At 62.6% G+C, this 57,671-nt stretch carries 47 protein-coding genes (2 of these 47 cut by a window edge); 11 read left to right on the top strand and 36 right to left on the bottom strand.

Annotated elements, in window-relative coordinates:
* The 8 genes from M2267_RS23145 to cyoA all read right to left on the bottom strand — a co-directional run.
* Window positions 1-2,193, bottom strand: the 5' portion of a protein-coding gene (locus M2267_RS23145; RefSeq protein WP_429117464.1) for a TonB-dependent siderophore receptor. Its footprint begins 6 nt before the window's first position; only the first 2,193 of its 2,199 coding nucleotides appear in the window; it begins with the start codon at window positions 2,191-2,193; its stop codon lies off the left edge, out of view.
* A gap of 174 nt (window positions 2,194-2,367) precedes the next feature.
* A complete protein-coding gene (locus M2267_RS23140; protein WP_429117462.1) occupies window positions 2,368-3,252 on the bottom strand; it encodes a helix-turn-helix domain-containing protein in 885 nt (294 codons plus the stop codon).
* Window positions 3,253-3,368: 116 nt separating this feature from the next.
* Window positions 3,369-9,311, bottom strand: a complete 5,943-nt coding sequence (locus tag M2267_RS23135; protein ID WP_429117459.1) for a putative Ig domain-containing protein — start codon at window positions 9,309-9,311, stop codon at window positions 3,369-3,371.
* Window positions 9,312-9,819: 508 nt separating this feature from the next.
* Entirely contained in the window at window positions 9,820-10,572 is a 753-nt protein-coding gene (locus M2267_RS23130) for an SURF1 family protein (protein WP_429117456.1), read from the bottom strand.
* A 22-nt stretch (window positions 10,573-10,594) separates the two neighbouring features.
* Entirely contained in the window at window positions 10,595-10,999 is a 405-nt protein-coding gene (gene cyoD / locus M2267_RS23125) for a cytochrome o ubiquinol oxidase subunit IV (RefSeq protein ID WP_043621262.1), read from the bottom strand.
* Window positions 10,996-11,616: a cytochrome o ubiquinol oxidase subunit III gene (gene cyoC, locus M2267_RS23120; protein ID WP_429117454.1), complete on the bottom strand. Its 621-nt coding sequence runs from the start codon at window positions 11,614-11,616 to the stop codon at window positions 10,996-10,998. Before cyoC ends, cyoD begins: the two co-directional genes overlap by 4 nt.
* Window positions 11,617-11,620: 4 nt before the next feature.
* Window positions 11,621-13,624, bottom strand: coding sequence for a cytochrome o ubiquinol oxidase subunit I (gene cyoB / locus M2267_RS23115; RefSeq protein WP_429117452.1), 2,004 nt, complete (start codon window positions 13,622-13,624; stop codon window positions 11,621-11,623).
* Between the two features lie 80 nt (window positions 13,625-13,704).
* Window positions 13,705-14,796, bottom strand: a complete 1,092-nt coding sequence (gene cyoA / locus M2267_RS23110) for a ubiquinol oxidase subunit II (RefSeq protein WP_429117449.1) — start codon at window positions 14,794-14,796, stop codon at window positions 13,705-13,707.
* 327 nt (window positions 14,797-15,123) lie between these two features.
* Here cyoA and M2267_RS23105 point away from each other — a divergent pair, with 327 nt between their 5' ends.
* The gene (locus M2267_RS23105) at window positions 15,124-16,449 is read left to right on the top strand and encodes an MFS transporter (RefSeq protein ID WP_043621273.1); all 1,326 of its coding nucleotides are present in this window, start codon (window positions 15,124-15,126) and stop codon (window positions 16,447-16,449) included.
* Window positions 16,450-16,569: 120 nt separating this feature from the next.
* On the opposite strand, the gene M2267_RS23100 is transcribed toward M2267_RS23105, so the two are convergent.
* From M2267_RS23100 to cmoA, 4 genes are all read right to left on the bottom strand, one after another.
* Entirely contained in the window at window positions 16,570-17,886 is a 1,317-nt protein-coding gene (locus M2267_RS23100) for a sensor histidine kinase (protein WP_429117446.1), read from the bottom strand.
* 4 nt (window positions 17,887-17,890) lie between these two features.
* Window positions 17,891-18,544 carry a response regulator transcription factor gene (locus tag M2267_RS23095; RefSeq protein ID WP_192449928.1) on the bottom strand — a complete coding sequence of 218 codons (654 nt, stop codon included), beginning with the start codon at window positions 18,542-18,544 and terminating at the stop codon, window positions 17,891-17,893.
* 138 nt (window positions 18,545-18,682) lie between these two features.
* Window positions 18,683-19,417 carry a methyltransferase family protein gene (locus M2267_RS23090; protein WP_429117444.1) on the bottom strand — a complete coding sequence of 245 codons (735 nt, stop codon included), beginning with the start codon at window positions 19,415-19,417 and terminating at the stop codon, window positions 18,683-18,685.
* A gap of 12 nt (window positions 19,418-19,429) precedes the next feature.
* Window positions 19,430-20,197: a carboxy-S-adenosyl-L-methionine synthase CmoA gene (gene cmoA / locus M2267_RS23085; RefSeq protein ID WP_402322839.1), complete on the bottom strand. Its 768-nt coding sequence runs from the start codon at window positions 20,195-20,197 to the stop codon at window positions 19,430-19,432.
* 238 nt (window positions 20,198-20,435) lie between these two features.
* Between cmoA and M2267_RS23080 the strand changes: the two genes are divergently transcribed.
* Window positions 20,436-21,734 (top strand): S41 family peptidase, encoded by a 1,299-nt coding sequence (locus M2267_RS23080; RefSeq protein WP_429117441.1) that lies wholly within the window; start codon window positions 20,436-20,438, stop codon window positions 21,732-21,734.
* A 26-nt stretch (window positions 21,735-21,760) separates the two neighbouring features.
* Here the strand turns inward: M2267_RS23080 and M2267_RS23075 are convergent, their stop codons facing one another.
* Both M2267_RS23075 and M2267_RS23070 read right to left on the bottom strand, forming a co-directional pair.
* Complete coding sequence (locus M2267_RS23075; protein ID WP_429117440.1) at window positions 21,761-23,239, bottom strand: pyridoxal phosphate-dependent decarboxylase family protein; 1,479 nt, start codon at window positions 23,237-23,239, stop codon at window positions 21,761-21,763.
* Between the two features lie 30 nt (window positions 23,240-23,269).
* A complete protein-coding gene (locus M2267_RS23070; RefSeq protein WP_429117438.1) occupies window positions 23,270-24,118 on the bottom strand; it encodes a class I SAM-dependent methyltransferase in 849 nt (282 codons plus the stop codon).
* Window positions 24,119-24,354: 236 nt separating this feature from the next.
* Between M2267_RS23070 and M2267_RS23065 the strand changes: the two genes are divergently transcribed.
* Window positions 24,355-26,163 carry an ABC transporter ATP-binding protein/permease gene (locus M2267_RS23065; RefSeq protein ID WP_429117436.1) on the top strand — a complete coding sequence of 603 codons (1,809 nt, stop codon included), beginning with the start codon at window positions 24,355-24,357 and terminating at the stop codon, window positions 26,161-26,163.
* Window positions 26,164-26,284: 121 nt separating this feature from the next.
* On the opposite strand, the gene M2267_RS23060 is transcribed toward M2267_RS23065, so the two are convergent.
* On the bottom strand, window positions 26,285-27,112 hold the full coding sequence (locus M2267_RS23060; protein WP_429117433.1) for a bifunctional allantoicase/(S)-ureidoglycine aminohydrolase: 828 nt from the start codon (window positions 27,110-27,112) through the stop codon (window positions 26,285-26,287).
* Between the two features lie 69 nt (window positions 27,113-27,181).
* A complete protein-coding gene (locus M2267_RS23055; RefSeq protein WP_052201955.1) occupies window positions 27,182-27,868 on the bottom strand; it encodes a GntR family transcriptional regulator in 687 nt (228 codons plus the stop codon).
* 192 nt (window positions 27,869-28,060) lie between these two features.
* On the opposite strand from M2267_RS23055, the gene M2267_RS23050 reads away from it, so the two are divergent.
* Both M2267_RS23050 and M2267_RS23045 read left to right on the top strand, forming a co-directional pair.
* Window positions 28,061-28,705: a flavin reductase family protein gene (locus M2267_RS23050; protein ID WP_043621296.1), complete on the top strand. Its 645-nt coding sequence runs from the start codon at window positions 28,061-28,063 to the stop codon at window positions 28,703-28,705.
* A 3-nt stretch (window positions 28,706-28,708) separates the two neighbouring features.
* The gene (locus M2267_RS23045; protein WP_429117430.1) at window positions 28,709-29,443 is read left to right on the top strand and encodes an aspartate/glutamate racemase family protein; all 735 of its coding nucleotides are present in this window, start codon (window positions 28,709-28,711) and stop codon (window positions 29,441-29,443) included.
* A 66-nt stretch (window positions 29,444-29,509) separates the two neighbouring features.
* Here M2267_RS23045 and M2267_RS23040 read toward each other — a convergent pair whose 3' ends face one another.
* The 8 genes from M2267_RS23040 to M2267_RS23005 form a co-directional block, all read right to left on the bottom strand.
* Window positions 29,510-30,160 (bottom strand): YceH family protein, encoded by a 651-nt coding sequence (locus M2267_RS23040; RefSeq protein WP_429117428.1) that lies wholly within the window; start codon window positions 30,158-30,160, stop codon window positions 29,510-29,512.
* Window positions 30,161-30,443: 283 nt separating this feature from the next.
* A complete protein-coding gene (locus tag M2267_RS23035) occupies window positions 30,444-31,424 on the bottom strand; it encodes an ABC transporter ATP-binding protein (RefSeq protein WP_246764830.1) in 981 nt (326 codons plus the stop codon).
* The gene (locus M2267_RS23030) at window positions 31,421-32,407 is read right to left on the bottom strand and encodes an ABC transporter ATP-binding protein (protein ID WP_429117424.1); all 987 of its coding nucleotides are present in this window, start codon (window positions 32,405-32,407) and stop codon (window positions 31,421-31,423) included. The genes M2267_RS23035 and M2267_RS23030 overlap by 4 nt, the downstream gene beginning before the upstream one ends.
* Entirely contained in the window at window positions 32,404-33,888 is a 1,485-nt protein-coding gene (locus tag M2267_RS23025) for an amidohydrolase family protein (RefSeq protein WP_429117422.1), read from the bottom strand. The genes M2267_RS23030 and M2267_RS23025 overlap by 4 nt, the downstream gene beginning before the upstream one ends.
* Window positions 33,885-35,078: an amidohydrolase family protein gene (locus tag M2267_RS23020; RefSeq protein ID WP_429117420.1), complete on the bottom strand. Its 1,194-nt coding sequence runs from the start codon at window positions 35,076-35,078 to the stop codon at window positions 33,885-33,887. Before M2267_RS23020 ends, M2267_RS23025 begins: the two co-directional genes overlap by 4 nt.
* A gap of 3 nt (window positions 35,079-35,081) precedes the next feature.
* Window positions 35,082-36,032, bottom strand: coding sequence for an ABC transporter permease (locus tag M2267_RS23015; protein WP_429117419.1), 951 nt, complete (start codon window positions 36,030-36,032; stop codon window positions 35,082-35,084).
* A gap of 10 nt (window positions 36,033-36,042) precedes the next feature.
* Complete coding sequence (locus M2267_RS23010; RefSeq protein WP_043621316.1) at window positions 36,043-37,014, bottom strand: ABC transporter permease; 972 nt, start codon at window positions 37,012-37,014, stop codon at window positions 36,043-36,045.
* Between the two features lie 58 nt (window positions 37,015-37,072).
* On the bottom strand, window positions 37,073-38,635 hold the full coding sequence (locus M2267_RS23005; protein ID WP_082006124.1) for an ABC transporter substrate-binding protein: 1,563 nt from the start codon (window positions 38,633-38,635) through the stop codon (window positions 37,073-37,075).
* 617 nt (window positions 38,636-39,252) lie between these two features.
* Between M2267_RS23005 and M2267_RS23000 the strand changes: the two genes are divergently transcribed.
* Window positions 39,253-39,828, top strand: coding sequence for a nucleoside 2-deoxyribosyltransferase (locus M2267_RS23000; RefSeq protein ID WP_043621319.1), 576 nt, complete (start codon window positions 39,253-39,255; stop codon window positions 39,826-39,828).
* Window positions 39,829-39,862: 34 nt separating this feature from the next.
* Here M2267_RS23000 and M2267_RS22995 read toward each other — a convergent pair whose 3' ends face one another.
* Both M2267_RS22995 and M2267_RS22990 read right to left on the bottom strand, forming a co-directional pair.
* Window positions 39,863-40,555 (bottom strand): pentapeptide repeat-containing protein, encoded by a 693-nt coding sequence (locus tag M2267_RS22995; RefSeq protein WP_043621349.1) that lies wholly within the window; start codon window positions 40,553-40,555, stop codon window positions 39,863-39,865.
* A gap of 241 nt (window positions 40,556-40,796) precedes the next feature.
* Window positions 40,797-41,873 carry a LysR family transcriptional regulator gene (locus tag M2267_RS22990; RefSeq protein ID WP_197067184.1) on the bottom strand — a complete coding sequence of 359 codons (1,077 nt, stop codon included), beginning with the start codon at window positions 41,871-41,873 and terminating at the stop codon, window positions 40,797-40,799.
* Here M2267_RS22990 and M2267_RS22985 point away from each other — a divergent pair.
* The 4 genes from M2267_RS22985 to M2267_RS22970 all read left to right on the top strand — a co-directional run bounded on the left by M2267_RS22985 (window position 41,860) and on the right by M2267_RS22970 (window position 46,035).
* Window positions 41,860-42,408, top strand: coding sequence for a LysE family transporter (locus M2267_RS22985; RefSeq protein WP_245281688.1), 549 nt, complete (start codon window positions 41,860-41,862; stop codon window positions 42,406-42,408). The genes M2267_RS22990 and M2267_RS22985 overlap by 14 nt on opposite strands.
* Before the next feature lie 104 nt (window positions 42,409-42,512).
* Window positions 42,513-43,910 (top strand): PLP-dependent aminotransferase family protein, encoded by a 1,398-nt coding sequence (locus M2267_RS22980; RefSeq protein WP_043621327.1) that lies wholly within the window; start codon window positions 42,513-42,515, stop codon window positions 43,908-43,910.
* Between the two features lie 175 nt (window positions 43,911-44,085).
* A complete protein-coding gene (locus tag M2267_RS22975) occupies window positions 44,086-44,499 on the top strand; it encodes a DUF983 domain-containing protein (RefSeq protein ID WP_429117415.1) in 414 nt (137 codons plus the stop codon).
* A 504-nt stretch (window positions 44,500-45,003) separates the two neighbouring features.
* On the top strand, window positions 45,004-46,035 hold the full coding sequence (locus tag M2267_RS22970; protein WP_429117412.1) for a porin: 1,032 nt from the start codon (window positions 45,004-45,006) through the stop codon (window positions 46,033-46,035).
* Window positions 46,036-46,312: 277 nt separating this feature from the next.
* On the opposite strand, the gene M2267_RS22965 is transcribed toward M2267_RS22970, so the two are convergent.
* The 7 genes from M2267_RS22965 to M2267_RS22935 all read right to left on the bottom strand — a co-directional run bounded on the left by M2267_RS22965 (window position 46,313) and on the right by M2267_RS22935 (window position 53,825).
* Window positions 46,313-46,915, bottom strand: coding sequence for an alkylhydroperoxidase domain protein (locus M2267_RS22965; protein WP_429117409.1), 603 nt, complete (start codon window positions 46,913-46,915; stop codon window positions 46,313-46,315).
* Between the two features lie 20 nt (window positions 46,916-46,935).
* The gene (locus tag M2267_RS22960; RefSeq protein WP_043612687.1) at window positions 46,936-47,553 is read right to left on the bottom strand and encodes a CMD domain protein; all 618 of its coding nucleotides are present in this window, start codon (window positions 47,551-47,553) and stop codon (window positions 46,936-46,938) included.
* A gap of 38 nt (window positions 47,554-47,591) precedes the next feature.
* Complete coding sequence (locus M2267_RS22955) at window positions 47,592-48,638, bottom strand: putative FMN-dependent luciferase-like monooxygenase (RefSeq protein WP_429117407.1); 1,047 nt, start codon at window positions 48,636-48,638, stop codon at window positions 47,592-47,594.
* Between the two features lie 26 nt (window positions 48,639-48,664).
* Window positions 48,665-50,302, bottom strand: a complete 1,638-nt coding sequence (locus M2267_RS22950) for a dipeptide ABC transporter ATP-binding protein (RefSeq protein ID WP_429117404.1) — start codon at window positions 50,300-50,302, stop codon at window positions 48,665-48,667.
* Window positions 50,299-51,180: an ABC transporter permease gene (locus M2267_RS22945; protein ID WP_429117402.1), complete on the bottom strand. Its 882-nt coding sequence runs from the start codon at window positions 51,178-51,180 to the stop codon at window positions 50,299-50,301. The genes M2267_RS22950 and M2267_RS22945 overlap by 4 nt, the downstream gene beginning before the upstream one ends.
* A complete protein-coding gene (locus M2267_RS22940; protein ID WP_429117400.1) occupies window positions 51,177-52,121 on the bottom strand; it encodes an ABC transporter permease in 945 nt (314 codons plus the stop codon). The genes M2267_RS22945 and M2267_RS22940 overlap by 4 nt, the downstream gene beginning before the upstream one ends.
* A 66-nt stretch (window positions 52,122-52,187) precedes the next feature.
* The gene (locus M2267_RS22935; RefSeq protein ID WP_429117398.1) at window positions 52,188-53,825 is read right to left on the bottom strand and encodes a TIGR04028 family ABC transporter substrate-binding protein; all 1,638 of its coding nucleotides are present in this window, start codon (window positions 53,823-53,825) and stop codon (window positions 52,188-52,190) included.
* Between the two features lie 331 nt (window positions 53,826-54,156).
* Between M2267_RS22935 and galE the strand changes: the two genes are divergently transcribed.
* Complete coding sequence (gene galE, locus M2267_RS22930; RefSeq protein ID WP_043612698.1) at window positions 54,157-55,143, top strand: UDP-glucose 4-epimerase GalE; 987 nt, start codon at window positions 54,157-54,159, stop codon at window positions 55,141-55,143.
* Window positions 55,144-55,198: 55 nt separating this feature from the next.
* On the opposite strand, the gene M2267_RS22925 is transcribed toward galE, so the two are convergent.
* The 3 genes in view from M2267_RS22925 to M2267_RS22915 are tightly spaced (at most 8 nt apart) and all read right to left on the bottom strand, a layout consistent with a single transcriptional unit that may run on beyond the window.
* Window positions 55,199-56,212, bottom strand: coding sequence for an acyltransferase family protein (locus M2267_RS22925; RefSeq protein WP_429117396.1), 1,014 nt, complete (start codon window positions 56,210-56,212; stop codon window positions 55,199-55,201).
* On the bottom strand, window positions 56,209-57,492 hold the full coding sequence (locus tag M2267_RS22920; protein ID WP_429117393.1) for an O-antigen ligase family protein: 1,284 nt from the start codon (window positions 57,490-57,492) through the stop codon (window positions 56,209-56,211). The genes M2267_RS22925 and M2267_RS22920 overlap by 4 nt, the downstream gene beginning before the upstream one ends.
* Window positions 57,493-57,500: 8 nt before the next feature.
* Window positions 57,501-57,671 carry the end of a polysaccharide biosynthesis/export family protein gene (locus M2267_RS22915; RefSeq protein ID WP_429117391.1) on the bottom strand. The gene runs 1,101 nt beyond the window's last position, so the window shows 171 of its 1,272 coding nt (coding positions 1,102-1,272); its start codon lies beyond the right edge, outside the window — the gene reads right to left on this strand; the stop codon is at window positions 57,501-57,503.

Here is a 57,671-nt window from a genome sequence, read left to right as displayed (position 1 = left end):
GGTCTTGCTGAGCTTCAGCGTGACCGTGCGCGCATCGCCATATCCGCAAACAAGCAGGCCGCTGCAGCCGCTGACATAGTCCTTGTCGAACAGGTTGGTGACGTTGAGGGCAGCACCCCAGCCATCTTTCTCGTAGCGCAGGGCTGCATCGAAGACCGCCGATGCCGGCACCTTCTTGGTGTTTTCCTTGTCCGCCCAGCTCTCGCCGCGATAGCGCACGCCGGCGCCGAGGCTGAGGCCTTCCAGCGCGCCCTGCTGCACCGTGTAGTCGAGCCACAGCGAGGCCTGTGTATCGGGCGCTAGATAGGGCGCCTTGCCGATCAGCGCCCGGTTTGCGTCCTCGGTCACCTCGATATCCATGAAATCGAGACCCGCAATCAGCTTCCAGCTTTCGTCAAGATTGACCTTGCCTTCGAACTCGATGCCGCGGGAACGGACTTCACCGGTCTGGGTGGAGATGCTGGTCAGCGGGTCGGTGACGAGAGCGTTGCGATTGGTCAGCTGGTAGATGGACGCCGTCAGCACGCCGTCAAAGAAGGTCGGTTCGTACTTGATCCCGGCTTCGAACTGCTCGCCCTCTTCCGGCTTGGTGTTGCCGGTCGCCGTTACCGCCACGACCGGATTGAAGAAGGTCGCGGCGCTGACGTAGGGGGTGAGGCCATTGTCGAATTCATAGGCAAGTCCGGCGCGGCCGCTGAGCGCGCCTTCGCTATAGTCGAAGCTCGAATTCTGGGTCGGCACCCAGAAGGTCGGTCCATTGTCGGTTTTGGTGTCGACATAGTCGTAGCGGCCGTTAAGCGTCACGAGCCAGCCATCGCCGAAGCGGATCTGGTCTTGCGCGTAAACGCCGAGCTGCTGCTGCGTGATCACCTGGTTGATGTAGATGGCGTTGGCTGGCTGCGGCGCGCCATAGACCGGATCGGTGGCGCTGATCGGCGTTCCCGCCGACGACGCCTGGACGTGGTCCAGCCGGAAGAACTTGTAGTCGAGACCAACGAGGAGCGTATGTTCAAGCGCTCCCGTCTCGAACTCGCCTTCAAGCCGGTTGTCGACGGCAAACGTATCCACCTTCGAGGTCGCCTCGAAGCCGAGGCGATAAAGCAGATTGCCCGGGGTCGCCGGCGTGTTCGAAACCGGGAAAGGAAGGCTCGGATCGTAGTAGCCGTAGGTGTAAGGCCCGTTTTCGTGCTTGTAGAGATGGCCGTAGCGCAGGTTCTGGCTGAACTGCCAGCCGCTGTCGAACTCGTGCTTGAATTCGTAGCCGAGCATCTGCTGCACGTAGGTTCCGGTATCGATGTCCGGTTCACCGAAGAAGGCCTTGCGATCGATCTTGCCGAAGGATGCGTCGACGACGGAGCCGTGATAGGGCAGGAAGCCGCCGCCGGTATGGACCTGATCGAGGCCCTGCAGCAGGCCGTAGACGGTCAGGCTGGTCGCATCGTCGGGCTGGTAGGTGATCTGCGGCAGAATGAAGCCGCGCAGATCTTCCGAGTGGTCGACATAGTTGTTGCCGCCGGAAACCTTGCCGGTGACGCGGTAGCTGATCGCGTCGTCCAGCTGTCGGTTCACGTCGATGCCGAGAAAGGCATTGCCGTTGTTGTTGATGCCGGTCTCGACATAGGTCGAGTTCTCCGCCTGCGGCCGCTTGCTGATGAGGCTGATGATGCCGCCCGGATTGGCGCCGCCATAGAGCACGGAGGCCGGACCTTTGAGCACCTCGACACGCTCCAGCATGAAGGGATCGATCTGGAACCCACCGAAACCGTAGGAGAAGAGGTTGAGACCGTCGAGGAAGACGCCGGTCTGCGTCGCGTCGAAGCCGCGAATGTAGAACCAGTCGGTATCCGGGTCGACGCCGAAGGGCTCGGCCATCACGCCCGGCGTGTAACGCAACGCCTCGTCGACCTTGTTGACAACGCCACGGTCGTCAAGCTCCTCGCGTCCGATGACGGAAACGCTCTGCGGGATTTCGGCGATCGGCGTTGCGGATTTCGAGCCGGTGGTTGTTGCCTTGGCGACATAGCCATCGACCGGCCCGGTCGCATCGCTCTCTGTCCTGGCGCTTGTCGCCTCGATCGTTTCCAACCTCGTCGCCGGTGCATCCTGCGCGATAGCTGCGCCCGCCGCCAGAACCGCGGCGACCCCGCTTGCCAGCCATTCCGTAAGCCGTATTGCCTTGCCTCTTACCATCATCTGTCTGTCATCTCACCCGATCGACCGCAGGGCCCTTCCAGGCGACGCGGCTTACACCCTCTAATAAGATGAGTATTTATATCAACTATTCGAGCAACTCTTGTCGCGATCGGCGGAAATTGAACGTTCCTGGGCTCTTTACTGCGAACAACTGCTTTGGAAGATGGCACTTGCTCAGGCCGTTCGGTTGCGCTTCCACGCTGCCGGCGTGGCACCGACGACTTTGCGGAACACCCGGGTGAAGTGCGCCTGATCGGAGAAGCCGGTTTCGGCCGCAACCGTCGTCAACGACGCCTCGTTCTTCAACAACAATTCCTTGGCTCGCTCGACCCGTGCATTGGTCTGCCACTGGTGCGGCGCCATGCCGGTCGACGCCTTGAACGCATGGCTGAAATGCGACTGCGACAATCCGGCAAGGGACGCCAACTCCTCCAGGCGGATGTTGCGCCCCCAGTTCTCATCGATGTACTCGACCGCACGGCGAAGCTGCCAGGCGGCAAGCGGGCTGCGTTTGCGGCCATCGTTGCGGTTGAGTTTCATCAGGTCGATGAACAAGGCGACCGTGAGGCCATCGCCGTAGAGATCGTGCAAAGGCTGCGGGTTGACGCATTCGGCGGCGATCAATTGCGCCAGTTGGAGAAAGCGATCGTCATGAAACATCAGCCGCGGTGTGTCGCAACGCCCGGCATCAAGATCTTCCGCCAGGCGTCTGCTGAGGACATCGAGATTGAAATGCAAATCGAGGTGGCGGATGCGCCTGACATCGACCATGTCGGCCCAGATTTCCATGCCCGCCGGAATATAGGAAAGCGCCTGCTGTTGCGCGTTCGCAACCGCGCCGCGCCCGTCGGGCGAAAGTCTGACATTGCAGCGGCTACCGCCCTCGGCGTCGAGCACGATGAACATGCGCGGATCATCCGAGAAATAGTGGCCACCTGCCCCCGCCTCGCACTCGACGTCCCAGACATCGGCGATGATGCCGTTCCACTCCCGCCGATTGAGCCCGCCGATCACCTTGAACCCGGAAATCTTGTTCTGCATCCGCGGTTGAAACGACATCCAGGCGTATCCAATGCTCTAGGGACGAGGCGACGCCTCCGGCTAATTCCTTCCTCTATTACTCATCTTTAATGTTTTGCGGAAGCCCCGTCGATAAGGCGACGGGGCCTCCGCCGTCAGAACCGGACGCGTGCACCGACTTTGGCACCGGCGGCTTGCGAACCGTCGCCCTCGATGTTGAACAGCAGCGAGAAGTCGAGGTCCCAGTTGTCGTTATTGGAAAGCGCCAGCCCGGCCGAGACCCGGCCAAACAGGCCTTCGCCATCGAGCGAGGCAAAGCCGACATCGGCGCCGATCGTCGGCGACAGGATCAGGCCGTTTTCCAGCTCCAGCGTCCGCTCGACATCAAAGCCGATGCTGAAGCGCGCCTGTTCCTCGATGAAGCCCTTGAGGTCGATCGTCTCCCCAAGCGCGTTCTTGACGGTGTAATCGTCGACCTCTTCGTTGAAGTAGACGGCTCTCAGCTTCGGTGTCAGCACAGTGATCTCGTCGAGCTGCCATTCGCCGGTCAGCTTGACGTCCGCCATCCAGCGGGTCGTGTCGAAGGTGCCGGTGAAGATGCCGGTGTCGATGTCGTTCGACGAGCCGCCATAGAGCAGGTTGGCATCGAGGAAGACGCCCTGGCCGATCTCGAACGAGGCATAGGGACCGGCGAGCCAGCCGTTGCCGGTCAATTCGGCATCCTCGTCGGTCGGATCGCTCATGTAGTCGTAGTGGAACGACAGGCCGACCAGCGCCCGCTCGTTGACGAGATAATCGGCGCCGATCGAGAACAGGGCGAAGTTGCCCCACTTGTCGCTGTCGTCATCCTTGTCCTTGTGGAACAGGAAGCTGCCGTCCATCCAGACGTCGAAGGGCCGGTCGGTCGCGACGAAAGTCTGGCCGGCTGCTGCCGCGTCGGCGGCATCGCGCGCCGCCTGAATCTGCGTGAGGCTGGTCGAGAAGCCAAGGCGCGCACCCCGTTCGGACGGTGCGACAGCCGTCGTCACCGGATCGGTGCTTGCCGCCGCCCGCCGGCGCTCGATCAGCCCCGGAACCTTGACCGTCGACGACAAAAGGCTCTGCCGGTTGCGCACGAAATCGTGTACCAGCCCGTCGATCTCCTCGCCTGCTGCGACACGGTCGAGCGCTATTCTGTAAGTAACCCGGCCGAGATTGGATGCGCCGAGCGCGCTTCTCAAGGTGTAGCTGACCACCGCCGAACCGGAATAGGACGGATTCGGCGTGAACTTCAGATAGAAGCCGACCGGCGTGAAGCTGCCGGCGGCGGCAAGCTCGCCCTCGATGATCTCGGCCGTGCCGGCAAAGGGTGGCGAGACCGAAGCAACCGCTGCGTCGGTGAACGGACCGCCGGTGGCGCCACCGTTCAGATAGACATCCTTCGGCGCCGAACCGGCCGGAACCTCGACGACGACATTGGGCACCGTCACCGCGCGGGCGTTGAGCTTCAGCGCATAGGCGGCCGAACCGCTGGCGCCGCGGCTGTCGGTCACGCCGATCACGAAGCTGTAGGTGTCGGGCACCGCATCGGCTGCAACCGGCCCCGTGAGTTCGCCGGTGGAGATGTTCAGCACCATGCCCTTTGGCAGGGAACCGCTCTTCAGGCTGTAGACCAGCGCGCCGGTGCCGCCGGTGGCCGAGATGCGTTGCGAATAGGCCTCGCCGACCATCGCGTCGGCAAGATTGCCGGGCGCAGGCGTAAAGACGAAGCTGGCGGATGCCACGGCGATCCGATAGCTCGCCTGCCCTGTCGCACCATTGGCATCGGTCGCCGTCACGGTGAAGCTAAAATCGCCGTCGGCTGCCGGCCGTCCCGAAATCGCCCCGCTTGATCCATCCAGCGTCAAGCCACCGGGCAGAGCACCCGACGTGACGACGTAGCTGTACGGCGCCATGCCGGCGCTGGCGGCAATGCTCTGGCTGTAGGAAACACCGGGCACGCCGTTGGCCAGCGTCCCGCCTGCCGGCGTCAACACCAACACCGGCGGCGAGACCGTGACCGAAACGGTGGAAGGCGCCGACGTGCCGGTGGCGTTGGTTGCTGTGTAGGTGAAGCTGTCAGCACCGGAGAAGCCGGCATCAGGCGTGTAGAGGATCATGGTCCCCGTCGCCGTGGCCGCGCCATGCGCAGGCGCCGTCGCGATTGCGACAGATGTCGCCGCCCCGCCCGTCAGATTGAGGCTGACGGCGTTTGCGCTGGAGTTCGCAGCAACGGTCGCAGTTGCTGGACCGGCCGATGGCGCCTGGACGGCAACCGCGAGACTATAGCTTGCGGTGCCCGTCGCATTGTTGGCGTCGGTCGCCGTCACCGTGAACGTTGCCGATCCATCGGCGGTCGGCGTTCCGGACAGGCGGCCGTCGGCTGCCAGCGTCAACCCCGCCGGAAGTGCGCCGCCGGTCACCGCATAGGTGTAGGGAGCGGTTCCGTTGGCAGCGGTGATCGTCAGATCATAGGCATCGGCAACCGTTGCACCAGCAAGCGCACCCGCAGCCGGCGTGAAGGCGAATGTCGGCGGCGACACCGTCACCGTGACCGTCGCCGTGGCGGATGTGCCGGTCGTATTGGTTGCCGTATAGGTGAAGCTGTCAGCGCCTGAGAAGCCAGCCGCCGGCGTGTAGCTGAACGTGTTTCCAGCCACCGTGGCCGTGCCATGCGATGGGGCCGCTACGATGGCGACCGAAGCGGCCGCCCCGCCCGTAAGATTGGGCGAAATTCCGTTGGCCGACGAGTTGGCGGCAACGGTTGTCGTCGTGGCGCTGGCGATCGGCGCCTGGATGCGAACCGTCAGACTATAGCTGCCGCTGGTTGCGGTCGCGCCATGGGTATCGGTCGCCTGAACCGTGAAGGTGAAGCTGCCGTCCGCAGTCGGCGTGCCCGACAGCGTACCGGCCGCGTCGAGCGAAAGTCCGGCCGGAAGCGCGCCGCTTGCCACGGCGTAACTGTAGGGCGCCGTGCCGCCATTGGCCGAGAAGCTCTGGCTATAGGCCGTTGCCACGGTTGCGATCGGCAAGCCGCCGGCTGCCGGCGTGAAGGCGAAGATCGGCGCGGAGACGAGGAAGGACTGGCTGACATTGGACGCGGCCAGGTAAGCGGTGTCACCGGCCTGCGAGACCTCGATGGTGCAGGTGCCGCCATTGCGGAATGTGACATCACCGGTGGACGTGACGACGCAGACGGGCGTCGTCAGCGACTGGAACGTCACCGGCAGAGAGGAACTGGCGCTCGCCGAAAGCGTGACCGGCGTTGCATAGTCCTGCGAGCCGGGATTGGCAAAGGTGATCGTCTGCGGTGCCTTGGGCGTCACCGCGTTCGACGCGCTGGAAGCTGGTCCCGTGCCGGCACTGTTGGTCGCCGTTACCGTGAACGTATAGCTCGTGCCGTTGGCCAGGCTGCCAACCGTGATCGGGCTCGAAGCTCCGGTCCCAACAAACCCACCGGGATTTGAGGTGACGGTGTAACCGGTGATCGATGCGCCGCCGGCGCTGACCGGCGCGGTAAAGGTGACCGACACTTCGCCGTCGCCAGCCGTCGCCGTGGCCACCGTCGGGGCGCCCGGAACAACCGCATTGACGGTAAAGCTCTGGGTGACCGTCGCCGCAGCCAGATAGGTGCCATCGCCGCCCTGGTCCGCAGCAATCGCGCAGGTCCCTGCGCTGTGGAAGCTCAAGCTGCCACCCGGGGTGATCGTGCAGACGGCCGCGGTCGAGGATGTGAAGGCAACAGGCAAACTCGCGCTCGACGATGCCGTCAGTGTCGGCGTGGTGTCGAAGTTCTGCGCGCCTGGATTGACGAAGGTGATCGTCTGCGTTGCCTTCGGCGTAACAGCGTTCGAGGCGGCCGACGCTGGCCCCGCGCCGGCGCTGTTGGTGGCCGTCACCGTAAACGTATAGCTGGTGCCGTTGCTCAGACCCGTCACCGCGATCGGGCTCGAAGACCCGGTCCCGGTGAAACCACCCGGGTTCGACGTCACTGTGTAGCCGGTGATCGTCGCGCCTCCAGAGCTCGCCGGCGCCGTAAAGGCGACGGAGGCCGAAGAGACATCGGCGGTTGCCGTTCCGATCGTCGGTGCGCCGGGCACGACGGCATCGACCGTAAACGTCTGCGAGACCGTCGGTGCAGCGAGGTACGTCCCGTCGCCCGCCTGGTCCGCCGCGATGGTGCAACCACCGGCCTGTTGGAAGGTCAGGTCACCCTCGGGCGTCACCGTGCACACGGCTGTGGTCGACGAGGTGAAGGCAACCGCCAGGCTGGAGCTCGCCGTCGCCGTCAATGTTGGCGTCGTGCCGAACGCCTGCGCACCGGGATTGGCGAAGGTGATCGTCTGTGCGGATCGCGGCGTAACCGCATTGGAGGCGGCCGATGCGGTGCTTGTCCCGACGCTGTTGGTGGCGGTCACGGTGAACGTATAGCTCGTGCCGTTGGTCAGGCCTGGCACCCTGATCGGGCTCGTCGTATCCGTGGCCGTCATGCCCCCGGGGTTCGACGTCACGGTATAGCCCGTGATCGTCGCGCCGCCGTTCGATGAGGGAGCGGTGAACTCCACATCCGCATAGCCGTCACCCTCCACGGCCGCGCCGATGGTCGGCGCGTCGGGCACGGTCGGCGCAACGTCGAGGGTGAAGGCCCGGCTGCCGGTCGCGCCATAGGCGTCCGTTGCCGTCACGGTAAAGGTGACGGCGCCGCCGGTCGTTGCCGTGCCCGACAGGACCCCGTTGGTCGCCAGCGTCATTCCGGCGGGCAAGGCATTCTGCGTTACGGCGAATGTGTAAGGGCTTGCGCCGCCTGACGCCATAAGTGTTTGTGAATAGGCGGTGCCAGCCGTCGGATCGAGAAGCGTCGTTGGCGAGACGACGATTGTCGGGGCGGCGATGGTGACGGAGAATGCGCGCGAGGTGGTTGAGCCTTCGGGATCGGTTGCTGTCACCGTAAAATTGAACGGACCGCTTTGAGTTGGCGTGCCGGAAACGACGCCGCTGCTGGACAGCGATATGCCAGCGGGCAGCGCCCCCGCGGTCCGCGCATAACTCAATGTGCCCGATCCCCCGGTGGCACTCAGCGTTTGCGCGCCGTAAGCCTGGTTGTAGACCGGGTTTGGCAGCGTCGTCGTCGAGATCGCGATCGGTGCGTAACCGACCGAATTGTCGGTGCTGGTGGATGCGTCGTTGGTAAAGCCGGCCACGCTCGTAGCCTTGCCGGCGGGGATGGACACCACGACTGTGCCGGCCTGCGTCATCCCGCTGACCGAAACGGTGTAATTGGCGCCCGAACCCGAGACGCTTGCCGTCGTTGCGCCGGCAGTGCCGGAAATCTGGACGTCGCCGGCGGTAAAGCCGGTAACGGATTTGTTGAACACCACATCGAAAGCGATCGACGTCCTGGCGCTGGGATCGGATTGCGAGGACGCCTGGTTGATCGTGACTGTCGGCTTGGTGTCGACCCAATGGGTGGCGCCGGTCGCTGTGCCGGTGCTGCAGCCGCTGCCGCCACCGTAGCTGGCGGAGACGGCGTGTTGGCCGAGCGTCAGAGACGATGTCTGGAAAGTCGCAGACGAGGCCGTGCTGACAGGCCCGGTCGGGGTCAAGCCAAGCGTCGTCGACTGCGATCCGATCGTGATCGTCACGCTTCCGGGCGGTGACTGGCCGGCGTTGCAGCCCATGGAGGATACCGTGGCGGTTACAGATACCGGATCTCCGGGAAGCGACGGATTGGGAGAGGAAACCACGTCGAGCACAACCGGACCACCGCTTGCCGCGCGCACGACGATCGTCGGGCTGGTGGCGGTGAATCTCTCGTTGCCGCCGATGCGCCCTCCGGCGAATTGAACAAAGTCGGAAAACTGCCCGGACATCACGTCATTGGCATCGACCCGATAGGAGCCGGTACAGGTTATCGGCGAAGTGCCGCTACCGACCGGACCGCATGAAACGGCAACCCCCTTGATCGCGCTGGTGGCGGCATCAACACCTGTAATCGTGTAGGATCCGGGATTTATCACATAGGTGAAATTGATCGTGTCACCGAGCGCATTGAATGTCGTGGGGTTCGCGGAAATTTGCACGGATTGAGCCGAGGCGCCGAAAGCCGAAGCCAACAGCATGGCCATTGCGCCGAAAAACGACGGAAAAGCTCCACGCAAAAAAGCGGACGAAAACGATCGTCCGTCCGTGGCGTTGCCAGCCCACAGCCCCATGAACACCCCCAAAAAATGCCGGGCCCCACCCGGCGGAGGCAGCTAATGAAGCGGCGGGGAGAGAGTCAATCTTGCAACTCTTCATTGTTGCAGAAAGCGCGATGCGAACAATCTATGTGGCTAACTTGCCACAGTTTTTGACGTCTGGAAGGTCGATTTTCGCCGTTTCCGGGCGCACCTTACGCGCATTACAACTCATGGTGATTACGGTTTCTCGGTCGATGCTGTTACCGAACTTTCAGCACATGACGGACCAGAATCACCGACCCATGCGCGTCTTTACAGCCCACCGCCCGCTACAGCCCCCTCGGCAACCGTCTGCCGTGGCCGGAATCGTGAACGACACCAACGCACGGTGGCGCGAGCTGACGCCTCACTAATGTGAACTCATCGACCTTCGACGGACGATGTATACGCCCACCACGCTCATCGCCGCAAGTGCATACCAGGTCAGCGCGTAGACGAGGTGGCTGTTGCGGAAGCTAACGACCGTGAGGCCGCCGATCGGCAAGCCGCCAGGGTTTTGCGTCGCGTCCGCATCGATGAAATAGGGGGCGACATCCGTCAGCCCTTTTGCCGTCGCGATTGCCGCGACATCGCGGGAAAACCAGCGATCGCCTGCGGGATCGTTGGATCGAAGAAAGGCGCCGCTCGGTTCGCTGATGCGCAAAAGCCCGGTAACCCCGGTCAACCCTAGTGCTTCGCCTTCCGCGCGGTCAGCCCGATCACGCCGGTCGGCAGGCACGAAGCCGCGGTTGACGAGCACCATCGTGCCGTCTTCGCGGTGCAGCGGCGTCAGCAGCCAGACGCCGGCGCCCCGCTCGGTTACGGCCTGCACCAGAACAGATTTGTCATGGTCGAAAGTGCCCGTCGCCGTGACGCGAAGATATTCGTCCTTTTCCCGGGTGATGCTGTCCCAATCCGGCCGCGCCGGGGCCGGCACTGCTGCCGCATGCACGCGCGCATCGACGCGAGCGATCAGGTCCAGTTTCCAGAAGAGCCGCTGGATCTGCCAGGTCCCGAGCGCGACAAAGACGACGGCGAGAAACAGGAGCGCGCCCGTCAGAAGGAAACGGGCGCGGGAGGACGCCTTCGCACCCTCTCCTTTCACGTCGTGGCCGCCGGTCATGTTCGCGTCCGCCCGCCCCTGATCAGGGCATGTTCTTCATCATCTCGTGGGTCATCGGCATCATGTTCGTATTGAGGTGATGCATGACCCAGAGCGAACCGGCGAGCGCGATGCCGACGATGATGATCGTGAAGATCAGCGCCATCAGCGTCCAGCCGCCTTCCGAACGGGCGTTCATGTGCAGGAAGTAGATAACGTGCACGACGATCTGCACCACGCCGATGCCCATGACGAGCACGGCTGTCAGCAGCTTGCTGTCGAGCACGCCGCCCATGACCAGCCAGAACGGGATGGCCGTCAGGATCACCGACAGGATGAAGCCAGTCATGTAGCTCTTGAGCGAACCATGCCCGGCAGCGTCGCCCGGATGGCTGTGCGCGTGGTGAGGCTCGAACGCGCTTTCGTGGCCAGGATGCTGCGAACTCATCCGAGTACTCCCAACAGATAGACGAAGGAGAAGACGCCGATCCAGATGACGTCGAGGAAGTGCCAGAACATGGAGAGGCACATCAGACGACGGCGGTTTTCCGGATTCAATCCATGTTTCTTGACCTGCACCATCAGCGTGATCAGCCAGATGATGCCGAAGGTGACGTGCAGACCGTGCGTGCCAACCAGCGTGAAGAACGAGGACAGGAAGGCCGAACGCGTCGGACCAGCACCCTCGTGGATCAGGTGGTAGAACTCATAGAGCTCGAGCGCGAGGAAGATCGCGCCGAACACGCCGGTGACGCCGAGCCAGAACAGCGTCTCCATCTTGGCGTTGCGCTCCATCTGGAGCATGGCAAAGCCGTAGGTAATCGACGAGAACAACAGCATCGCCGTGTTGATGGCGATGAGGTTGAGGTCGAACAGGTCGGCCGGCGCCGGACCTGCCGCATAGTTGCGGCCGACCACGCCGTGCGTGGCGAAGAGAACGGCGAAGATCAGGGAGTCGCTCATCAGGTAGAGCCAGAAGCCCAGCATGGTGCTGTGCTCCGGGTGATGATCTTCCTTCAGGTAGAACTGCGGCTTTTCTGTTTCTTGGACTTGGGCTTGGCTCATCGTTTCAGATCCGTTCCGCAAGCAGCTTCGAGCGTGCGTCTTCCGTCGCCGCGACGGTTTCCGCGGGAATGAAGAAATCACGGTTGTAGTTGAAGGTATGACCGATGGAGACGGCGATCAAAGCGACGAAGGATACCGCCGCCAGCCACCAGATGTACCAGATCAACGCGAAGGCGAGCACGACGCTGAGGCCGGAGAGAATGACGCCCGTGCCGGTGTTCTTCGGCATGTGGATCGGCTTGAAGCCTTCGAGCGGGCGTTCGTAACCGCGGCTCTTCATGTCGTACCAGCTGTCGTGGTCGTGAACGACGGGCGTGAAGGCGAAGTTGTAGTCCGGTGGCGGCGACGAGGTCGACCACTCGAGCGTGCGGCCATCCCAGGCATCGCCCGAGGTTTCGCGCAGCTGGTCGCGACGCAGGAAGCTGACGACGAGCTGGATGATGAAGGACGCGATGCCAATGGCGATCAGGATCGCACCGAAGGCGGCGATGATGAACCAGATCTGAAGCGACGGGTCTTCGAACTGGCTGACGCGACGGGTAACGCCCATCAGGCCGAGCACATAAAGCGGCATGAAGGCGAAGAAGAAGCCAATCTGCCAGAACCAGAAGCTCATCGCGCCCCAGAAGTAATCGAGCTTGTAGCCGAAGGCCTTCGGCCACCAGTAGACGACGCCGGCCATCAACCCGAACAGCACGCCGCCGATGATGACGTTGTGGAAGTGGGCAATCAGGAACAGCGAGTTGTGCAGCACGAAGTCCGCCGGGGGAATTGCCAGCATGACACCGGTCATGCCGCCGATCACGAAGGTGACCATGAAGCCGATCGTCCACAGCATCGGCAGTTCGTAGCGGATGCGCCCGCGATACATGGTGAAGAGCCAGTTGAACATCTTTGCGCCCGTCGGGATCGAGATGATCATCGTGGTAATGCCGAAGAAGGCGTTGACCGAGGCGCCCGAACCCATCGTGAAGAAGTGATGCAGCCACACGAGGTAGGACAGGATCATGATCACGCAGGTGGCGTAGACCATCGAGGTGTAGCCGAACAGACGCTTGCCACAGAAGGTGGCGACGACCTCGGAGAAGATGCCGAAGGCCGGCAGGATCAGGATGTAGACTTCCGGGTGGCCCCAGATCCAGATGAGGTTGACGTACATCATCGGATTGCCACCAAGGTCATTGGTGAAGAAGTTGAAGCCGAGGTAGCGGTCGAGCGACAACAGCGCCAGGGTTGCCGTCAGGATCGGGAAGGTCGCGACGATCAGGATGTTGGTGCAGAGTGAGGTCCAGGTGAAGACCGGCATCTTCATGAACGTCATGCCCGGAGCGCGCATCTTCACGATGGTCGCAATCAGGTTGATGCCCGACAGAGTCGTGCCGACACCCGCCACCTGCAAGCCCCAGATGTAATAGTCGACACCGACGCCGGGACTGTAGTCCGCGCCCGAGAGCGGCGGATAGGCGAGCCAGCCGGTGCGCGCGAATTCACCGACGAACAGCGACATCATGATGATGACCGCGCCGCCCGTCGTCATCCAGAACGAGAAATTGTTGAGGAAAGGGAACGAAACGTCACGCGCGCCGATCTGCAGCGGCACGACATAGTTCATGAAACCGGTGACGAAGGGCATCGCCACGAAGAAGATCATGATCACGCCGTGCGCCGTGAAGATCTGGTCGTAATGGTGCGGGTTGAGGTAGCCCTCGTTGCCGTTGAAGGCGATCGCTTGCTGCAGGCGCATCATGATCGCGTCGGCAAAGCCGCGCAGAAGCATGACGATCGCCAGGATGATGTACATGATGCCGATCTTCTTGTGATCGACCGATGTGAACCACTCGTGCCAGAGATAGGCCCAGAGCTTGTACTTCGTGATCAGCGCAACGATCGCCAGGCCACCGACGGCCACGGCCGCGAAGGTCACGACAAGGATCGGCTCGTGATAGGGTATCGCTTCCCAGGTAAGCCGCCCGAAGATGAATTGCGTGAGGCTGGTGTCACCAAACATGGGTCTTCCAATATGTCTCGAATTGCGGCCCAAAAGGCCTTGGCGCTCGCTGGATCGAAGCCTGCGAGCGCGCGAAAGTCCTACTGCGTCTTGTGCATGTCGTGGTTCATCGGCTCTGCCGATGGTGCAGGCTGCTCTTCCTTGACGCCCTCGGCCGGTTCCTCGCTCTTGGCGGGATTGCCGGTTTCGGGGAAGGTCGCAGCCGGTGCGACCGCTTCGGTCACACCGCCCACATGGCGGTTGTCGTGCTCGAGCTTGGCCCGGTTCTCATGGCTTTCGACGCCAGCTCCGCCCATCATGTCGATGTGCATCATATCCTTCATGCACATCTGGCCTTCGCGCACGCACATGTTGAGAACGGCTTCATAGAGGCCGTCATCGACGGAAGCGTAGTAGCGCACCGGCTCCTTCACGCTCGGCTTTTCGAGCTTCAGGTAGGCGTCGCGATTGAGCATCGTGCCGTTCTGCTTGACCCGGGCAACCCAGGCGTCAAAGCCGGCCTGGTCCACACCGTGGAACTTGAAGCGCATGTGCGAGAAGCCGTCGCCGCTGTAGTTGGACGAAAGGCCTTCGTATTCGCCTGGCTTGTTGATGACGGCGTGCAGCTTGGTCTGCATGCCGGGCATGGCGTAGATCATGCCGGCGAGCGCGGGAACATAGAACGAGTTCATCACCGAGGAGGCGGTGATCTTGAAATTGATCGGCACGTCGACCGGCGCCGCCATCTCGTTGACCGTGGCGATGCCGTACTCCGGATAGAAAAACAGCCATTTCCAGTCGAGCGCGACGACTTCAACCGTGATCGGCTTCATCTCTTCGGTCACCGGGCGCGCCGCATCGATCCGATCGAGCGGTCGATAGGGGTCGAGCTTGTGGGTGCTGACCCAGGTGATCGCGCCGAGCGCGATGATGATGGCGAGCGGCGCCGACCAGATGATGACTTCGAGGCCGGTGGAATGGTGCCATTCCGGATCATACTTAGCGGCCGTGTTCGACTGGCGATAGCGCCAGGCAAAGAACAGCGTCAGGAAGAGGACGGGAACGATGATCAACAGCATCAGGACCGTCGAAATAACGATCAGATCCCGCTGCTGAGCGGCGATGTCACCGGAAGGCGACATCACCACCATGTTGCATCCCGAGAGAACGGAGAGCAACAGGACGGCAATCATCGATCGTCCGGCTAAACTGTATGGCTTCGGCATTGCGGCCTCAACTTGCGTTTTGTCTAGTCGGCATTACTCGGGCATGATCGCGCATGGAAGTGAGGTCCATCGTCGCAGCGCAACATTTTGCCGCAGTGCAGTGAGGACCGTATCGCTCTATGCGCGTTTGTACGGGCGCAAAGGCTTATTGTCGGTTCGATGCCGGCTGTTCCAGCGAACGTTAGGCACGAACTCGAATGAGGCATGTGCGCATGTACGTGCACGGCATTCTTGATATCAGACGCCAATTGGTCAACACTCTAACGACAAGACGTTCGTTCGTCGGAGAAATTCATGGTTTCGGTCGCTAACCCAACATCGTCTGGTCTCGAACGGGACGCACGCCGCATTCACGAGGACGACAAGCCTCTGTCCCCCGGCAGCATCGCCATCGGCGTGGTCATTGGGCGAACCTCGGAGTTCTTCGACTTCTTCGTCTACGGCCTCGGCTCGATCCTCGTTTTCCCGAAGCTGATCTTCCCGTTCGCGCCCAATGCGGTCACCGCGACGCTGATGTCCTTCGCGCTGTTCCCGCTTGCCTTCCTCGCCCGCCCGGTCGGTTCCTTCGTCTTCATGTGGGTCGACCGCAACTACGGGCGCGGCACGAAGCTGACGATCGCACTCGTCATTCTCGGTGGCTCGACGGCGTCGATCGCCTTCCTGCCCGGCTATGACACGATCGGATATTGGGCCGTGGCGCTCCTGGCATTGTTCCGGCTCGGACAGGGCTTTGCGCTTGGCGGCGCCTGGGATGGCCTTGCATCGCTGCTGAACCTCAATGCGCCGCAGAATCACCGTGGCTGGTACGCGATGATCCCGCAGCTCGGCGCGCCGATCGGTTTTGCGCTTGCGAGCATCCTCTTCGGCTACTTCGTCAGCAACCTTTCGCAGGAAGATTTCCTCGCCTGGGGCTGGCGCTATCCCTTCTTCGTCGCCTTTGCGATCAACGTCGTGGCGCTCTTTGCCCGCCTTCGCATCGTCGCCAGCAAGGAGTTCGGCGCCGCCATGGAAGCCAAGGAGCTCGAGGCACGCCCAATCTTCGAGATGCTGAGCAAACACAGCATCGACGTCGTGCTCGGTGCCTTCGTGCCGCTTGCAAGCTTTGCGATGTTCCACCTCGTCACCATCTTCCCCTTGAGTTGGGTGACGCTCAACGGTGGCCAGTCGGCCGCAGAGTTCCTCTGGGTTCAGGTCGCCGGTGCTGTCGTCGGTGCCATCGGCATCGTCCTTTCGGGCGTGATTGCCGACCGGGTCGGCCGCCGAAACCAGCTGATGATCGGTGCGATCCTGATCGCGATCTTCAGCTTCTCGGCTCCCTTCCTGCTCGATGCCGGCGGCAAGGGCCAGGACGCCTACATCCTGATCGGCTTCGCCATCCTCGGCCTTTCCTTCGGACAGTCCTCCGGCGCCGTCTCCTCGCGCTTCACCCAGTACTACCGCTACACGGGTGCCGCTCTGACTTCGGATCTCGCCTGGCTCGTCGGTGCGGCCTTCGCGCCGCTCGTGGCGCTCGGCCTTGCCAGCAGCTTCGGCATCATCTTCATCGGCGGCTACCTGATTTCGGGTGCAATCTGCACGATCGCCGCGCTGAGCCTCACCCGGGCGCTCGACCAGCAGTAAGGTCTAGAGGCAACCGGGGTGCGTTCCAGGCGTCCCGGTTGCTCGTCCTTCCACCGCGTCGCCGTCATCGATAGCCACGAAACACTTGGCTAAGACACCGCCGGGTTCACCGGCGGTCCCTCAAAGGCGGACTTCCACCTCAAAACCCTGCGTTCTGCCCCGCGCCGGCGAAGTGATCCGCAATTCGCCCTGCATCTGCTCGACCAGCCGCTCAACGATGGCAAGGCCTAGCCCTGAACCGGAGGCCTCGGTCGGGCCGCGAACGAAGCGTTTGGTCAGGTTGGCGCGGACGTCGGCGGCGACGACAGCGCTTTCGTTGGTGACGCGGATACCCATCGGGTCGACATGGAGATCGACGCGGCTGCCCGGCGGGCTGTGGATCAGCGCATTTTCGAGAAGATTGCGCAAAACGATGGCAAAGGCGTCCACCCGGATCGGGCGTTCGAGCACGGTGCCCTTGGCGACCTGAACATTCAGGCGGTTGGCGCCGAGCGCCGAGCGCTCCAGGTCCTGCATCACCACCATCAAGACCGGCAGCAGATCGTGCTGTTCGTCCGAAATGGCAATCTCCGCTTCGGCGCGCGACATCTGCAGCAGCTTCTCGGCAAGCCGGCTCAGATGCACCAGCGCCCGTTCGATCTGGGCGGTTCTCGGCTGGTATTCCGGCGGCACCTCGCGCGCCAGCCTCTGGGTTTGCGCGAGCGCACCGGCAATCGGGGTCCGCAGTTCATGGGCGCTGTTCGATGTGAACTCCCGCTCCGCCTCCAGGCCTGCCTTCAGCCGGGCCAAAAGCAGGTTCACGGAACGGGCGATCGCGCGCAATTCACGCGGCAGCGTCGCCTCGTCGATCGGCGCCAGGTTGCCGCTGTCCTTGGTCAGGATATCGTCGCGCAGCTGCGAGACGGGCGACAGCGTGCTGCGGACGACGAAGACGATCGCAAGGATGCTGCCCGGTATCAGGACGAGCAACGGCAGAAGCAGCGCCGTCCCGCCTTCCATCAGCGCCTCTGTCCGATGCTCCATCGCATCGGCAACCTGCACGTAGAGCGACCCGTCGGTGGTTCCGGCCGTGTAGATTCGATGGGTTGCGGTCTGCGAGAAGCCTGTCGCAAGGGGAACGGCAAAGGGCTCCGGCGCGCCGTCGTCAAACAGGACACGGCCGTCGCGGTCGCGCACCTGATAGGTGAGATATTGCGCATTGAGCGCCGGTGCCACGACGGAGGCTTTTGGCGCGCCGTCCGCCGCGTCCCTGGCGACGTCGGCGGCGACGATCTGCAACAATCGCTCGGCCGTTTCCTGCACGCCGCTGTCGAAGATTTCGGTGAACTCGTCCTGCATCACGTAGACGCCAAGTCCGAGCGCAACGAACCAGAAGAGGGCAACGATGCCGGTAAGGGCAATCGCCAGTCTGCGGGTCATGCTCCTCTTGTCGGACATGCGATCACCTGAGGCAGTAGCCGAGGCCACGCACGGTCTCGATCCGATCGGGCCCGATCTTCTTGCGCAGGCGGCTGATATAGACCTCGACCGTATTGCTTTCGATCTCGGCGCCAAAGGCGTAAAGCGCATCGTGCAGCTGCGCCTTGGACACGAGCGCGCCGGGATGCGCGACCAGCTTGTCCAGCACGGCCCATTCGCGGGCGCTCAGGTTCTGACTGTCGCCGTTGACGGCGATCTTGCGGTGAACCTGGTCGATCTCGATACCCGGCAGCTTCACCGTCGGCGCGGCGTTGCCGGTGTAGCGCCTGGAAACGGCCAGCATGCGGGCCGTCAGTTCATTGAGGTCGAAAGGCTTGACCAGATAGTCGTCCGCGCCGCTGTTGAGCCCCTCGATCCGGTCGGATATCTGGTCATGCGCCGTCAGGATAATCACCGGCGTGCCGTCGCCACGTGCGCGCAGCGAGCGCAGAAGCATCAGTCCATCGCCGTCGGGCAGCCTGAGATCGAGCAGGATCAGTCCGTAGGTTACCGTGTCGGTCGCGGCCACCGCATCGAGGACGCGCTTGAACCAGTCCACCGCGTGGCCGGCCGCGGCGACATGGTCGCGCAGCGCCTCCCCCAGAACCTGATCGTCTTCGACTAGTAGGACTCTCAAGATATCACCGGACACTTGTTCGTCCTTGCCTAGGGTCGATCGGGGATGGGCGTCAAGTCCTTGAGCGGCCAAGCGGAGAAATGCGGTGACGGCGGCCCGTCTCGGCCGCCGCCCTCGAGGCGCAGAAAAGCGAGGATTTCAGGAGGCGACGGGATCGCGAAAGGCCCCGCGCCGCTTCTTGTAGCTGATGACAGCCGTCGCGATCCCGACCAGCGCCATCGCGCCGCCGAGAACAGCCAGCACGCCGGCATTTTGGCTAGACGACTCGTAGGTCGCGAACTTGTACATCTCCGTCGCGAGCACTGCGATCATGGCCGCCGAGACGGTCGAATAGTCCTTGCCGACGACACGCCTGATGTTGAACGTCATGCCTTCCGTCGACTGGCTGAAGTTGGAGAGGCGCAGCATCCAGCGCGGGACATCGCGGCAATAGGCGCGATAGGCGTCGCCGAAGGTGCGAAGCAGGAAGGCCTCCTCCGCATAAACGATGCACTGGTACATGAAGGCAAAGAGCCCGATACCGATCACGATGAGCAGCGGGTTGCCGTGCAGCAGAAAGACGCCGGAGTAGAGCAACATATTGCCGACATAGAGCGGGTTTCGACAAACGCCGAACATGCCCTCGGTCACCAGGTCCTTGGCGTAGACCTTCTTTTTCAGGCCACCACGCTGGATGTATTTGTAGCCGACGACCGTCGCCCGCAGTGCCAGGCCGGCCAGGATGACGAGAATCGCCACCGCATCCTTGGCCAGCGTCAGCAGCGGATTGTCCAACACCAATGCCGGCGGCGGCATCAGCAGGAACAACACCACGATGATCGCGGGGAACAACTGGTTGCGGAAGCGGAAGAGAAAATTGCCGATCGCGATCATGGTCTGTCCGTCCTACTTGATCGCGATAATGCCGCAGAAATTGTACCAGCGGAAAAACACTTCGACGCTGCGGAAGCCAACCTCCTTCAAAAGCTGGAAATTTTCCTCCAGGCGATAGGGAATGAGGACGTTTTCAAGCGCCTCGCGCTTCTTGGCGATCTCGATCTCGGAATAGCCGTTACGGCGCTTGTAGTCGTAGTAGTGCTCGATGAACAGGCGATTGAACGTCGAGTCCTCGCTGGTCAGCTTTTCGACGAGCAGCAGAGCGCCGCGCTCGTTGAGACCGTCATAGATCGAGCGCATGACCCGCTCGCGATAGAGGGGGCGCACGAACTGCAGGGTCAGAAGCATCAGGACGGCGCTGGCATTGTGGATCTCGATGCCCTGGTGCAGGTCGCCTCCCCTGAGGTCGATCGCCCGGTTGGAGTTTGCCTGGGCGATCTTTTCCTTGGCCTTCTCGATCATGTCCGGCGCGTTGTCGATGCCGACGAAGCGCACGGCAGGATCGACCATGGCGTCCAGCCCGAGCAGCGTCGTCGCCGTCGAGCAGCCGATGTCGTAGAGGTTGGTGTCGGCTTCGGCAAAGTCGCTGGCGAGCTCGCAGACCATCCGCTGGATTTCGCCGTAGTAGGGAACCGAGCGGCTGACCATGTCGTCGAAGACGGCGGCCACGGTGGCGTTGAAGGCGAAGTCGCCGACATTCTGGTCCGGTGCCGCGAAAACCTCATCCCGGCGGTGGCTGTTGTCGTGCACGTGTAGATGCGGGGCCTTGCCAACCATTCGCATTTTCCTTTCTTTTCCGGAGCACGCCAAAGGAGAGGGCAATCGCCTCTGTCCCCGGAGCGATCGATGCACCACACAAGCCACCCTAACCTGACACGAACCTGAAAGGTTTGGCCGCAGCGGGCTCGCCAGACTGGGGCACCGAGGAGCGGCATCACGGCGCGATCACGCGATTTTGCCGGCAGCTGCGCGCACTTTTGTCGATAATCGGCGGCACGGAACCGGAGCAAGCCGCATGCGCGCGAGACCAAGTTGCACAGCGTTGATCGCCAGCCTCGTCCTATCGATGACCGCTGCGGCATGGGCCGCAGAGCTGCCGCGCTCCGGCGAGCCGACATTCGACCGGGTGATCGAACTGGTGAATGCGAACTTCTATGACGGCAAGGCGCTCGATCACTTCAATGCCGCAGCGGAGGCTGAAATCGCGGATCCCGTGACGTCACTATCGAGGACGAGCCCCGCTTCGCGCGTCGATTCGGCGATCACGTCCGTCCTTGCAAGTCTCAAGGTTTCGCACACCGGGCGCTTCAAGACCGACACGATCGACTATTTCGAACTCGCCGACATTTTCCGCTTTGCCATCCGTGACGATATGCGGCGTCTCTTTCCGCCGGATGGCGCCGCGCGCTATCCCGGCATCGGTATGGTGACGACGGTTGAGAACGGTCAGCGCTTCGTCAGCGATGTCTATGACGGGTCGGCTGCGAAGAACGCAGGTCTGCTCGTCGGCGACGAGATCCTGTCGGTCGACGAGCAGGCTTATCGGGAGATCGGGTCCTTCGAAGGCAAGGTCGGCCGGTCGGTCGAAATCCGGCTCCGCCGCCACCGCGATGCGGAGCCATTGTTGCTGCAGGTTCCGGTGGAGAGTTTGCGGCCACTCCCGATGTTCGAGCGCGCGATCGAAGAGAGCATCGCATTGGTCGAGACCGGCGGCCGGAAGATCGGCTATGTGCGGCTCTGGACGCTTTCCACGCGAGACGGGCTCGATCTCGTCGCCGAGGCGCTTTCGAGCGGCCGCTTGAAGGATGCGGACGGGCTCGTCGTCGATCTGCGCGGCCGCTGGGGCGGCGGCCCGGCGGACGCAGCCGAGTTCCTGGTCGGTGGCACGCCGACGTTCCGGCTGATACCGCGTCGGGGAGAGGCCACGCTTGCGAATTTCCGTTGGCAAAAGCCAGTTGTCGCGCTGATCGACAGGGGAACCCGCAGCGGCCTCGGACTCTTCGCCTACACGCTGCGACAGCATGCGATCCCGCTCGTCGGCGAGAGGACGGCCGGTGCCCTGCTTGCCGGCCGAGCCTATGTCCTGCCGGACGACAGTCTCCTTGAGGTGGCGGTTTCGGATGCGGTCATCGGCGACGAGCTGCGGCTTGAGGGGGTTGGTATTGCGCCGGATTTACAAGTGGCGTTGCCGCTTGCCTATGCGGCCGGCAAGGATCCGCAGCGGGAGGCCGCGATCGCCGAGATGGTGCGACTGCTTCAAGCCACGTCGACGCCTCAAATTGCGCCGGCGCAAGAGCCAGCGGCAACGCGGTGACACTTGCAGTCATGCATGACTACGCGTCAGCCGATGCCGCCGCCGGCGGCAATCTCTCGTCCGAGCCTGACAACTTCCTGCACGAAGAGGTCCAGATCCTCCCGTCGCGTCCGATGGTTGTTGATCGCCACGCGCAGGCAATGTTCCCTGTGCACCGTGGTGTCGGAGATGACGGCGGTGCCTTCGTCCTGGAGCCGGAGCATGATTTCCGTGTTCAACGCCTTCATTCCCCCGGCCGGCATATCCTCCGATCGGAAGCGAAAGCAGACGATGTTGATGTTGGTCGGCGCCACCAGCTCGAGCCGCGGCTCGGCCTCGATGAGGCTGCTCAGATATTGGCCTTGAGCAACGTTCTGGTCGACGAGGCGGCCAAACTTCTCGATGCCGTGCTCCATCAGCGACATCCAGATTTTCAGGGCACGAAAACCACGCGACGTCTGCAGGCCATAGTCATAGAGCCAGGGCGCCGAGGCGAGGCCGCGCACGGTGGATTCCAGATATTCCGGCGTAACGGCGAAGGTGCCGCGGTGCGCGGCCGCATCACGAACGAGAACGCAGCCCGCCTCGAAGGGCGCATGCAGCCACTTGTGCGGATCGAGCGCGATCGAATCGGCCCTTTCGATGCCGGCCACGCGCCAGGCATTCTCGGGCGCGATCCTTAGCAGAGCGCCGATACAGCCGTCGACGTGGAGCCAGAGGCCAAACTCTGCGGCGAGATCCGCCAGGGCCTGGATGTCATCGATGGCGCCGGTATTCACCGTTCCGGCATTGGCGATGATGCAGACCGGCAGCCCGCCGGCCGCGCGATCCTGCTCGATCGCGCGGCGCAGGGCGACGATATCGATGCGCAATTCCGCATCGGTCGCGATGCGCCTCAAGGCCTGGTCGCCGAGGCCAAGCAGTTCCACCGCCTTGCGATGGCAACTGTGGATCTGGTCGGATCCGTAGAAGCAAAGTGAGCGATCGCCGATGCCATGCGCGCGCACATCGACGCCGGCCTTGACGTTGCGGGCGACCGTCAGGCCGACAATGTTGGCGACGGAACCGCCGCTGACGAGGCTGCCGCTGGCCGACGCGGGAAACCCCAGCATTTCCTTGCACCAGTTGACGACCTGCTGGTCCATGAGCGCGGCGGCATGATTGCCGCCGCCGACGTTCGATCCCTGAACGGCTGCCAGAAACTCGCCCAGCGCACCGGTGAAATTGCCCGATCCCATGTACCAGGCCCAGAAGCGCGGGTGGATGTTGCCCATGGGATAGCCGAGCACGTTTTTCGCAACCGACGCATAGATCTCGTCAAGCGGCCTTGGCGCTCTGGGGAGCGGGGCCGAAAAGCTCTCGCGTACCGTATCGGGCATGTTGCGCCACACCGGCCGGTCCCTGACCCCGCTCAGATAGTCGATCGCATCGTCGACGATGCGATGCGACAGAGCCCGCAATTCAGCCCAGTCTTTCGGGTCGAGCGTTTCCTCCACCCCGCTGGACGCTGCCGACCGCTTGTCCATGGAAACCTCCCCTCCCGTCGTTCCCTTCTTTTATGGTCGCGTGCCGGCGATGATCGTTGCCGTCGAGCGCAGTTCCACCTTGCCCGCCCACATCGCCTGGCTCGCCAGATCGAGAACCTCGCTGCGGATGCGCGTGCGGGTCTCGTCGTCCGCCTGTGCCAGTCCGGCGACGACGGGTGCGGCGATCTCGGTCATGAAGGCCCAGTAGTCCTCCGGGGTCTCGTGGACCATCGTGGTGGTCACCTCCTCCTGACGGACGTCCCGCAGGCCTGCATCCTCGAAGACGGCCTTCATCAGCCCCTCGGGCGCGCAGCGAAACAGGCCGGGCGCGCCGGCGGGTGGTTTCGGCATGTCGACGTTGCGGGCAATCGTCGCCATGATCGTCGTAGCCCAGGCGTTCTTTTCCGGTGCGCCCCAGACGGCGGCGCAAACACGCGACCCGGGCTTTGCGACCCGCGTCAACTGCTGGGCAGCCGCGGCAACATCGGGAAAGAACATGAAGCCGAAGCGGCAGAGGACGGCGTCGAATGTCGCGTCCGCAAACGGCAACGCCCCGGCATCGCAGACCCTCGTTTCAAAATTCGTCAGACCGCGATGCCAGGCATTTTCCGTCGCCACCTGCAGCATGCGATCGGAAAGATCGGTAACGGTCACGCGACCCTTCGGGATCGACGCGGCCACCGTCAGACCCGGCTCGCCGGTACCGGCGGCAACGTCCAGCACCTGGTCGCCGTCCTTGATCGCCGCCTGCCGGATCATCGCTTCGCCGAAGGGGGCAAGCCAGCCGAGCACAAGTGCGTCCCACTTCTTCCAGCCGGCGGAGAAGCGGTCCCAGGTCTCTCTTTGTTGGTCGCGGATTTGATCGAGATGCGCCGACATGCAGGTTCCTCCCTCAGTGCCGTGTTCGACCTCGTTCACAAAACTATGAACTCTCTGCACGCGGTTACAAATCAACTTTCTCAGTGCCGCGAAGGCAGGGATTTCGGAGCATATCGGGCTTTGCGGGGCGCGCAGTGACCGCGGTTACATGTGGGCGCAGACAATCCGCGCTAGGGAGAGAGGGTAAGGCAGGCTATATTCTCATTGAGGAGACCGGGAAGGAGAGATTCGCACCGATGTCGAACCGGACGAACGGCGAAGTTAGTGGCCGGATAGAGCCCAGCGACGAACAATCCCTCGGTGATCAATTGCGGATGATGCATCGGGCCTTCATGGCCTCGCCACTGCGCAACAAGATCATCTGGCTGAGCATAAGCATCATCGTTGTCATCGTTGTGACAGCCTTTGGTCAGATCATCCTCAACCGATGGTACAAGCCGTTCTACGACACGCTCGAGCGACGCGACCTTCCGGCCTTTCTCCATCAACTCGTCGTCTTCGCCCAGATCGCCGGCGTTCTTCTCGTCCTCAACGTCCTGCAAACCTGGCTCGGCCAGGTCATCAAGCTGCGCCTGCGGGAAGGCTTGACCCAGGACCTGATTACCGAATGGATGCGCCCAACGCGGGCGTTCCGGCTGGCGAATGCCGGCGCCATCGGCATCAACCCGGACCAGCGCATCCATGAGGATGCGCGCCACCTTACCGACCTCTCGGCCGGACTTTCGATCGGCCTCTTCCAATCCGGCATCCTGCTGGTGAGCTTCATCGGCGTCCTTTGGTCGCTATCGGACGGTTTCGTCTTCCATGTCGCGAGCTATTCCTTCGCCATCCCCGGCTACATGGTCTGGGCGGCGATCCTCTATGCGGGGACGGCTTCCTGGCTGAGCTGGCTCGTCGGCCGGCCCCTGGTCGCGCTGAATGGCGAACATTACGCCCGGGAGGCGGCGCTGCGTTTCTCGCTGATGCGGGTCAACGAGCATATCGAAGCCGTGTCGCTTTCGTCGGGCGAAGCCAACGAGAAAAAGCGACTACAGCGCGACCTCGCCTCGGTGCTCGAGATCAGCTACGGCCTGCTGCGCGCGGTAACACGGCTCACCTGGGTGACCGGCGGCTATGGCTGGATCACCGTCGTTGCGCCGATCGTCATCGCCGCGCCGGTCTATTTCGCCGGCGACCTCAGCTTCGGTGGGCTGATGATGGCCGTCGGCGCCTTCAACCAGGTGCATGCGTCGCTGCGCTGGTTTGTCGACAATATCGGCGCGATCGCCGACTGGCGCGCCACGTTGCTGCGCGTCGCCGCCTTCCGCTCCGCGCTCCTGATGACCGACGAACGGCATGAGGGCGACAAGCGCATCGACTTCAAAACCTCCGATACGCCGCAGATGAGCTTCGACAACATCGAGATCGTCTCGCCGACCGGATGCATCAAGCTTCGCGAGCCGAGCGTCACCATCGATCCGGGCGAGCGTGTGCTCGTCACCGGCGCACCCGAGGTGGAAAAGGCGCCGTTCTTCCGCGCGATCGCTGGGCTCTGGCCCTGGGGGCACGGCCGCATCGCACTGCCTGTGGACGACGGCCTCGCCTTCGTGCCGAAATCCCCCTATTTCCCGCCCGGCACGCTTGGAGAAGTGCTCGCCTATCCGAGCCCCCCCGATACCTACAGCAAGGGCGAACTTGCCGCCGTTCTCTCCAAGGTCGGCCTTGGGCGGCTCAGCGGCCGTCTCGAACAGGATGCGCGAAAGCAGATGAACCTCAGTGAGGCGGAGCAGCGGCTTCTGGCCATCGCTAGGCTCAGCCTGCACAAGCCCCGCTGGCTGATCATCGACGAAGCACTCGACACGCTTGAGGACGACGCCTACCAACGCGTGCTGAAGTTCATGGACGACGAGCTTCAGGGCGTGGCCATCGTCAACATCGGACGCACCGAGCGCGGCAGCGACTTCTTTACCCGCGTGCTGCACCTCGACAAGAACCCGACGGGCAACACGCTCAGGCGTCTCCAGCCACGCAGCCTGCAGCCGGCGGATCCGCAACTGGTTGACTGAACAGGCGGAAGCGCCTTCCGTTGAACGAACGGATGCGGGCGGCGCCATAGTCCTCTGATTGCAAAGAAAGACCGCGCGTTCCGTGGAACGCGCGGTTTTGTCTATCCGAGCGTGGGCTCGCTTAACGCGAGCGCAGCTTCATGTGGCGGTTCACGTCCTTGTAGAGCAGGTAGCGGAACTTGCCCGGACCGCCGGCGTAGCAGGCCTGCGGGCAGAAGGCGCGCAGCCACATATAGTCGCCGGCCTCAACCTCGACCCAGTCCTGATTGAGCCGGTAGACCGCCTTGCCTTCGAGCACATAGAGGCCGTGCTCCATGACGTGCGTCTCGGCAAAGGGAATGATCGCGCCGGGCTCGAAGGTGACGATCGTCATGTGCATGTCGTGGCGCAAGTCAGTCGGATCGACGAAGCGGGTCGTCGCCCACTTGCCTTCGGTGCCGGGCATCGGCGACGGGGTGATATCCGCCTCATTGGTGAAGAAGGCTTCCGGCGCGGGCAGACCATCGACGTATTCGTAAGCCTTGCGCACCCAGTGGAAACGAACCGTCGCTTCGCTTCCGTTGCGAACGGTCCATCTGCTCGCCGGCGGAATGAAGGCGAAACCGCCCGGCTGCATCTTGTGCGCCTTGCCGTCGAGCGTGATGGTCAATTCGCCCTCGACGACGAAGATCGCGCCTTCGGCGCCCTCGTCGAGTTCCGGCTTGTCACTACCGCCGCCCGGAGCGATTTCCATGATATATTGTGAAAATGTTTCAGCAAAACCGGAGAGCGGCCGGGACAGTATCCACAGCCGGGTCTTGTCCCAGAACGGCAGATAGCTGGTGACGATGTCCATCATCGTCCCCTTCGGAATCACCGCATAGGCTTCGGTGAAGACCGCGCGATCCGAGAGCAGTTGGGTTTGGGGCGGGTTGCCGCCATGCGGCGCATAGTAACTACGGTTGGTCATATCTTCCTTCAGTCTGCTGGCAGGCACCGCCTCCTCTAAAGTGCGGTGCAATAAGTCGCGCGCGCCGCATCAGAGCAATGCAGTGCGAAGATCGCGGGGCTGGTCCTTCTCCTCGTCCAGATCCAGTTCCGCTTCCACATGGTTCAGGTGCTCGGCCATCTCCTTGATCGCGCTCGCCACATCGCGAGAAGCGATGAACTCGACCACGGCCAGGTGCTCGTCCGGCCCGCAATTGTGCAGGTGGTTCGACCGGTACATCGCTGTGATCAGGGATGTCCGGGACACGAGGTCTCGCAGGATACCGAAGAGGAAGGCAGAACCCGAAAGTTCCGCGAGCAACAGGTGGAAACCGCCGGAAAGCCGAACGATATCAGAGAGATTGCCGGACCGACCGGCAATGCGCTCCTCTTCGATATGGGCGCGCAAGCGGACGATATCCTTGGGATTGGCGCGCTCGCAAAGCCGCTCGACAACGCGCTGCTCGATCGCCCTGCGGGCAACGAAGACATCGCGTGCTTCGTCCACCGAAGGCTCGGAGACGAAGGCGCCACGGTTCGGCATGATCGTCACAAGGCCATCGCGCTCGAGCGCGGTCAGTGCCTGGCGGATGCGCGCCCTGCTGACGGAGAATATTTCGGCAAGTTGCTCTTCTTTCAATCGCGTTCCCGGCCGTAGCCGACGCTCTGCAATCGCAAGCCAGATCTTCTCGCAAATGATCGCCGTCGGAGCACCGGCGACTTCGTCCGCGTTATACATGAAATCTCCCTTAGCCGTTCGCTTACTCTCGCCGTGCGGCGCTCAAAGTCAATTCCATCCGCTGCAGTTAGATATTGACTACAAAATTGTAGACAATATTGTGTACCGCAACTTGATGTGCAATGGCAACCGCTTAAACACGACCGTGCGACCGGCAGAAAAGCCGAGCCGCGGCGCCAATTGAGAGCTCCGATGGACTTCGATTTCACAGAACTGCCGGCCCAGGACCGTTACCGCCTGCTGACGAACTTCATCGGTCCGCGACCGATCGCGCTGGTCTCGACGCTCTCGCCGAGCGGACAGGACAATGCCGCGCCGATGAGCTTCTTCAACGTCTTCTCGCACGACCCGCCGATCGTCATTCTCGGTATCCAGACCCGCCCGAACGGGGAAGAGAAGGACACGGTCGCCAATATCCGGCGTACCAACGAATTCGTGGTCAACATGGTGGACATGGCGATCGCCGACCAGATGCTGGTCTGCGGCCTGTCCTTCGAGCCGGATGTCGACGAAGTGGCAATCGCCGGGCTGACAGCGGCTGACGGCCTCAAGGTCGGCGCCCGCCGTATCGTCGAGTCGCCCTGCTCGATGGAATGCCGGGTCGAGCGGCTCATTGAATACGACCGCCGCGTCATCGTTCTCGGCGAGGTCGTGCATATGCACGTGCGTAAGGATTGCCTCGACGAGGAGGGCCGCTACGTCGACCCGTCCCAATACCAGCCGATCGCACGGCTGCACGCCAACAACTACATCACATCGGATCGTCAATTCGTCATGCCGACGCCCGACATTGCCGCCTACGCCCCCCTTGCAAACGCCATGCGGAAGACGAGCTGATCCATGCGCATCCTGCTGATCAATCCGAACTCCACCCGCTCGATGACCGAACAGGCGCACCGCAGCGCCGAGCGCGTCGCCGCATCCGACACCCAGCTCGAATCGATCAACCCGACATCGAGCCCGGCCAGCATCGAGGGCCATGCGGACGAAGCGATGGCGGTGCCGGCCATGCTTGCGGAGATCCGCAAGGGCGAAGCGCGTGGCGTCGATGCCTATGTGATTGCCTGCTTCGACGATCCCGGCCTTGGCGCTGCACGCGAAATCGCCCGCGGTCCGGTCATCGGCATCTGTCAGGCGGCCGTGCAGGTGGCGATGAACATCGCGACCCGTTTCACGATCATCACCACCCTGCCCCGTTCCGTGCCGATCATCGAGGATCTGGCGGAGGCTTACGGCGCCGGTCACCGCTGCCGCAAGGTGCGCTCGGTCGACATGCCCGTGCTGGCGCTGGAGGAGGATCTTGAGCACACCGAGGAGATGCTGGTCCAGGAAATCCTGAAAGCACGTCAGGAGGATGGCGCGGAAGCGATCATCCTCGGCTGTGCCGGCATGTCCGAGCTCTGCGATCGGCTGAAGGCGCGCACCGGCATGCCCGTGATCGATGGCGTGACCGCGGCGGTGAAGCTTGCCGAGGCGCTCGTCGGGGGCGGTTATGCTACCTCGAAGGTGGGCGCCTACGACTATCCGCGCGCAAAAGAAGCGCCTGTCTGCCGGCTGGTCGACGCCGCCGGCTAAACGCTACCGATAAGGGTCACCGGGCGCCATGCCGTCCGGTGGCTCCGCCTCGAAGCCTCGCGCTTGTCAGCGTGTCAGGGCGTCAAGCTGCTCCTGCAGCGTTGCCACTTTCTGTTCAAGCGCTTCCAGGCGCTCTTCAAGTGCGGACAGCCCCGGGCTCGCTGATACCGCCGACACGGCAGCCCGCTCAAACGTCGGCTGTTCGACTTCGCCGCAAAGCAGATGCGCGAAGCGGTCCTCGCGCTGGCCGGCGCACCGGTTCAGTTGAACGATGAGCGGCGGCCGGCGGCCCATCATCAGATCCAGATTGTCCTTCAGTTCCTCGACCGACGAGAACCGCGCCATGCGCTCGCTGCGCGCCCAAAGCTCGTAGGCCGTCTGGGGCCCGCGAAGAAGAAGCAGGCCGAGCACGACGATCTGCGGCGACGTCAGTGAAAAACGGTTGGTTGCGAGGTGCTCGTAGCGCTCGACCCGCGAGGCAAACGCCTGCCGGACCAATCCCTTCTGCGCCAGGGACGAGAGCGCGCGGTGGATCTCGACCTGCTCCAGCGCCATGACGGGATCGCGCGCCGTTTTCTGGTTGGCAGCCGAATGGGCCGAATTGAGCGTCAGCGGATAGACGTCGGGCGTCGTTTCCTTCTTCTCGATCAGGCATCCGAGAACGCGGGCTTCAACGGCATTAAGAACGGGGAAATCGGTGTCGGAGGTCGTGTTCATAGGCCAACTCTTCAAATCAACGCATTTCGATCCCGGCCGGATGTCCCAAGCGGGATGCGTCCGGCCATCGGCCCCTACCCTAACGTGAGTGTTGGAGCCCGGGAATGGTCATCGGTCTATTTCGTTGAATTCCGGTTAGCAGCCTAGCATTTGCCGCACGACAGCGGTGCGAAAGGGGCGTGCGATTTACCCGGAGCAAAGACTGAAACTTGCCGGCGGCAAGAAAAGAGGCTCCGCGACTGGCACGACACGGAGCCCAAGGCTTCAGGGAAAGAGGTCGGCGTTACGCTGCGTTGATCGCCTTCACCGTTTCTTCGATGCGGTGGCAGGCGGCACGCGAGCCGTCAGAAAAGCTGCGCATCTCCGGCCGCTCGCTCTTGCAGCGCTGGTCTGCAAACGGGCAACGCGGATGGAAGGTACAGCCGGACGGCGGGTTCAGCGGGCTCGGCACTTCGCTTGCCGCAATGCTGCGCCCGCGCTTCGGATGGGTGATATCCGGGATCGTCTCCAGCAGCAGCTGGGTATAGGGATGTCGCGGATTGGCAAAGAGCGTCTCGGTGTCGGCCTCCTCGACGATGCGTCCGAGATACATGACGGCAATGCGATCCGACATGTGGCGCACCACGCTCATGTCGTGGCTGATGAAGAGATAGGTCAGCCCCATCTCGTCCTGCAGCTTGCGCATGAGGTTGAGGATCTGCGCCTGGACCGACACGTCGAGCGCTGAGGTCGGCTCGTCGCAGACGAGGAACTCCGGCTCGCCGGCAAGCGCACGGGCAATCGAGATGCGCTGGCGCTGGCCGCCCGAAAACTCGTGCGGGAACTTGGCGCCATCAGAGGGCGCAAGGCCGACGATCGTGAGCAACTCGCCGACCCGTTCCATGATCTCGGCTTCGGAGTTGCGCAGCTTCAACTCGCGCAGCGGTTCGGCGATGATGTTGCGCACCCGCCAGCGCGGATTGAGGCTGGCATAGGGATCCTGGAAGATCATCTGAGCCGAGAGCGGCTCGCCGTTCTTGCTCGGTGCGAACCGCACCTCGCCTTCGCTGGCGCGATAGAGGCCGGTGACCAGCCGCGCCACCGTCGACTTGCCGCAGCCGGATTCGCCGACTAGGCTCAGACAGCCGCCCATGGGTACGGTAAAGCTGATGTCATCCACGGCGCGCACGAACTGCCGCGGTTTGCGCTCGATCACCCGGTTCAGCCAGGGTGCCGAAACGTCGAAGTTGCAGGTCAGGTCGTTGACCGTCAGGGCATCACTCATAGCACTCCTCCTGCATTGAGCCAGCATGCGGCGACGCCGGTCCCGACCGGCGCCGGTTCGGGCCGATCCTTGCGGCAGCGCGGTCCGGCATCCGGGCAGCGCGGATTGAAGGCGCAGCCGGCGGGGATCGCGTTCAGCCGCGGCATGGAACCGTCGATCTGGTTCAGCCGCTCGACGCGGCGGCCGAGCGCGGGGATCGAGCCCATCAGGCCGCGCGTATAGGGATGTCGGGCGTTTTTCAGCACATCGGCGACAGGGCCGATTTCGACGAGCCGCCCGGCATACATGACCGCCACGCGATCGGCCGTCTCGGCAATCACGCCCATGTCGTGGGTGACGAGCATGACCGCCGTTCCGTGATCGTCGCAAAGACGGCGAAGCAGCGAGGTGATCTGCGCCTGGATCGAGACGTCGAGCGCCGTCGTCGGTTCGTCGGCAATGATCAGCTTCGGTTCTGCGGCGAGCGCCAGGGCGATGACGACGCGCTGGCGCATGCCACCGGAGAACTGATGCGGATAGTGATCGTAGCGCGCCTCAGGCGCTGGGATGCCGACTTCCTTCAGGAGCTGGATGGCACGCGCCTTGGCATCGGCCCTGGAGAGCTTCAGGTGGAGGCGGATTGTCTCGACGAGCTGTGCACCGACAGTGAAGAGCGGGTTCAGCGAAGTCAGCGGATCCTGGAAGATCGCGCCGATCTGCCTGCCGCGCACCTGCTGCATCTGCTTGTCGTCGAGCTGGTCGATGCGGCGGCCGCCGACCCAGACCTCGCCGCCGGAAATGCGGCCAGGCGGCTCCAGCAGACCCTGGACGGCAAGACCGGTCATCGACTTTCCAGCGCCGGATTCACCGACGACGCCGAGAATTTCGCCGGGGCGAATGCTGAGCGAAACGTCGGACAGCGCCTGCACCGTTCCATGGCGCCCAGGGAATTCGACGCAGAGACCGCGCACGTCGAGCACGGCCGATGAGGCATGTTCAGTCATCGCTGTACCTCCAATGGGTAGCTCGGCGGGAAGATCTCGCTGACCGGCGGATGGCCGAAGCTCCGCTCCGGATACTTGGCGATCAGGCCATCGAACTGGACCTGCGCCTGCGCGCGTGCCGCGTTCATATCGAAGCCTGCCACCTCGCCATCGCGCATCGACAGACGGCCATCGACGAAAACCGCCTTGGTGACGCGCCCGGAACCACCGACGACGAGCGTCGTGATCGGATCGATCGCCGGCGCCATGTGGTGGTCCATCAGATCGAAGACGGCGATATCGGCACGAGCGCCCGCTTCCAGGCGACCGAGATCCGAGCGGCCGAGCGCCTTGGCGCCACCCAGTGTCGCGGCGTCGAAGAGATCGGCGCAGCTGACCGCCGACGGGTCGCCTTCGACGACGCGGGCAGCGATCAGGCCGACCAGCAGGTTCATCAGCATGTCCGGCGGCGTGGTGTCGGTGCCCATGGCAATGTTGACGCCGCGGGCCTTCACCGAGCGGAACGAGTTCAGCGTGCTGCCGCCGCGGGCCGAAACCAGCGGGCAGTGCACGATGCTCACGCCATTTTCGGCATAGAGACGCAGATCGTTGTCGGTCGCCTGCGTTGCGTGCGGCGCAATCAGACGGTCGCTCAAGAAACCGAAGCTCGCCAGCCATTCCGGCGCCGTCTTGCCATGCAGACGGCGGACGGTGTCGACTTCCATCGTGCCCTGTGCGGCGTGAAGCCGGATCGGGCAATTGAGGTCGCGCGCCGCATCGGCGGTGCGCACCAGCAGTTTCTCGGTGCAGGTTTCCACCCGATCAGGGGCGAGCAGCCCCTTCACTAGCCCCCCATGGCGGCCTTCATGCTCGCGGATAAAACCGATCGCGTCGTCGAGGCCCTTCAGGCCCCTTGCCTCATCGAAGATCGCTTCGAGTTGGCCCGGCGCCGTGACCATCATACCGCCGGCGCGATAGGCCGGGCTCAGATAAACGCGAAGACCGAGGTCACCTGCCGCGTCGGATGCGGCCGCGAATTCAGCAACGGTCTCGCCCCATTCGCGATAGAAGAGCGAGGCGATCGGCGCTGCGGTGGTGATGCCGTTCAGGAGAAGCTGCGCGAAGGCGAAACGCTTCTGGAACGCCAGTTCGTCCTGCGTATACATCTCGTAGGGGCCGCGCTCGATGTAGCTCAGCGGCCAGACGCGACCCTTGGCCCAGCCAGGCTGATGGTCGATCGCAAGGATCGTCGTGTCGAGATCGGAGAGCGCGTCCAGGTCAATCAGCCCGGGGCTGATCATGGTAGCGCCGAGATCGATGCGGCGTGCCACCTCTCCTTCGAAGCGAGGGCCGACATAAAGCAGCGTGCCGCCTTCGATGACGACTTCGCCGTTCGGGATCAGCCGGTGCGAACCGTCGCGGTGCCCGAGCACCCATTGCGCGGTCAGAAGCGTGCGTCCTTCAGCCCGTTGGCCGAGTGTCAGATCTTTGATGCCGGTCATGGGATCGCAACCTCCGCAACGCCGTTGCGGGCGACGACACGGCCACGCTTGACAACCATCGGCCGCGGCGCGACGTCGACGACGGCATGCGCCAGCGTCTCGCCAGTAAGCAGGGTGAAATCGGCGTCACAGCCGACCTCGAGGCCATAACCCTCGATATCCATGACGTCGGCGCCGCCCTTGGAGCAGACGTAAAGCGCGTGTTCGAGATCGACGTCGCGGCGAAGGCCGTTCTTCATGCCAAGGATGCGGGCACGATCCATCATGTCGGGCTGGCCCCACGGGCCCCAGGTGTCGCGGATACCGTCGCAACCGGCAGCAACCTTCACGCCGGCATCCTTCAGACGCAGGATCGACGGCACGGTCGAGGACGGCGAGCCGGTCGTGACAATACGAATGTCGAGTTCGGCGATCTGTTCGATCAGGCCGCCGACGCGCAGATAATCCGGCGCGCCGAGCGCAAACGCATGGCTGATCGCCACCTTGCCCTGCATCCCGAGCGCGCGAATGCGTTCGAACATCATTTCCATGCTGAAGGCGCCGAGCTCGCCCTGCTCGTGCAGGTGAATGTCGATCGGCTTTCCATGTTTCTCGGCAAGACCGAAGATCGCGTCGAGATGGCCCTTCGGGTCGCGGTCGATGCCGCAGGGGTCGATGCCGCCAAGGACTTCAGCGCCATTGCTCAGAGCCTGGTCGAGCAGTTCCACAGTACCGGGCCGCGTGACGAGGCCCGACTGCGGGAAGGCGACGATCTCGATATCGATGACATCCTTCAGTGCCTGGCGGGTTTCGATGATGCCTTCCATCAGCCGCAGGCCATGGGTTGTGTCGATGTCGACATGGCTGCGGATGTGGCTTGCACCATTGGCGGCCAGCATGATCGCCTGGCGCATGGACTGGCGGTGTGGTTCGATGCCGATTTCAAGCCGCTTCTCGCGTTCGAAATCGATGCGTTCGCGCAGCGTCGCGGTCTTGGCGTTGACGTGCCAGGGCATGCCCCAGACCGACTTGTCGAGATGGGTATGCGCCTCGATCAGACCGGAGATTGCGATATGGCCGCTGCCGTCTTCCACGGCCACGCCATCGGCGGCAAGCCCCTTGCCGAAGGCGGCGATCTTGCCGTCGCGCACCAGGATGTCGGTCGCTTCGCCGGCGTTGGGCCTGACGTTACGGATCAGGAGATTGGACATCATTCACCTCAATTTCGGATTGAGCGCATCGCGCAGCCAGTCACCGAGAAGGTTGACCGAGACGACGAGAAGGCAGAGCTGGACGACGGGGAAGAGTACCACCCACCATACGCCCGAAAACAGGAACTGGTTGCCGAGACGGATCAGCGTTCCGAGGCTCGGCTGGCTCGGCGGCATGCCGATGCCGAGGAACGAAAGCGTCGCTTCCGTCAGGATCGCCATGCCGAAGTTCAGCGTCGCAGCGACCATGATCGGCGTCAGGGTATTCGGCAGGATGTGCTTCAGCATGATGCGCCGCGCCGGCGTCTTCAACAGACGCGCGGCCTGCACATACTCCTTGCCGCGCTCGACGATCGTCTGGGCGCGCACGGTGCGGGCATATTGCACCCAGGCGCTGAGCGTGATCGCCAGCACCAGAACGGCGGCAGAGCCGACATCCCTGAGTTCCGGCGGCAGCATCTGGCGCGCGACGGCGCTGACGAGGATCGCGATCAGGATGGTCGGGATCGACAGAAGCACGTCGCCGATGCGCATCAGGAAGTTGTCGATGAAGCGGCCGAAATAGCCGGCAACGAGGCCGAGGCTAAGCCCGACGGCGAGCGAAAGCACGACCGAGGCGACGCCGATCAGGATCGAGATGCGCGAGCCATAGAGAATGGCCGAGAGCATGTCGCGCCCTTGCGTGTCCGTGCCGAGCACATAGGGCCATTGGCCATCGGCTTCCCAGATCGGCGGCAGCTCGGAGTTCCAGAGCTCGAGCTGGGCCGGATCGAAGGGGTTCTGCGGCGCAATCAAAGGCGCTGCAAAGGCGGTCACGATCAGGAAAGTAAGGATGATCGCGCCGATGATTGCCGAAGGCTTATGGGTGAAGGACCACCAGAGATCGCTCTGGCGGAAGCGTGCAAGCCGCGAAGGCTTGCGTGCCGGTGTGGTTTGCTGGACGTGATCTGTCATGGCAACGACCTCAGCGGGTTGCATCGCGCAACCGCGGATCGATGACCGCATAGGCGATATCGACGAGCGTGTTGAGCGTGACGAAGATGAAGGAGACGATGCAGAGATAGCCCGCCATGACCGGCATATCGAGGAAGGTCACCGCCTGGATGAAGAGCATGCCCATGCCCGGCCACTGGAACACGGTTTCGGTGATCAGCGCGAAGGCGATCAGCGAACCGAAATTCATCGCCGTCATGGTGACAACAGGCATCAGACAGTTCCGGAGCGCGTGGCGGAAATAGATCCGCCACCGCGGCACGCCACGCGCGCGAGCGAACTTGATGAAGTCGGAGCGCAGCACTTCCATCATTTCTGCGCGCACCAGGCGCATGACCAGGGTGATCTGGTAGAGCGCAAGCGCGAGAGACGGCAGGAGCAGCGAAGCGCGGCCGGACGGCGTCAGCAGGCCGGTGCTCCACCAGCCGAGCTGCACCACGTCGCCGCGCCCGAAGGCGGGAACGAGGCCGAACGTGACGGCAAAGACGAGGATCAAGAGGATGCCGACGACAAAGCTCGGCAAGGAGACGCCGATGATACTGACGAATTGCAGCCCCTCGGAATACCATCGCCCTCGGTGGATTGCGGTCAGGACGCCGAGTGGAAGGCCGATCAGAAGCGACAGGACGGTCGCGACCAGCGCCAGTTCCATCGTTGCCGGGAAGCGCTCGGCAATAAGCTTCATCACGTCCTGGCCGTTGCGGTAGCTGATGCCGAAATCGCCCTGTGCGGCATTGCCGACGAAGCGGCCGAACTGGGTGAGGAAGGAATCGTTGAGCCCGAGCTTTTCGCGCAGCTCGATACGGTCGGCCTGCGACATCTGCTCGTTGGCCATCAGCTCCACCGGATCGCCGGCGAAGCGGAAGATCAGGAAGGCGAGCAGCGCAACGGCGAGCATGACCAGCACGGCATTGGCCAGCCGCTTGATGAGAAAGACAATCATTGGGTTTCTCGCTGAATGAGGAGCCCCGGCAGAGCAATCTCCGCCGGGGCAAGAAAACTCAATCGCCGATACGGGTCAGCCAGTGACGCGGCTTGTTGTCGGCCCGAATGGTCACGTCCGTGACGTTCTTCGACATTGCCCAGGCCATCGGCTGCTGGTGCAACGGGATCATGATGACCTCATCCTTGGCGAACTTCAGCGCCTCGGTTTCGATCGCCAGACGCTTGTCGTGATCCATCTCGAGCGCGGCCTTCTTCACCATCGCGTCGAGTGCCGGATAGGACCAGCCGCCATAGTTGGCGACGCCGGCCGCGCCTTCACGGGTCGAGAGAACCTGAACCAGGATCGAATAGGCGTCGAGCGTCGGCTCGTTGGCCCAGCCGATCATGTAGGCGTCGGACTTGCCGCCGGCGCGCTTCGGCGCCTGTACGGCGCGCGGACCGATGTCGAGGGTCGGCTTCAGACCGACGCGCGACAGCATCGAGACGAGCGCGCTGCAGACGTCTTCCTCGTTGACGCTTTCGTCGTTCATGCAGACGAGCGTGAACTCCTTGCCGACAGCGCCGGCCTCTTCGAGCAGCTTCTTGGAGAGTTCCGGATCATAGGCGGTCGGCACGTCGAGTTCGGCGCTGTAGCCCGGGATTTCCGGAGCAACCATGGTACCGGCGACATGCGACTTGCCGCGCATCACCCGCTTGAAGATCAGCTGGCGGTCGATGGCATGGTCGATCGCCTGGCGCACCTTGATGTTGTTAAAGAAGTTTTCGCGACCGTCGGCAAAGGTCTCGTGGCGGTTGAAGACCATGTGCACGGTGCGCAGGTCCGTACGCTCGATGACCTTGATCTCCGGCGAACTCTTCAGGCGCTCGAGATCCTGCACCGGCGCGCCGTCGGTCAGATCGATTTCGCCCGAAAGCAGCGCCGCAACGCGGGTTGCGGCCGAGGTGATCGGCATGAATTCGATGCGGTCGAGATTGTGCTTCGGCGTATCCCACCAGCCGTCGTTCTTGATGAGAACGGTCTTGCTGTCCGGCACGCGCGACTCGACCTTGAACGGGCCGGTGCCGTTGGTGTTGTAGGTGGCGTAGCCTTCAACCTTGGAGCCGACATCGGTCGGCAGTTCGGACTTGTTGTCGACCAGCCAGTCCTTGTCGAACATGAAGATGTTGGTCATGTCGTTGAGGAACAGCGGGTTCGGCGAATTGACTTCGATGTCGACCGTGTAGTCGTCGACCTTGGTGGTCGAGACATAGGCCGGAATGTTGCCGCGCAGCGGCGAGGTCGGATGGCTGACACGGGCCATGGAGGCGACGACGTCATCGGCGTTGAACTCGGCGCCATTATGGAACTTCACGCCCTTACGCAGGTGGAAGCGCCAGACCTTGTCCTTGACCATCTCCCAGCTGGTGGCGAGCGCCGGCTCGACCTTGAACTCCGGCGTATAGCGCGTCAGGCCCTCATACACGTGATTGAGGAAGGCCAGGTTCGAGGTGCTGCCGTAGGAGTAGGGGTCGAGCGAGAAGATATCCCGCGGGCTACCCCAACGCAGCGTTTCGGCGGAGGCCGAGGATGCGAGAAAGGCAAATGCCAACCCCGCGAGGAGATGCTTTCTCAGTTTCATGTCGTTCCCTCTGTTTTCTCATCAGTCGCCATATGCAGGCGCCCTCACCCACTCGTGAGCAAGTTGCCCTAGATTTGAAGCTGTCGGCGACAATGTCAACTATTTTGTCGACAATTTTGTATGCATGATTGTTTAAAGTCGCATACGACGGCGAAAACACCCGCTCGTCGACGAACAAAGGCATGGGGAAATTTCAGGGAACGCAGCAACTGTCGGGCGAATCGAAACCGGTAAGACTCGGCAGGAAAGCCGCGCTCCGACACGGTGCAAAATCGTAGCAAGAACCGGATTCGACTGAAAACACTTGCGTTTACGTGTGTTTCTGCACGGAGGGGCGGGGCATACCGAGCCGGCAACGGCGGGTGACCTTCTCAAACGGAGGCGCGCGCACTGGTGGCAGGGGTTGAGATCACCGCCGGCGCTGATACCGGCTGCAGATATCGAGACACCTGGATCTCAAGTTCGCCCGCGTGGCATTCTCCACGTCCTGGGATTGGACGAAGGCGATCTGGGCCACCGGCGTCCCGAGCTCCAAAAATCCGTGGGCAAGCTGACGTCCATGGCTAGGCTCTTGGCTGCAGCTCTCCTAGATTGGCCGCTCGAAAATGTGAGGAGGAATGCGCGTGAAAGTCTATCTCGCTGGCCCGGAAGTGTTTCTGCCCAATGCGGCTGAGATCCAGAAACTGAAGGCGGAACTGGCGCGCGCTGCCGGGTTTACGCCGCTGGTGCCGGGCGATCTCGAGATCCCGCCGGCTCCGACCAAGCATCAGCGCGGCCTTGCAATCTACGCCGTCGACGAAGGCATGATGCTTGCCGCCGACTTGATCATCGCCAACCTGACGCCGTTTCGCGGCATCAGCGCCGACGTCGGCACAGTGTTCGAACTCGGCTTCATGTGCGGCCATGGCAAGCACGTCTATGCCTATACGAACACCGCCCGCAGCTACTACGAGCGCATCCTGCATGACCACTACCGCGGAAAGGCCGCCTTGCGCCCCGACGGCCGCATGGCCGGTCCGGACGGGATCAGCATCGAAGACTTCGATATGGCCGACAACCTGATGCTCGACGGCGGCGTTCTGCGACGGGAAGGCAGGCTCGTGCAGCGCGAAGTGCCCGAGGCTGATCGCCTGACCGACTTGCAAGCCTTCAAGGAATGCCTTGCGCTTGCCGCCAAGCAGCACCTGGCATAACGGCCGGCCGGAAGCCGGGGCTTTGTGACGGGAATTAGTCGCTGGCGCAGGGCCAGCCCGCCGGCGTATTCATGCCGGCGGGAAGCTTGGTCGAGCTGTCGCCGCAGGTCATGTCGACCTGCTCCTGCTCAAGTCCGGTTGCCTCCGACAGGTCGACGCCCTCGATACGCGTCAGGAACATGAACGCGCCTTGGAAATCGATCGGGCCGGAAAAACTCGTGCTGGTCAGGTCCGCGCGCGAAAGGTTGGCGTGCGTAAATCGGGTTCCGGTGAGCTCCGCCTTGTCGAAATTGGCTCGGCCCAGTTCGGCTTTCTCAAAGCTTGCGCCCGTCAAGCGGGCGCCGCTGAAATTGGCCCGCTGCAGCTCGGAGTTCACGAACGATGCCTTCTCGGCGGACACGCCGGCAAAGTTGCAGCGATAGGCTTCGATCTTGGAGAAGTTCGCGCCATTCGCCGTCGCTCCGGCAATCGAGGATCGAACCAGAGTTGCCTTTTCCAGATTGGCTTCCGTCAGGTTCGCGCCGCGCAGATCCGTCAAGGTGAAGTCGGTGTTGACGAGATTGGCACCCTGAAGGTCGCTACCGCCGAGCATAAGCGCTTTCTTGTTGCAGTCGGTCCAATCGGCTCCGGGCGATGCCGAATCCTTACAACTGGCGGCTTGCGCCATCGACGGCGCCGCGAACGCGACAAGGCCCAAAGCCGCCGCCGGAACGACCAGTCCTTTCATGACGTCGGCCACGATCCTCGATGCCGTTGCGCGGGCCGGGCGCAGTGTACCGCGCTCCTGGCCGGGATTGATTTTGAGGATGTTCATGGCGCCGCTCCAGGACCCGAAGGTCGAATCGATTGCATATAAGGTGCTTCGTGCGCCTTTCCGCCGACTGACATCGCCGGTCATGCGCACGTCTTCGTTAAACGTATGACGTTGCTCGCCTTTATGCAAATGACAGAAATGAAAACGGTCCGTTTCAGATCGATACGTCCAGCAGCCAGTCGCGCAACGCCGCGCTCGGTCCGCGCTCGCCGATCGATGCCGACGACAGCAGATGATAGGCCGAACCGTCTTCGAAAAAGCCGCACGGCGCGACCAGGATGCCATTGTCGATATCGTCGCGGACAAGCTGCCAGGGCCCGATCGCGACGCCAATCCCGGCGATCGCCGCCTGAAGGCTGATGTAGAAATGCTCGAAGACATGGCCGCGCTGCTCCGGGGCGGCACAGCCGACCATTTTCGCCCAGGTCTCCCACGCTTCTGGTCGCGTTCGCGTATGCAAGGGGATCGCATTCTTCCGCAATTTGGGCGAGGAGCCGACCTCGGCTGCGTCGAAAAACGCGGCGACCTTGTCTGCGCGGCAAACCGGACCTATTCGCTCCGGAAAAAGCCGCACCACATGAGTGCCCTCCGGCCAGGGGAAATCGTCGCGACGGATTGCCAGATCGATACCCCGCCCCAAGGGTACCGGCCCGCCACCCGCAACGAGATGGACGGACACATCCGGGTGCAGCACCTGGAAATTCGGAAGGCGCGGTATCAGCCAGCGCATCAGAAGTGTCGGCTCGCAGGAGACCACCAGCGCCGGCGTTCGCGACACTTCCCTGATCTCCCGGACGGCATTCTCCACCAGACCGAAGCCTTCGCGCACGGCCGCCGCCAGCTTCCGCCCGGCTTCCGTCAGGAAGACACGCCGGCTGCGGCGCTCGAACAGCGCCACGCCGAGATCGTCTTCGATAAGGCGGACTGCGCGGCTGATGGCGCCATGCGTCAGATGCAGCGCGTCTGCAGCGCGACTGAAGCTCTCAAGTCTGGCTGCCGCCTCGAAACACCGCAGCGCCGCAAGCGGCGGAAGCCGCGACGCTTTTATCTGTGAGTAAAACTCACCGAAATCGTCAGAACTCATCGTTAGTCGTTTCTCATCGATCAAACTATTGAAGCAGTAATGAAAGAGACGAACGGGAAAAACAATGACCGAACTGTTAGCTGTAGTGACCATTACAATCTTCGCCGTCGTCAGTCCGGGGCCGGATTTCGCGATGGTGACGCGCAACAGCCTGCTCTTGTCGCGACGGGCCGGTGTCTTGACCGCGCTCGGTATCGCCGCAGGCGTCTGGGTCCATGTCGCCTATACTCTGCTCGGCGTCGGCCTTCTGATCCGTCAGTCTCTGCTTCTCTTCACCCTGCTGAAACTCGTCGGCGCCGCCTATCTGATCTGGCTCGGCATCCAGATGCTGCGCGCCAAACCGGCCGAAGAGGCTGGCATGACCGCACCTCCTGCGCTCTCCGATCTCGGCGCGTTGCGTATGGGGTTTCTGACCAATGCGCTCAATCCGAAAACGACGATCTTTGTCGTCAGCCTTTTCATGCAGGTCGTCGAGCCGACCACGGCGCTGCCCGTCCAAATGGCTTACGGAGCGTTCATCTCTGCCGCACATCTAATCTGGTTTACGATCGTCGCCCTGTTCTTTTCGTCGGGCAAAGTACGACTTCGCCTGATTGCGCTTCGCCATTGGATCGATCGCACCTTCGGTGCCCTGCTCGTCGGCTTCGGTGTATTGCTGGCAACGGCGAGCGCGTCACGCTAGGTGACGCTTGGTCGCGGCGTGCCGCTTGCCTTCTCCGCTACGAGCACTTGCCTGAACCGCGGAACGCATGCAATATCCATACAATTCAGCATGAGGTATTCGCGATGGCGGACGAGCGCTTGGGAATTTCGTGGCAACCGGCAATCCGCAAATCGGATGGGCCGCTCTATCTCGCCATCGCCGATGCCATCGCGGCGGATATCGGCGAAGGGCGCTTGTCCGAAGGGATGCGCCTGCCGCCGCAGCGCACGCTGGCCGAGGCGCTCGGGATCGACTTCACCACAGTCAGTCGCGCCTATAACGAGGCCCGACATCGCGGCCTCGTCGAAGGCCGGGTCGGCCAGGGCACCTACGTGAAAACGCGACGTGTAAGAGCCAGCGGCACGCCGACCGGCGGCCCCGTCGACATGAGCATGAACCTGCCGCCGTTGTTCGACGACCCAATTCTCGCCACTCGTCTCTGGGACGACATGGCGGCGCTGCAGGCCGATCACGGCCTTGAACTGCTGATGCGATACCAGCCGCCGGGCGGCGCCCTGCACAATCGCACGACAGGGGCCGCGTGGCTGAAATCCAGGCTGGGCGAGGTTCCGGCGGAGCGCGTGCTGATTTCCGCCGGCGCGCAAGGGGCTCTGCTTGCGACGCTTGGCAGTCTCACCAAAGCCGGTGACATGATTTGCGCCGAGGCTATTACCTATCCCGGCCTCCGCGCACTGGCAGCACACCTCGGCATCAGGCTGCACGGCCTCGCGATGGACAGCGAAGGCCTCTTGCCCGAAGCATTCGAAGACCTCTGCGCAAAGGAGACGCCGAAAGCGCTCTATTGCAATCCGACGCTTCACAATCCCACGACGACGACACTTTCGCTTGAGCGGCGCCAGGCGATCGTCACTATCGCCAGGCGGCACGACGTAGCGATCATCGAAGACGATGCCTATGGCGCTCTTCCCGCTTCCGCACCGCGCCCGCTGGCGGTGCTGGCGCCGGACCTCGTCTACTATGTCGGCGGTCTTGCAAAATGCCTGTCGCCCGCCTTGCGCATCGCCTATCTCGTCGTTCCGGACAGCCGAAGCTCTGTCCGCGTCGAGGGCGCGATCCGCGCCACGGTCGGCATGGCGTCCCCTCTTGCGGCCGCAATCGCCACGCGCTGGATCGAGGACGGGACGGCTGACGCCGTGCTCGCAGCCATTCGCAGCGAGACCGCGGCGCGACAGCGCATCGTCTCCGAGCTTCTTCCTGCCAACGTCGCTCAAACGAACCCGGACGCCTTCCACGCCTGGCTGCACTTGCCATCCCCCTGGACACGCGGCGAACTGAGCGCGCGATTGCAGGCGGCCGGGATCAGCGTCGTTGCAAGCGACGCCTTTGCACTCGGTTCGCCACCGGAAGCCGTCCGCCTCGGCCTCGGCGCTGCTACCAGCCACGCGGAGTTGCGCCGCAGCCTTCTCGTCATCACTGACCTTATCGGCCAGCCCCCGGCCGCTTCCAGCTTCGTGGTGTAAACGCCGCCGGCGAAATTGTCGCACATATGTATGCATACAATAAATTGACAATGTATGTTTTTCGGCGCCTAATCTTGGCAAGCCTGAGACGGCCCCAAGAAGAGACTGGCCGCCTATCCAGGCAATTTCGGCGCAAAATCCCAAGCGCCAACAAGGACGCCTGAAAGGAACATACATGTCTTCCGATAGTGACTGGCCGCCAATCCCACCCATGCAGACCGGCTTGCGCGGTCGCTGCCCCCGCTGTGGGCAAGGGCACCTCTTCAACGGCTTCCTGAAGATGCGCAAGGAATGCGAAGTCTGCGGCCTGGATTACTCCTTCGCCGATCCGGCCGATGGCCCTGCTTTCTTCGTCATCTGCTTTGCCTGCGTGCCGAGCGTCTTTCTTGGCGTCTGGCTCGAAGTTCAATACAGCGCGCCGCTCTGGATACACCTGTTGGTGACCGGCCCCTTCATGCTGCTGACCTGCATTCCGCCGCTTCGCCCCCTCAAGGGCTGGCTCGTCTCAAGTCAGTTTTTCTACAAGGCCGAGGAAGGCAAGGTCGTAAGGCGAAACACCGAGCCGTCTGCTGCGGCGACGACGCAGTAGATCTTCGAAGGCCACTCCCGGGCGCCAGAGAAGCCCAAAAACCTCCGAACACACCCCTAGAAAATAATTGCGCCGCCAACTGTTGATAGTTGACGGCGCTTTCACCGGAAGCCTCTCTTCTCAAAGGCCGGCTCTACGTAAAATAACAAATTTAAGACGTCAATCTGCAAACTGTGAAGTTTTTATGAGAGCATTTTGTCATATGAAGACTTCGTCTTTAATATAATTCGGATTCATTACTATCATTTGTAAGATAATCTTATTTTAGAAATATACGATAGTTGCCCATATGCAACAGTTTATAGTAATAGCTATTAACAAACGTCCAAAACGCGTTTGTAGCATAACTGTCTTGTTTTTTGTGATAGCGGTGTCGCCGCTGCCCGCTGCGAGTCATCGCAGTGGTTCATTTCGTAGCAGCGCGAGCGAGGTAACCGATAAATCTCTGGGGGACACCAGGGCCGGGCCTTGTTGACCTTGATAACCATTAGAGAGATCGATCGAATGACTATCAAAAGCCTTCTTCTCGGCTCCGCTGCTGCTCTCGCAGCAGTTTCCGGCGCCCAGGCAGCCGACGCAATCGTCGCAGCCGAGCCGGAGCCCATGGAATACGTTCGCGTTTGCGACGCTTTCGGCACTGGCTACTTCTACATCCCGGGCACCGAAACCTGCCTCAAGATCGGCGGCTTCATCCGCTTCCAGACCTCGTTTGGTCCGGACGAAGTGAACGGCCGTCAGGGCTGGGGCAACCGCGGCACGTCTGACTGGGATTCGTTCTCGCGCGCTTACATTTCGTTCGACGCCAAGAGCGACACCGAGTTCGGCACGCTCACCGGCTTCTTCGCTGGTGAATTCAACGCCGATAACGACTCCGACGAAGGCGACAGCCGTATCGACGTTGACGAAGCCTACATCCAGCTCGGCGGCCTCAAGGCCGGCTTCTTCTACAGCTGGTGGGATAAGGGCCTGAACGGCGAATCCGACTCGCTCGGCAACAACACCGAGTTCAACTCGATCGCCTATCTCTATGACGGCGGCTCGTTCCAGGCCGGTATTGCCATCGACGAACTCGAAGGCACCGAAACCACCAAGAAGAACGGCGTTGGCGTTGAAGCCATCGTTTCGGCTACGGTCGGCGGCGTTTCCATCGACCTGCTCGGCGGTTATGACACCGAATTCGAAGAAGGTGCGATCCGCGCCCTGCTTTCGGCTGACCTCGGCCCAGGCACGTTCCAGCTCGCTGGTATCTGGGCTTCGGACCCGAACGCCTACTGGAAGGCTTCGGAGTGGACCGTTGCAGCTTCGTACGCCTTCAAGGCAACCGACAAGCTGAAGATCACCCCTGGCGCTCAGTACTGGGGCGACTACAAGTTCAACAGCGACCTCGACCGTTGGCGCGCTGGCGTGACCCTCGACTACGCGATCACCGAAGGTCTGGCGACCCGCGTGTCGGTTCAGTACAACAAGGAAGACCTGACGGCTACGACCGACCGCGACTTCGTCTCGGGCTTCGTCCGTCTGCAGCGTAACTTCTAATCCGATTAAACTCGGATGAAAGAAGCCCGCTACTTCGTAAGAGGTTGCGGGCTTTTTCTATGGCGAAAGTAAAGTCGGCCAGTGTTTCTTGCGCCAGACTTCGGAAGGGTCGAATGACTTCGCTCGAAGCTGGCATGAGCACTTTGCGCGATTGAAATCCTTCTGGATTGCCTGCCGCCAGACGCGTCAGGTGACGCGCACGCGAAAGCCCGCAAAATCTCTCGACTTTGCGGGCTTGCTTGTGTCTGCCGCGGTTGCGGCAGGGCGCGTGCGCGGCTCAGCTTGCCGGTGTCGGCTCTCCAAGCGAGAGCATCAGCCGGTTCGCCCAGTTGAAGAAGGCAGCACCATGGATGACGTCGGCGATCTCCAGTTCGTCGAGGCCTGCGGCCGAAAGTCGGGAGGTGTGTTCCTCCCCGAAGACTGGCGGGGTCGCTGTAAGCGCCACCGAAGCGGCGACGATTGCATTCCAGCGTTCGCCGAGATCGGTTTCGACGCCCTCGTCGAGGAGCTTCTGCACATCCTCGCTACGCTTGGAGTGATGCGAAGCGAAGCGCGAATGGACCGAAGCGCAGAAGATGCAGCCGTTATATCGTGACGCCGCGGTCGCAGCCAGTTCGCGTTCGGCGCGCGGCAGGCCCGAGCGCGTGTTGTAGAAGATGTCCTTGTCGGTTTTCGTGCGCGCTTCAAGCACTTCCGGATCGCGCACGAGCAGACGGAAGTAGGGCGACTTTGCGCGTCCAGCCTCGACCAGACCTTTGAAGTGACGCTCCGTCAACTCTTCCTCCGGCAATGGCTGCAGCCACGGTGTCCAGCCGATCTCTGCCTGCGTGAACGTGACAGGCGGGTTTTCGACGATCGGGATGATGGCATGTTCGGTCATTCACACGTCCTCTCGAGTTCTTAAGCCGCAGCGCGCTTCGTGGCGGTCGACAGCAATGCAAGGCCGGCGATCACACGGATCTGAAACGCGACGAAGGAAACCAGCTGCGACAGGGTCACGACAGCATTTGTCGTCCAGCCCGCGTCGAGCAGGGCCTGCAATGCCTGCGGCCTGGCATCACGCAAGTGGAAGACGAGCAGGTGAGCGTGCTCCAGCGCGGCAGACAGCTTGGGGCCGAGCGCCTCCCGGCTTGGCTGCGATACTCGGTAGAGCGGGCCGGTTACGTTCTCGTCCTTGAGCGGACCGTCGGGATAGTTGCCGTAGGGGCCCGTCGCCCGCCCCGCCCCGATCTCGGCCTTGATGACCTCGACCAACCAGCGATCGGTGCCGCTTTCCTCGAACGGGCTGCTATAAAACTCGAAAATGTCGGGCTGACGGTGCAGGCCGGCGACGAAGCTCGCGATCGCATGACGCTCCGCCGCCGACACGTCGCCGAAATCCGCGGGCTGAAAGAGTGCGAGATAGCTCTTCTGTGCCTGTTCGCGGGTTTCCGGCCTTTGGGCGCGAATGCGGTCGAGCGCCGATCCGGCAGTGATGCCGGCCAGCAGATCGATGATATCCGGTGACGTAGTGGTCATGACGTCGTCTCCTTTGCAAGATGGGAAAGCAATCCGTTTCAACCGACGGCGCCGAAGCGCCGGGCATGGAATTTCTCCTGTGGCGACCAGCCGAGCGCGGGTGCGACCTGGGTCGCGATGAGCTCGATCGAGCGCAGGATCAGTGGGTGCGGCGGATCGACGGAATGGACCTGGAACACCAGGTCGGTGACACGCTCCAGCGTCTCGTCAGCGCTAAGGCTCGCGATGACGTCATCGACGGAGCCGACATGCACGTCAAAAGCCGCGATCAGATCGGCAAGTGAATTGCCTGGAACCGCGTGGCCGCTGGCGAGCAGCCGTTCCGCGCCTCGTCTCAAGCCAACCTCGGCAAGCCGCAACGCTTCGGCGCGGCTGTCGGCGACGAACAGGCTGCGAGAACCAAGGATACGCGGCGCGCGGCCGGAAGGAAGCGCATGCAGATAGGCATCGATGATCGGGTTTTGCAGCTCCGCCAGTGAAGCGTGCGGATTGTCCTCCGGCCGCGGCTGGGTGCGCGACAACATCAGGCCGTCGCCGGCGCGGCCGGCCCGCTCGCCGCCTGCCACGGAAAAGGTTGCCTGCCAGATGCGGTCGAGCAGTTGCGGTGCTGCAGGATAGAGGCGATCGCCACCGGGCAGCCCACGGCCTGCCCAAGCGTCGAGAACCGTTTGCAGATGGCTGCCGTAGATCGCGCCGCGATCGGCGCTTTCCAGGCCAAAGGCCGAGAATGAGGATGGCGTGCCGCCGGTCCCGAACCCGACCTCCAGTCGCCCGCCAGAGAGCAGATCGAAAACGGCGGCGTCCTCGGCCACGCGGATCGGATTTTCAAGCGGCAGGGTGATGACACCGGTCCCGAGACGGATACGCGTCGTCTCGGCTGCAACATGGGCGAGGAAAACCAGAGGCGCCGGAAGGCCGCCTTCGTCCGCGTGGAAATGGTGCTGCGCCACCCAGGCCGTGTCGAAGCCGAATCGCTCGGCCGTGACGATCTGCTCCTTTGCGTAGTAGTAGCGGGTGCCTGCCGGTACGTCGTCGAGCAATCGGGTGAAAAAGCCAAGGCGTTTGCGTGGCGTCGTCTCAATCATGGTCGGTCCTGTCTGTCGTCCGTTGTTCAGGCCGCAACCCGGCGCCTGCGTCCGGGGATGGCATTGATCAGTTCGCGGGTGTAATCGCTGCGCGGATTTTCGAAGACGTCGGAAACGGTTCCGCCGTCGACCAGTCGCCCGTCCTTCAGAACCGAAACGGTGTCCGAGATCTGGCGCACGACGGCGAGGTCGTGGGAAACGAAGAGATAGGTGAGCCCGAGGTCGCTCTGCAGTTCGTCCAAGAGATCGAGAATACGGGCCTGCACGCTGACATCGAGTGCGGAAACCGCTTCGTCGAGCACGACCAACTGTGGATCGAGCACGAGCGCCCGGGCGATGGCAACGCGCTGCCGCTGGCCACCGGAAAGCGCATGGGGCCGCCGTGCAAATGCGTCCTCCGGCAAGCCGACACGGCCTAGGATCGCCCTTGCCTTCTCCTCGCGCTCGGAACGCCGAAGTCCTAGATAATTCGTCAGCGGTTCGGTCACGATCTGCAGCACGCTCTGGCGCGGGTCGAGCGAACCGTAGGGGTTCTGGTAGACAAGCTGGACCTTGCGGCGGAACTGCCGAAGCTCCTCTCCGGTCAACCCCGAAACTTCGGTTCCGTCGATCGAGATCCGGCCTGCAGTCGGCCTGTCAAAGCCGACGATGCTGCGGATCGTCGTCGTCTTCCCAGATCCGGATTCCCCGACGATCGCGTGGGTCGTTCCCCGCCGGACGCGGAAACTCAGCTCGTCGACGGCCCGTAGCGGGGAACCGCCGTCCTTGCGGAACTCGCGCACAAGTCCCTCGACGACGACGATATCGTCCGGGGCCTCAGCAACGGGTGGTCGAACCGTTGCCAGCCTCGGAGGCGCGGTAAAGGACGGCGCGTCCGAAAGCAGCTGTTTCGTGTAGGGGCTGCGCGGTGCGGCAAGAACGGCAACCGTTGCGCCCTGCTCCTGAATCCGCCCGCCCTGAAGGACGACGATCCTATCGGCGCGGTCGGCGGCAACACCGAGATCGTGGGTCACCAGAAGCACGGCCGTGCCATATTCCGTTCGCAACTCGTCGATCAGATCGAGAATGAGCTTCTGGACAGTGACGTCGAGTGCGCTCGTCGGTTCGTCGGCAATGATCAACTGTGGCTTCAACGCAATCGCAATCGCGATCAGCACCCTTTGGCGCATGCCGCCCGACAGTTCATGCGGATATTGCCGCGCCCGGAGTGCCGGCTCGCTCAAGCCGACGCGGGCAAGAAGAGAGATGACGCGGGCCTCGATCTCGTCGGAACGCAGCGCCCTGTGGATGCGAAAGATCTCGCCGAGTTGCGAACCAATCGTCTTGACCGGGTTGAGCGAACTTCCCGGATCCTGCGGCACGAGACTGATCTTCGCGCCGCGCACCGTGTCCAGTTGTCGATCCGTCCAGCGGGCGATATCGGTTCCATTCAGCTTGATGCTGCCTTGCTCCACCCGGCCATTCGCAGCGAGCAGACCGATGATCGACTGGGCCGTCGTCGTCTTGCCGGAACCGGATTCACCGACAAGCGCCACAACCTCGCCTGGATTGATGCGAAACGAAACGTCGTGAACGGCGCGGCGCTCGCCGCTACCGTCAGCATAGGCGATGCAGAGGCCCTCGACCTCGAGAACGGGCGGAAACGGTACAGGTATGACGGTCATGCTGCGGCCCTTCCGAAAGATTGACTGACGCGATTGGCAGCCAGCACGACGAGGACGACCACGATTCCGGGCGCGGTGGTCAACCACCAGGCAGTCGAGATGTAGTTGCGTCCCTCGGCGATCAGCAGTCCCCATTCCGGGGTCGGCGGCGGCGCGCCGTAGCCGAGAAATCCGAGCGTCGAAATCTGCAGAACGGCCGATCCGAATTGCAGCGCGGCAAAGGCGACGACCGAGGTCAGGGAATTCGGCAGAATATGGCGCCACAGAACCGAGGCGAAGGTTCCGCCACTGCCGAAGGCCGCCTCGACATAATCGCTGCGGCGCACGCGCACGACTTCCGCACGCGCCAGCCGGGCAAAGCCTGCAACCGAGGTAACGCCGACCGCGATTGCCGCGTTCACGGTTCCAAAGCCGAGCAGGATGATGATGCTGAGCGAAAGCAGCAGCGGAGGGATCGACAACAGCACGTCGACGACGCGCATAATCGCATCGTCGAAGCGACGCCGCACCGAGCCGGCGACGACGCCGAGACCGGTGCCAACGGCAAGGCCCAGCCCGACGGCGACAAAAGCACCGGTCAGCGAATGAACGGCCCCGTAGACGATGCGCGCATAGAGATCGCGCCCGAGCGCATCGGTTCCGAGCAGATGGTCAGCGCTCGGTCGCTGCAACTGCGCGCCACCGACGCCTTCAACTGGGTTGTAACCTGTGAAGAGCGAAGGGGCGACCGCCCAGAGGAACACGGTGCCAAGGATGAGCCAGGAAAGCGCCAACCCTAGGGGTAGGCGGCGCAGCCGCGATGCCGCGCCAGAACGCCGTTCGCTCTTTGCCCTTGGCGCCGCAACGGCGTCATCGTGAAGCGTATCGAAGGTCGTCATGCAACGGCTCCAGTTTTGGTCCTGAGGCGTGGGTCGAGCACCGGATAGAGCAGGTCCACAGCAAGATTGATGATCACGAAGGCGAGCGCCGACAGCACTACGATCGCCTGAAGCACGGCGGCGTCCTGGCTGCCGACGGCGCGTTCAGTCAGTCCGCCGATGCCGTTCAGCCCGAAGACGGTCTCCGTCACTACGGCTCCGGCGATCAGTTCGCCGAAGAGGACACCGGCTATCGTCAGCGTCGGCAGCAGGGCATTCTTTGCAACGTGCCGCCAGAGAACCCAAAGGTGGGTGGCACCCTTTGCCCGCGCCACGGCGACGAAGGGGCGCGTTATCACCTCATCGATATTGCGCACGAGCACCTGCGCCAGGGGCGCGGAAATCGGCACGGCGAGTGTCGCGACCGGCAGGATCAGTTCCTGCCAGGGACCAGGATTGATGACGGGCACGAGTTTCAGGCGGAAGGAGAAGATCTGGATGAGCATAATGCCGAGCCAGAAGGTCGGGACCGAAATGAAAAGCGAGGGAACCGACTGCAGCGCGCCACGCAGCCACGCAAACGGCGCGAGACTGGAGAGGAAAGCGATGACGGTCGCCAGGACCGCGGCTAGTCCGAAGCCGAGCCCCGCGAGCTTTAGCGTTGCCGGCAGATGCGCGGCGAGCAAGCTTGAAACCGGAACGCCGGCCTGAACAGAGTAGCCGAAGTTGCCGGCCAGGAAGTTGCCGAGGGTCCGCACGTACTGCACCGGCACGGAGCTGTCGGCGGCATAGGAAGCGCGGATTTCGGCGACCTGTTCGGCGGTCAGGCCGAGCTCGGGGTTCTGGAACTTGATGAGGATCGCATCGCCGGGCATGGCCTGCAGCAGCACGAACGAGATCGTGAATGCGGCCCAAAGCACAAACAGGGCCTGAGCGACACGGTTGAACAAATAGGCGGACATGATCCCATCCTCGCAAGCGGATTTCAGAGACGGCGGCCACCGGCCCTGCGGCGGCCGCCGAACCAATCAATGTTCGGCAAGCCAGGTGCTGTAGAAGCTTGGACGCCCGACGGCCTCGAAGGCCACGCCCTGAACGTAGGGCGCACCGGCATAGGCCTGCGGTTCCTCGAAGATCGGGATCGCATAGGCCTGGTCGACGACGTAGTCCTGGACTTCACCGGCGATCGCGAGGCGCTTCTGGCGATCCGGCTCGGAGGCGAGCGCATCGAGCAGTCCGTTCAGTTTGGGATCGACGAAGCTCTGGACCTTGTCGCTGAGCCCGCCCTTCTGGCGCAGCACGTCGCGGTTCTTCGGATAGTACTGGCTCTTGATCACATCGGGGTCCGCGCGGCCGACCATGGCCGGCGACACCGGCGTCTTCAGCGGATCGAGATCATCCAGCGTCTTGCTGCCGCTGTCGCCGGCAAGAACGCTCAGCTTCACGCCCACCTTGCCCCACTGCTGAGCGACCAGTTGCAGCGTTTCCTTGTTCTGCGGCTGCGGCAAGGACTCGTAGGCTGTCAGCACAAGTTCCTTGCCGTCCTTCTGGCGCAGGCCATTTGGGCCGACCGACCAACCGGCTTCATCGAGCAGGGCCTTGGCCCTTACGGGATCAAAAGCGAGCTTGGCCGAGATGTCCTTGTAGCCGAGCGCCGACGAGGCGATGATCGAAGTGGCTTGCGGATAATTGGCCGAGAACAGCGTGGTGACGATTTCCTTGGTGTCGGTCGCGTACAGCAGCGCCTGGCGTACCCGGATGTCGGCGACCAACGGGTTGTCCGGGCGGAAGACGACGCTGTTGTTCACCCCGCGGGTGGAAGGCGCGTAGATCTGATAGTCCTGCGCCTCGACCTGGCCCTCGTCATAGGCCTGAACCTGGCGGATAAAATCCGCCTGCCCTGCGAGCAGTGCACCGATGCGCACGCTGTCTTCGCCGGTGATGATGTACTTGATGCCGTCGAGATAGGCGCGGCCCTGGTGTTCGAGCTTGGCCGGGCCCCAGTCGTATTCCTCGCGCGCCTTCAGGTTCAGTTCCTTGCCGATCGTCTCGCTCTCGACGACAAACGGACCGGAGCCGATGATTTTCGTCGCGTCACCAAGTTCTTCGAAAGGCAATGCCAGCGTGCTTGCGGCCACCAGGCCCGAGCCGATAACGGACGTTCCCTGAAGGAACCCCGGCGACGGCTTCTTGAAGTAGAATTTGACCGTCAGCGGATTGACGACTTCGCTGCGCTCGTAGTTGTTGATCACCTCTGAAACCGGCTGCTTCAACGCCTTGTTGCCGAGGCCGAAAACGTCGTAGTTCTTGGCAACGGCAGCCGCGTCGAGCGGCGAGCCATCGGAGAACGTTACGCCCGGACGAATCTTGAACGTGTATTCCGTCGCATCGGCGTTGACCGTCCAGGCCTCGGCGATCCAGGGCTCGATCTCCAGCGTCTTCGGATTCTGATAGGTCAGCTTGTCGGTGATCTGGTTGAGAATGCCACCGTTCGGATAGAAGCCGCCGGCCGGCGGGTAGAGGTTCGTATGGGCCTGCTGCTCCAGATAGATCAACGTGCCGCCCTTTACCGGATCCGTCGTTTGCGCCTGAGCGCCGCTCAGAGCCAGGCCAGAGGTCGCAAGTGTGGCGAGCGTCAGCGCCAGGCGTTTCAGTTTCGTCGTCATGAGAGCCTTCCTTCAGAAATCTGGAGGCTATGGTACGACCGCGGCAGGCATAATCAATTAAATCTAGTAAATTAATATGCTATATGTTTTGCTCGAACAGAAAGAAGCATCTAGCGTGCGAACGCCCGGGAGATAATTGTCCCTTCCCGTATTTTTCCCACCGATTTTGACGGGCCGGGATCGACAGAAGTGTGGAAAGAAGCCCCCTGGTAACCACCGCCACATACGCGACATGGACACGTGCTTGATTGCGCGCGGCATTGACACCATTGTCGTCATCCGTTGAAAAATCTTGGCAATTTCTCTGAACCTCCCAAGGATCGTAAGCATCATGGAAAGCAATAAAGTCCTCGTCGTCGGCGGTGCCGGCTACATCGGCTCGCATACGTGCCTCGAACTCGCCAACAAGGGTTTCGAGCCGGTCGTTTACGACAACCTTTCGAATGGCCACGAGGAATTCGTCAAATGGGGCGTGCTGGAAAAAGGTGATATCCGCGACCGCAAGCGGCTCGACGAAGTGCTTGCCCGTCACAAGCCACGCGCCATCCTGCATTTTGCCGCGATGATCGAGGTGGGTGAATCGGTGAAAGACCCGGTTTCCTTCTACGACAACAATGTCATCGGCACGCTGACCTTGCTTTCGGCTGCCCTTGCCGCCGGCGTCGAAGCTTTCGTCTTCTCGTCCACCTGCGCCACCTATGGCCTGCCGGAGAGCGTGCCGATCGACGAACAGCACCGCCAGGCGCCGATCAACCCCTACGGCCGGACCAAGTGGGTGTGCGAGCAGGCGCTGAAGGACTACGGGCAGTACAAGGGCTTGCGCTCGGTCATCCTGCGCTACTTCAACGCCGCCGGCGCCGATCCGGAAGGCCGCATCGGCGAGTGGCACGAGCCGGAAACGCATGCCATCCCGCTCGCCATCGACGCCGCCCTTGGCCGGCGGCAGAGTTTCAAGATCTTCGGCACGGACTACGACACGCGCGACGGCACCTGCGTGCGCGACTACATCCACGTGCTTGATCTTGCCGACGCCCATGTGCGCGCGGTCGAACACCTGCTTGCCGGCGGCGACAGCGTCGAGCTCAACCTCGGCACGGGCACCGGCACGACCGTCAAGGAACTGCTGACGGCGATTTCCGAGGTTTCCGGACGTGAATTCCAGGTTGATCTCGTCGACCGCCGCGAGGGAGATTCGACGACACTGGTCGCCAACAATGACAAGGCTCGCGACGTGCTGGGATGGGTTCCGAAATACGACCTCACCGACATCACGCGCACGGCCTGGAACTGGCATTCCCGCCGCAATCAGGGTGTTTGAGGCTTTGGTGGCGCTGGTGCGGCGGTCATCGCCGCACCAGGATCGCGCCGACGCGTCAGGCCGTGTGCTGCACCGTCCTTGAGAAAAAGCCCGAGCGCAGCCGTGTGGCCAGCGGCTTCTCGATCAGAAGATAGGCGAAAGCGCCAAGCGCCGTCCCCGCAACGACCGCCAGCAGCGCCGATATGAGCGGCCCGATCCCCATCATTCCACAAGCCTTGACCACGACCGAAATCGCAAAGGTGTGCCAGAGGTAGATCGAGTAGGATGCGTCGCCAAGCATCATCGGCAGCCTGTGCTTACGGAACCAGCCCTGCGCTTCGAGCGCCAGCGTTCCCAAGACCAGCATGATGGCCAAAGGCCCGAGGATGAATTCGTCGAAAGGCAGGCGAAACACGGCGACCGCCGCGAATCCTGAAAACGCGCCGGCGAAAAGCACAAGGCCGGACATTGCGCCCGGCACCCTGCCTCTCAGCCAGAACTCGGCGACGATCATGCCTGCCACGAATTCAAGAATGATCGGCCGCGTATAGGTGACGAAAAGCGCGTTGTCGCTGTCGACGGCAAAGCCGATGGCCACCAGCGCTGAGAAACAGCCCGCGATCGCCAGCAGACGCCTCGACCGCGGCAACAGCAGCGTCAGGGCGAAGACGGCATAAAAGAACATCTCGTAGTTCAGCGTCCAGCCCTGCACCAGAACCGGCCAGATTTCGCCGCTGCTGGGTGAGCGCGTGGGAATGAACAGCAGCGAGAAAAGCACATGTCCATTGCTCAAGACGAGATTGGGAAACAGTCCGGCCAGGCCGCCGATGACCATTACCGCGGTTGCGAGCCAGTAGATCGGCGCGATCCTTTGAACGCGATCACGCAGGAAGGCGAGCGGTGACACCGGCCGCCGCTCGCTGATCACCCACATGATGAAGCCGCTGATGACGAAGAAGACGTCGACGCCCGCAGCACCAATCGCGAAATGGTGCCCGGTCCGTTCGGCAGCATGGAAGACGACGACACCAAGGGCTGCGATGGCACGCAGATACTGAATGCCGTAGATCGTCGTCGGAGGGCTGATCATCGATACCTCAAGCGCAGCGGGATCTCCGATACGGACGGTGCGGGACGATCTTCGACGCTCTGCTGCGTACGCACTTCCGGCAATGTCAGCTTTCCGGCGGCGAAATAGAGCAGGAACGAGCCGATATGATAGGGGTTCATGATGTCGATCTCGACGAAGGACCGCACCAGCAGCAACAGCGCTATGCCGAAGAGCACGGAAGACTGCGTGTCATGATCCTGCGTCAACAGCCGCTTGGTATGCCCGAGCACGGTTATCAGAAGGATACCGGACAAAAGCACGAGCCCGATCGCGCCGGTCTCCACCATCGCTTCGATGAAGGTGTTGTGGAAGTGGAAGCCGGAGCGCGTGGCGATATAGAACTCTTCCCACAGGCGTTCGGGCTCCGAGAAGCCCTGGACCCAATAGGCCTGATAGCCGACACCGACCAGCGGCGAAGACATGGCGGCCTCGATGCCCTGCTGCCACAGATAGGTCCGACCGGTCAGGGTGGAATCCTTGCCGAAAAGCCCAAGGACAAGATCGACGCCGCCGCCGTAGATACCTGCAACGGCAACCATGACGGCGCAAACGGTAGCTGCGAGGAAGAGACCCTTGCGGTGTGCTGGCGACAATAGGCCGACGACCCGCATGCCGAGCCAGAGCCCGAGAATGACCACGGTGGTCAACACCGACGTCGCGGATTGCGAGGCAAAAAGGGAATAGGCCGACAGCATCGCAACCAGGCCCGATGCCACGAGCCACAGGCCGCGTTCACCAAGCGCGATCGGCGCGACGAAGGCGAAATAGATACCGAGCGAGGCGTAGAAGCCCAGCTGGTTCTTCGAGGCGAAAGCGCCGACGAAACTGTAGGTGCCGTCGAGCGGATCGAGGTGGTAGACGCCGAAGAGCAGCGAGTAGACGAGAACGACGCCGGTGCCTGCAATCGCGCCGCGCACGAGCGTCCTGATGCCGACGACCCGCATGGCAATCAGGGCGCAAATCACGTGGGAGAGATACTGCACTCCCGTTCGCGCCGTCATACCGGGCGCTGCCGACCAGAAGACGGACAGGCAGGCGAAGATCGCGAAGCCAAGAATCCAGAGGCGGATGCCGTAATTGCCGAGCACGCGACGATAATCGACCAGCACCAGCGGCAGCCAAAGGCCATAGTAGAGCAGGATGGATGCCTGCCCGAAACGCGAGGAATAGGCGAAGACGAAGAGCGATAGCGCGATCGCAACGGTGCCATAGACACCATTGCGATCGGCAGAAATCAGGCTCGCCTTCGAAATCTTCACAGCCGGCCCTACTGCGTTGCCAGGCTGGCTTCGACCTTGATCACGTCACCGGGCAATACAGGCGTATTTTCGTCGGCGGCGATCTCCGTCGGCTTGCCGTCGCGCTCGCGCATGATCGAATAGGCGATCGTGGCCTCCGCCGTATTGTCCTTCGACTGCGCGGCTTCGGCCGATTGCAG

This window comes from Ensifer sp. KUDG1 (assembly GCF_050434285.1).
Lineage (GTDB): Bacteria > Pseudomonadota > Alphaproteobacteria > Rhizobiales > Rhizobiaceae > Ensifer.
Note: the sequence above shows the minus strand (reverse complement) of the source record. Positions and strands in the feature narration are given on the sequence as shown.

Coding starts and splice junctions, on each gene's coding strand:
- M2267_RS22935 (WP_429117398.1), bottom strand. CDS start 53,825: ATGACGACGAAACTGAAACGCCTGGCGCTGACGCTCGCCACACTTGCG.
- M2267_RS23130 (WP_429117456.1), bottom strand. CDS start 10,572: ATGACCGGCGGCCACGACGTGAAAGGAGAGGGTGCGAAGGCGTCCTCC.
- M2267_RS23050 (WP_043621296.1), top strand. CDS start 28,061: ATGGACTTCGATTTCACAGAACTGCCGGCCCAGGACCGTTACCGCCTG.
- M2267_RS22995 (WP_043621349.1), bottom strand. CDS start 40,555: ATGAAAGGACTGGTCGTTCCGGCGGCGGCTTTGGGCCTTGTCGCGTTC.
- cyoC (WP_429117454.1), bottom strand. CDS start 11,616: ATGAGCCAAGCCCAAGTCCAAGAAACAGAAAAGCCGCAGTTCTACCTG.
- M2267_RS23055 (WP_052201955.1), bottom strand. CDS start 27,868: ATGTATAACGCGGACGAAGTCGCCGGTGCTCCGACGGCGATCATTTGC.
- M2267_RS23105 (WP_043621273.1), top strand. CDS start 15,124: ATGGTTTCGGTCGCTAACCCAACATCGTCTGGTCTCGAACGGGACGCA.
- M2267_RS23080 (WP_429117441.1), top strand. CDS start 20,436: ATGCGCGCGAGACCAAGTTGCACAGCGTTGATCGCCAGCCTCGTCCTA.
- cyoA (WP_429117449.1), bottom strand. CDS start 14,796: ATGATTGCCGTCCTGTTGCTCTCCGTTCTCTCGGGATGCAACATGGTG.
- M2267_RS22955 (WP_429117407.1), bottom strand. CDS start 48,638: ATGATTGAGACGACGCCACGCAAACGCCTTGGCTTTTTCACCCGATTG.
- M2267_RS23100 (WP_429117446.1), bottom strand. CDS start 17,886: ATGTCCGACAAGAGGAGCATGACCCGCAGACTGGCGATTGCCCTTACC.
- M2267_RS23000 (WP_043621319.1), top strand. CDS start 39,253: ATGCGCGTGAAAGTCTATCTCGCTGGCCCGGAAGTGTTTCTGCCCAAT.
- M2267_RS22985 (WP_245281688.1), top strand. CDS start 41,860: ATGGTGACGCGCAACAGCCTGCTCTTGTCGCGACGGGCCGGTGTCTTG.
- cyoD (WP_043621262.1), bottom strand. CDS start 10,999: ATGAGTTCGCAGCATCCTGGCCACGAAAGCGCGTTCGAGCCTCACCAC.
- M2267_RS23045 (WP_429117430.1), top strand. CDS start 28,709: ATGCGCATCCTGCTGATCAATCCGAACTCCACCCGCTCGATGACCGAA.
- M2267_RS23020 (WP_429117420.1), bottom strand. CDS start 35,078: ATGTCCAATCTCCTGATCCGTAACGTCAGGCCCAACGCCGGCGAAGCG.
- M2267_RS22925 (WP_429117396.1), bottom strand. CDS start 56,212: ATGATCAGCCCTCCGACGACGATCTACGGCATTCAGTATCTGCGTGCC.
- M2267_RS22975 (WP_429117415.1), top strand. CDS start 44,086: ATGTCTTCCGATAGTGACTGGCCGCCAATCCCACCCATGCAGACCGGC.
- M2267_RS23060 (WP_429117433.1), bottom strand. CDS start 27,112: ATGACCAACCGTAGTTACTATGCGCCGCATGGCGGCAACCCGCCCCAA.
- M2267_RS23070 (WP_429117438.1), bottom strand. CDS start 24,118: ATGTCGGCGCATCTCGATCAAATCCGCGACCAACAAAGAGAGACCTGG.
- M2267_RS22980 (WP_043621327.1), top strand. CDS start 42,513: ATGGCGGACGAGCGCTTGGGAATTTCGTGGCAACCGGCAATCCGCAAA.
- M2267_RS23030 (WP_429117424.1), bottom strand. CDS start 32,407: ATGACTGAACATGCCTCATCGGCCGTGCTCGACGTGCGCGGTCTCTGC.
- M2267_RS22965 (WP_429117409.1), bottom strand. CDS start 46,915: ATGACCGAACATGCCATCATCCCGATCGTCGAAAACCCGCCTGTCACG.
- M2267_RS23015 (WP_429117419.1), bottom strand. CDS start 36,032: ATGACAGATCACGTCCAGCAAACCACACCGGCACGCAAGCCTTCGCGG.
- M2267_RS22940 (WP_429117400.1), bottom strand. CDS start 52,121: ATGTCCGCCTATTTGTTCAACCGTGTCGCTCAGGCCCTGTTTGTGCTT.
- M2267_RS22950 (WP_429117404.1), bottom strand. CDS start 50,302: ATGACCGTCATACCTGTACCGTTTCCGCCCGTTCTCGAGGTCGAGGGC.
- cyoB (WP_429117452.1), bottom strand. CDS start 13,624: ATGTTTGGTGACACCAGCCTCACGCAATTCATCTTCGGGCGGCTTACC.
- M2267_RS23075 (WP_429117440.1), bottom strand. CDS start 23,239: ATGGACAAGCGGTCGGCAGCGTCCAGCGGGGTGGAGGAAACGCTCGAC.
- M2267_RS22960 (WP_043612687.1), bottom strand. CDS start 47,553: ATGACCACTACGTCACCGGATATCATCGATCTGCTGGCCGGCATCACT.
- galE (WP_043612698.1), top strand. CDS start 54,157: ATGGAAAGCAATAAAGTCCTCGTCGTCGGCGGTGCCGGCTACATCGGC.
- M2267_RS22970 (WP_429117412.1), top strand. CDS start 45,004: ATGACTATCAAAAGCCTTCTTCTCGGCTCCGCTGCTGCTCTCGCAGCA.
- M2267_RS23035 (WP_246764830.1), bottom strand. CDS start 31,424: ATGAGTGATGCCCTGACGGTCAACGACCTGACCTGCAACTTCGACGTT.
- M2267_RS23005 (WP_082006124.1), bottom strand. CDS start 38,635: ATGAAACTGAGAAAGCATCTCCTCGCGGGGTTGGCATTTGCCTTTCTC.
- M2267_RS23090 (WP_429117444.1), bottom strand. CDS start 19,417: ATGATCGCGATCGGCAATTTTCTCTTCCGCTTCCGCAACCAGTTGTTC.
- M2267_RS23040 (WP_429117428.1), bottom strand. CDS start 30,160: ATGAACACGACCTCCGACACCGATTTCCCCGTTCTTAATGCCGTTGAA.
- M2267_RS23025 (WP_429117422.1), bottom strand. CDS start 33,888: ATGACCGGCATCAAAGATCTGACACTCGGCCAACGGGCTGAAGGACGC.
- M2267_RS23140 (WP_429117462.1), bottom strand. CDS start 3,252: ATGTCGTTTCAACCGCGGATGCAGAACAAGATTTCCGGGTTCAAGGTG.
- M2267_RS23065 (WP_429117436.1), top strand. CDS start 24,355: ATGTCGAACCGGACGAACGGCGAAGTTAGTGGCCGGATAGAGCCCAGC.
- M2267_RS23010 (WP_043621316.1), bottom strand. CDS start 37,014: ATGATTGTCTTTCTCATCAAGCGGCTGGCCAATGCCGTGCTGGTCATG.
- M2267_RS22945 (WP_429117402.1), bottom strand. CDS start 51,180: ATGACGACCTTCGATACGCTTCACGATGACGCCGTTGCGGCGCCAAGG.
- cmoA (WP_402322839.1), bottom strand. CDS start 20,197: ATGGTTGGCAAGGCCCCGCATCTACACGTGCACGACAACAGCCACCGC.